This is a genomic window from Mesorhizobium sp. NPDC059025, from assembly GCF_042739655.1.
Taxonomy (GTDB): Bacteria; Pseudomonadota; Alphaproteobacteria; order Rhizobiales; family Rhizobiaceae; genus Mesorhizobium.
On sequence record NZ_JBHYIM010000005.1, the window covers coordinates 283,360 to 325,516 of the forward strand.

A 42,157-nucleotide genomic window follows, 5' to 3' on the forward strand; every position below is an offset into this window, starting at 1 on the left:
ATTGCCGCTGATCAGCACGGTGAGGTTGACCGCACCTTCGTTGCCGACATCAATGCCTCGACCGACAGTCGAGCCTGAGAAGTCGGCACCATTCCCGATGATGTTGTTGGTGATGGTGCCGTTGACCGTCCGGGTGAACGGGGCGTTGCCGTTGTTGAAGATATTGATCGCGGTCGAGCGCTGATTGACGAATGTATTGTTGTCGAGGTCGAAAACAACCGTGCTGCCGCCCGGTCCGGTCGAGATGTTGATGCCGACATTGTTGGCGGTGAATGTCGCACCCGACACATTGACCGTCATTGCCGTTCCACTGGTGTCGGCATGGAGTCCGGTGGCCGTTGGATTGGCGGGCGGGCTGGCAGGATTGTAATTTCCGGTGAAGCTGCCGCCACTCACGGTCAGCCCCATGGTGGAAGTGCCCTCTCCCAGGAAGTTGAACGCGTTGCCGATAACACCGCCGCTGTCGTTGGCGGTTACGCTGTTGTTGAGGAACTGAAGGTTGGTCAGCGTTCCGGAACTATTGGTGATCTGGATCTCGAATTCGTAGTTGTTGCTGATCACCGAATTGAGGATCGCCGTCCGGTGCGCGCCGCCCGATGCCGTTCCCGTCAGGTCAACGATGTTGATGCCGGATTCGTCCGCCCCCGCGTCATTGCCGTTTCCAGAAATATTCAACCGATCCAGCACCATGCCGTTGATGGTCGCGCCGCCGATGCCGTCGCCGAGATTGTTGGTGACGTTCATGCGGGCAAGGTTGACGTCGGTGGTGTTCGTCAGGCTGATGCCGTCGCCCGTGGAACTCTGGATGGTGCCACCCGAACCGTTGTTGGCTGCAGCACCATCGCCGGTCACCGTCAAACCACCCGCGGTTCCAGTATTGTTGAGGACGATGCCGCTCGCTGCCCCGTTCGAAGAAATCGACCTGAACGTGACGTCGGCCGCCCCGATACTGGTGTTGGAGATATTGAGCGCTCCCCCGGTGCCCGAACTGATGGTGTTGTTCGTGCCCTGAACCGTTACCGTGCCGCCGCCCGAGGCGTTGAAACCGAGTTGGGTGGTCGATGTGATGGCCAGTCCACCATTTGTGAAATTGAATGTCGCGCCGGTGTTGGCCTGGAGGTCGACACCCCTGCCGTTGAGCGAGAGTGTCTTCGTGGCACCGCTGAAATCGAAGGTTCCGCCGCTGTTGCTGGCGGCATAGATGCCGCCCGTGGCATTTGTCGTTGCCGACAGATTGCCGCTGAACGTCGTGGTGCCGCCCGTACGCGACTGGATATCGATCATGCGGCCCGCATTGTTCTTGGAAATGGTGCCGTTGTAGGTGATGTTGCCGTTGCCGCCGCTGACCAGGAAGCCGGCGCCGGTCGGATTGGTGATCGTGGTGCCACTACCGAACGTGAAGGCGCCAGCCGACCCGTTGATGATGTCGATGCCGGCATCGCCGCCATTCAGCGTCGTTGTGCCGTTGAAGTTGTAGGTGCCATCGGCATTGTCGAACTGCAGGCCCGTGCCGTTGGTGGCGCTGAGCGTGCCGGTCTGGAACGTGACCGTGCCGGTCGTGTGGTTGGTGACGCTGAGCAGAGCGGCGTTGTTGCTCTGGTTGATGTTGCCGCTGTAGGTGAAGCTGGCCGTGCCGCCGGTGATGCTGACGACCGCGCCCGTCGTGGCGTTGAGCGTACCGGTGCCGAGATTGATCGCACCGGTGCCGGTGACGCTGTTCATCAGCACGGCGTTGGTGCCGCCCGCCGTCTTGCTGGTGGAGGCGAAGGTGATGCCGCCGGCACCCACCGCTACGGTGTCCAGGCTGACGGCCGTTGCGGTCGCGCCGGCGCTCAGCGCACCCGTTCCGGTAATGACGATCGTGCCGCCGCCGTCGGCCTGCAGAGCCGCGCCGCTGCCATTGGCATTGATGGCGGTGCCGGTGAAGGCCAGCGTCGCGCCGTTGGAAATGTCGACCGCATTGCCGGTCCCCGTGGTCTGGAGCGTGGTCGTACCGCCGAAGCTTACCGAGTGGCTGGCGCTGTTGATGACGGTCAGCGCATTGTTCGCGCCTGCGACGTTGACGCTGCGGGTGCCGCCGGAGAATGTTGTCGAACCGCCAGTGTTGTTCTGGAACAGCATGCCCTGGCCGGTATCGGTGAGAGTGCCGCCACCGAAGCTGATCGCGCCGATGCTGCGGCCAACAACCGACAGGGAACGGCCGGCGGAATTGCTGATTGTCATGTTGGCGAAATTGATGCTGCTGCTGCCGCCGCTGATATCGACTGCCGCCGTTGTCGTGTTCTGTATTGTGCCGCCGCTGATGAAAAGGCCGCTGCCTGTGACATTGGTCACCCGGATACCGGTGGCGGCGCCATCCACATTGACCGTCGCGAAGCCGATATTGCCGGCACCGATGATGATCCCGTTCAGGTCGACGCCTGTGCCGGTGGCTGTGGTCGTGGTGATGGCGTCGGTTCCGGCTCCGGACACCACATTGATCGTGCCGCCGCCCGTGGCCAGGAAACCTGTACCGGAGGCGGTGATGTTCAACCCGCCATTGAGGAAACTGACCGTTGCGCCGCCATTGTCGGTGAGGCTGACGGCCGTTGCCGACCCCGACGAGATCGACTTCGACGCGCCCGAGAAGGTGATTGTTCCAGCCGCGTTGTCATCCAGCAGTATGCCGGTCTGGCCGCTGACGGTGTGCGTGATGTTGCCCGAAAGCGTTATGTTCTGCGCTCCGGCCGCACGGTCCTGGATGTTGACGGCCTGGCCGGTGCCACTGACGATGTTGCCGCTGTAGACAAGTCCCGCCGTGCCGCCGGTGTTGGCGCCGCCGGCGCCGTCGCCGACGCGGATCACCGCGCCCGAGCCACCGTTGAGCGTGCCGCTGCCGAGATCGATACTGCCGCCGGTTACCGTATTCAGCACCACGGCGCTGGTGCCGCCCGTGGCCGTCTTGTTCGTCGTATCGAATGTGACATTGCTGGCGCCGATCACGACCGTGTCGAGGTTGACGGCAGTGCCGGTCGTCGTGGAAATCTGGTTCGCGCTGCCCGTCACATTGATCGTGCCGCCACCGGTGGCATTGAAGCCGGTGCCGGCACCACTGCTGATGGCAAGTCCGCCGCCGAGGAAACTGATCGTGGCACCGCCATTGTTGACGAGCGAAACCGCGGCTGCGCCACTGGCACTGGTGTTGATCGCCTTGGTCGCGCCACTGAAACTGATGACTGCGGTGCCGCTGTTTCCGTTGACGTCTATGCCGCCACCCTGCGCGCTGGACGAGAGATTGCCGCCGAAGCTGACGGTGCCGGCGGTGCGCCCTGTGACCTCGACCAGGTCGCCTGCCGTTGTTTTCGCAACCGACGCATTGATGGTGACGGCCGCAGTACCGCCGCTGATCTTGACGCCGATGCCGCCCGGATCGTTGCTGTCGCCGATCGAGCCGTCGCTGATCGTGATGGCTCCGTTGACACCGGAGATGTCGACGCCGTTGCCGGCGGTTCCATTGATGGCGACGCTGCCGAGGCTTACCGTGCCCGCCGAATTGGCGATCATCAGGCCGTTGCCGGTTGAATTGTTGATGGTGACCATGCCTGTCACCGTCAGCGAGCCGCTCATCTGGTCCAGCAAAACGCCGTTGGTGCCGCCGCCCGCCGTCAAGCTGTCGAAGGTGGCGTTGAACGTCATCGGATCGATCGACAACGCGGTGCCGTTGTTCGAGGTGATCTGGTTGCCGGCGACATTGGCGATGTTGACGGTGCCGGAATTGTGCGCCCGCAGACCGAACGCTCCGGTCCCGTTCACCGTGATGTCGACGCCGCCGTTGAAATCGTAGGTTCCGGTGTTGGTATCCATCCACACGCCGTCGCCATTGGCGCCAATGCCGTTGAGGATCGTCACCTTGCCGGTGAAGGTGGCGTTGGCCGACGAGTTCTGGATCTGGATGCCGGCGTCGGTGGAACCGTTGATGGTTGTCGTTCCCGACACCGTGAACGAGCCTGCGACGGCATCCAGCGATATGCCTCTTGCCCCACCGCCGGCGACAATCGAGGCGAACGTGATGTTGCTCGTGATGTTGGCGAGATTGATCGCCTGGCCACCGGTCGAGTTGATCGTGTTGCTGGCGCTGCTGGCGACATTGATCGTGCCGCCGCCCGTTGCGGTGAAACCGGTGCCGGTGGTGGTGTCGATGTCGAGGCCGCCGTCGAAATTGAACGTGGCGCCGGTGTTGCCGCTCAGGAAGACGCCTTCTGCCGCGCCGGTGTTGGCGGTGACAAGGCCGCTGAAGGTGACGGTGCCCGCGGTCTTGCCAGTGATGGAGACGCCGCGCGCCGTGCCGGTCTGGCTGATGGTGGACGCCGCATCGAAAGTGATGTTGCCGGTGTGGCCGCCTGAAATTTCGAACGCATTCACCGCCGTTGTGCTGCTGATATCGGCATTGGTGGCAGTCAACACGATGCTGCCGCCGGCGAGATGGATGTGGCTGAAGAGCGTGTTGCCGAGGTTCGCCATGCCCGTAGCGGAGCTGAGCCTCAGTCCGCCGACATTGCTGCCGGTTATCGTCAGCGTGTTGCTGCCGGTGCCCGAGACTCCATAGCCGCCCGGCCCGGAGGTGACCAGAACGCCCTGCAACACGTTGTTGTTGGCAAGCGTGACTGTGTTCGCTGCGGCCGCGCTGGTCGTCAGCGTCGGCGTGCCGCTGGCCGGATTGGTGATGTTGCCGCTGTCGACGCCGGTCAGCAGGAAGCTCGCCGGGGCGCCGCCGCCGACATTGATGGTGTCGCCGGCCAGGAAGGAATAGAGCCGCTGGTTGTTGGCCAGCGTCAACGTTGTGCCGGCACCCTGGAATGCGCTGTTGACGTCGATGGTGCCGCCATTGTTGACGAGCACGATGATGTCGCGGCCGCTTGCGATGGCGCCGGCAATCGTGCCTGGATTGTTTCGCGAGCCGTTGTTGGTGCCGTCGTCGAAATTGTCGACGTAATAGACGCTGAATGGCGAGGACAGGTTCGACGTGTCGCCGGTCAGCGTCGCGTCGAGGAAGTTGTAGACATCGGTGCCATGGTTGGGCAGCGTGTCGGTGGCGGCGATCGGCGTTACCGCGGTGATCGACGATCCGACATCGGTGCTGCCTTCGCCATCGCCGAAGATGAAGTCGACATTGGTGGCGCTGGACACGAGTACGCCTGTCGTCGGGCCGCCTGGGTTGGCGAGGGTGCCCGCGATGCTCGCGTTTTGGCCGCCGGCGGGTGCGCTGCCGTCGCCGAGCTGGATGAGGCCGGTTCCGGTTGTGCCGACCAGATTGACACCAGTCGTGTTCGTGGCCGAAGCGCTGGTGAGGTCGAAATCGGTCGCCGTGATGTTGGCGTTGACGACGGCTCCCGAAACGTCGAAGCCGGTCGTGTTTGCGGCAGTCAGTGCGATGTCGAGGTCGGCAAAGCTGATCGCACCGTTGGTGCCGTTGATCTTGACCGCGGCTGTGGTCAGACTGGTGATGGTCGTCGTGCCGAGGAACGACACTGTTCCGCTGTTGCCGGCCAGTACGATGCCGCCGCCCGTCGTGTTCGATACCTGCGTCGTGCCCGAGACGCTGAAGCTGCCGGCCATGGTGCTGAGCGACACGCCGTTCGTGCCGCCGGCCGCGGTGATGGAGTTGAGCGTGATGTCGGCGGTGGTGCCGCTGAGGCTGACTGCCGTTCCGGCCGTGGAAGTGATGGTGTTGCCGGTACCGCCCGAAATTTTGACGGTGCCGGAGACGGCTCCGAGGCCGATGCCGGAACTGGTCGTGATGCCGAGGCCGCCATTGGTGAAGGAGAGCGTGCCCAGGCCGGCCATGGAGACGGCATTGTTGATACCGGTGCTGAATGTCTTCGATGCGCCCGAGAATGTGATGGTTCCGGTCGCCAGCGCGCCCAGGCCGACATTGACGCCGGTTCCACCGCTATGGGTGATCGAGCTTGAGATGTTGTAGGTGCCCGACGCCACGGCAAAATTGAAGGCGCTGGCGCTGGTGGTCGAGGTGACGGTACCGGCAAGGTTGAGCACGGCAAGGTCTGCGCCGGCCGTGGAAACCACATTGCCTGCGCTGACATTGAGCGCGCCGGTGTAGTTGAGCACTGGCCCGCCGATGGTGTTGCCGTTCAACGCGATCGCCGAACCGGTGGCCTGGGCCGCGGTGATGGTGGCCGAGCCGCCATTGCCGCCGACATTGGCCGTGCCGCCCTGTGCTCCGCTGAACTGGATTCCGAGCCAGGCGCCATCGATGGTCAGTGTGGATCCGGTGGCGTTCGCGATATTGACGGTGCCGATCTGGCCGCCGAAGTCGAAGCCGATACTGTTTGGATCTGTAAGGTCTAGGTCGATCGTTCCGGTCAGATTGACTTTCCCGAGGCCTGTCAGCCCCGAGAAGGCGCCGCCATTGACGCCGGTGACCTGCAATCCACCGATATTCACATCGCCTGTCAGGGTTACGCCGCTCAGTGCGATGCCGGCAATGCTGGAGTCGGCTGAGATGTTGTCGAAGTTGATGCCCGTGGCACCGACATTCATACCGCCCATCAAGAGGCCGTTGCCATCAGACGCAATCGTGTTGCCGGAACCGGTGACGGTCAGTGTGCCGCCATTGATTGCTGTCAGACCATCGCCGCCGTTCGTCGCGATGTCGAGGCCGCCGGTGAAATTGGCCGTGGCGCCCGTGTTGGTGTCGAGCAGCACGCCGGTGCCGCTCGACGTGCTGGTCGTGACCTGTCCGTTGAAATTGAAGATGCCGCCGGTGTTGTTGGCGATCGAGATAGCCGTCGCGGTCGTCGTGTTGGCTGTTATGGCGCCGCCGAAGGTGATCGTGCCGCCGGTGTTGGCGGTGAGCGAAACCGCGTTCGCCGCATTGTTCTGCGTGATCGTGCCGTTGTAGGTGATGGTCGCTGCGCTCGCGGCGACGTTGAAGGCGATACCGGAGGGGCTGGTGATCGAGGCTCCGGTGCCAAAGCTGAAGGTACCGCCCGAGCCGCCGACGATGTCGACACCCGCGTCGCCGCCGTTGAGCGTCGTGGTGCCGTTCAAGTTGTAGGTGCCGTCGGCATTGCTGAACTGCAGGCCGGTGCCCGTGGTGGCGTTCAGCGTGCCGTTCTGGAAGGTGATGGTGCCGCCGCTGTGGTTGGTGACATTCACCAGCGCGGCCGGATTCGCCGTCTGCGTGATGTTGCCGTTGTAGGTCACAGTCGCCGTACTGGCATCGACATTGAAGGCGACACCGGTCGGATTGGTGATCGTTGTCGTGGTCGAGCCGGCGGTCGAGAAGACGAATGTGCCACCCGATCCGTTGAGGATGTCGATGCCGGCGTCATCGCCGTTCAGCGTGTTGTTGCCGAGGAAGCTGTACGAGCCGTCTGCATTGTCGAACTGGAAACCGGTACCGCTGGTCGCGACAACGCTCGATGCCGCGTCGAAGTTGATCGTCCCGGTATGCCCGTTTGTCGCTCTGAATGCTTCACCGCTGGTGTTTGTCGATATGTCGGCATTCGTACCGTTCACATTGACGCTGCCGCCATCGATAAGGAACTTCGCCATCGTCGTGTTGGTGATCGTCACCGTTCCGATGGCGCTGTCCAGGCGCAGGATCCCGACAAGATTGCTGTTCGCAATGACGCCACCGCTGATGCCGGTGCCGCTGATCGAGGGAGACGAACTGTTGCTGACGATGATGCCGTCGATCGTGTTGCTGCTTCCGAGCGTGATGGTCTGGCTCAGCCCACTCGACGACGTTAGGATCGGCGTGCCGACGCCCGGATTGGTGATGGTGCCGTTGCTTATGCCCGTCAGCAGGAAGGTGCCCGGCGCGCCGCCGCCGACATTGATCGTCGAGCCATTCTGGTTGAAGGAATAAAGACGCTGGTTTGCATCGAGCAACACGGTGGTCTGGACACCCTGCGTCGCCGAAAAGATGTCGATGGTGCCGTCACCGTCCAGCGGATTGTTGACCAGCACGATCGCGTCGGCCGCGGCGGCCAACGCGCCTGTGATGGTGCCTGGGTGGTCGCGCGAGCCGTCGTCGATGCCGTCGGTGACATCGTCGACATAGTAGACGGAGACATTGGTGGACAGGTTGGTGGTGTCGCCGACCAGGTTGGCGTCGAGGAAATTGTAGGTGCCAAGCGTGGGCAGCGCGCCGGTCGACCGGATCGGCGTCGTTGCGTTGATCGTCGAGCCGACATCCTGCACCGCTTCGCCGTCGCCGAAGGTGAAGCCGATATTGGTGAGTGGCGACACCAGCACGCCGGTGTCGACGCCGGCGATGGTGGCGCTCTGGCCGCTCGCGAATGGCGTGCTCGGGTCGCCGATGAAGATCGTCTTGTTGCTCGGACTCGTCACGCCGCTGATGTCGATGCCGATCGTGCCTGCGGCAGAGCTGCTGGTGAGGTCGAAATCCGTGACGGTGATATTGCCTGCCAGCACGGCGCTCGACATGTCGATGCCGGTTGTCGAGGGCTGCGCGAGGTCGATGGCCAGGCTGTTGAAGGCGATCGCCGCGTTGACGCCCTTGATGGCAACACCGGAAGCCGTGAAGGCCGCGCCCGGATTGCTGATCGTCGTGCTGCCGTTGAAGCTGACGGTCCCGGTATTGTCCTGCAGATAGATGCCGTTGCCACCAGTGTCGGTGATCGTCGTCGTGCCGCCGAAGGAGACATTGGCCGCGGACTGTACGATCCGGATACCGTCGTTGCTGGTTGACGAGACGGTGGTCGAATTGCTGACGGCAAACGTTCCGTCGACGGACATCAGGCTGATCGCGCTCGTGCCGCCATTGCCGTAGACCAGATCAAGCGCAATGTTGGCAGTCACGCCGGTCAGGTCGACTGCCTGTCCGGTCTGCGCGCTGATGTATTCGAAGCCGCTGGTCGCCGCGATGTTGATCGTGCCTGCGGCGTTTGCCAGCAGTCCGATGCCCGAGGTGGTGTTGACGTCGAGCCCGCCATTCAGGGAGAGCGTCGTCGCCGCGCCGTTGCCCTGGAACAGAATGGCGTCGGCAGTTGAGGTGGTGGCCACCACCATGCCGCCGAGGGTGATCGTGCCGCCCGTATTGTTGGTTACCGAAATTGCCGTGGCGGCGCTGTTCTGCGTCAGCGAGCCGGCGAAGGTCACTGTCGCTGTGCTGCCGTCGACAGTCAACGCCGTGCCGGATGGGCTGGCGATCGAGGCGCCGGTGCCAAAGGTGAAGGAGCCCGCCGAGCCGTTCAGGATGTCGATGCCCGCATCGCCGCCGCTGAGCGTCGTAGCGCCGTTGAAACCGTAGATGCCGTCGGCATTGTCGAACAGCAGGCCGGTGCCGTTGCTGGCCAGGATCGACGAGGCGGCATCGAAGGTGATCGAGCCTGAATGACCACCGGTTACGGACAATGCCGCAACATTGGCGCCGGTGGCGAGATTGGCCTTGGCCCCGACCACGGCCACGCTGCCGCCTGTGACCGTCAGCTGGTCCAGGGTGGTACTGTCGACAGTGACCGTGCCGGACATCGCGTTGAGCGCCAGGCCGCCGATCACGCTGTTGCGGAGCGTTGCGCTGGAGCCCGCACCGGAAACCGAGGCGGCTCCGGCGCCATTGCTGACCTGCACGCCCTCGATCAGGTTGGCGTTGCCCAGGGTCACCGTATTGGCTGCGGCGGTGGTGGTCAGCATCGGCGAGCCGGTGCCGGCGAACGGGTTGGTGACCTTGCCGACATCGATACCGGTGAGCAGGAAGTTGGCCGGTGCGCCGCCGCCGACGCTGATCGTGTCTCCGGCCAGGAACGACATCAGGCGTTGGTTGTTATCGAGCAGCAGCGATGCCTGCGCCCCTTGCGTGGCGGCATTGGTGTCGATGACGTCGGTTCCGGTGCGGTCAACCAGTATGATGACGGCCGCCGTGCTGTTCATGGCGCCGAGGATCGTGCCCGGATGATCGCGCGAGCCGTCGTCGATGCCGTCGGTGACGTTGTCGACGTAGTAGAGCGAGACGTTGGTTGCGAGATTGGATGTGTTGCCGATGAGCCTGGCGTCGAGGAAGTTGTAGCTGCCGCCAAGCGGCAGGGTGTCGGTTGCGGCGACAGGCGTCGCCGCCGTGATGGTCGAGCCGACGTCTGTGCCGGCTTCGCCGTCGCCGAAGATGAAATTCAGGCTTGTCGCAGCGGACAATAGCACGCCGGTTCCCGGACCGGTGGCATTGCCTCCAGCCCCGCCGATCGATGCATTCGCGCCCAGGGCGTTGGGGTCACCGAGCCGTACGGCGCCGGTGCCGCTCGCGCCGACCAGGTTGACGCCGACCGTGCCGGTGGGCGTGGTGCTGGTCAGGTTGAAGATGATCGCGGTGATGTTGCCGTTCACCAGCGCGCCGGAAAGATCGAGCCCGGTGCTGTTGCCTGACTGCAGGGCGATCTGCAGGTTGACGAAACTGATCGCGCCGTTGTTGCCCTCGATGTCGACTCCGGCGAAGCCGGAGGCCGGATTGGTGATGAGAACGCCGCCGAGGAACGAGATCGTCGCCGACGAATTCGTGATCGATATCGCATCGCCGCTCGTGTTCGAGATGGTCGTCGGGCCGGTGATGGTGAAGCTGCCGCTCACATTGTCGAGCACGATGCCCGACGTGCCGCCATTCTGGCCGACCGAGCCCAGCGTGATCCTGGCGGTGATCGGGTCCACGAAGACGCCGATGCCGCCATTGCCGGAGACCGTGCCGCCGGTGGTCGAGAATGTGCCGGTGCTGGAGGTGCCTGCGACATGGATGCCGTCGCCGGCGTTGTTTTGCGCGTTCAGCGTTGCGAATGCGTAGGTGCCCTTGCCCTTGATATCGAGGCCGTCGCCGGCATTGCCGGAGAGCAGGGTGGTTCCGGCGAAATTGAAGGTGCCGTCGCTTTCGATATGCAGCCCGTCGCCGCCATTGCCGCTGGACGTCAGGTTGGTCCCTGTGACGCCCGTCGAACTGCCGGTGAAGGCGACGCCGTGCGAGCCGGTTCCGGTTACTGTGACATCGGTCAGGGTCGCGCCCTTGATGTTGACGCCCGAGATGCCGACGCCGCCACCCGTTACGGTGATGCCAGAAATCGTATCGCCGTCTGCGAGACTGAGCACCGCATTGCCGGCGTTCGTTCCTGCGATGGTGCCATTCGAGCCGCCGAAGCTGAAGGTCTCGATGTTTCCGGAGAGGGCAAGAGCCTTCACGGTGCCTGCGCCGCCGATCACGGTCTGGTTCTGCGCCAGAATGGCCCCGGCGGTCAAAATGTTGCCCTTGCCGCCGAGGGCGACGACAAATCCATCCTTGCCTGCTTTGGCGACGGCATCATCGAGCGTCGTCGGGTCGCCCTGAGTGCCGAGGCCCAGTGTATTTTCGCCGTCGGCGAAGAAGAAGGTGCCGAAGGCCTTGCCGGTCGCGGCATTGATGGCGTTGCGCGTGAAGTCGCGCTTCGTCTCCTGGGTGTTGACGCGCACGCCGATATCGCCGCGCACGCGCTCGTTGACCCGTTTGCGCAGGCCCTCGCTCACCGGATAGGCTGTCGCGACCTCATCCTGGTTGGCATTGCGTGCAGGCGGATTGAACGGCACGCTAAGCTGGATCGAACCGGCGAATTGGGTGTGGTCGCGATTGTCGCTGCGTACTTCGCCGGCGAGCGTGAGGTCCCAGCCGGCGCTGAATGCGTCACGAATGGCATATTCGATACCGGCTTTGGCACCGGTAACACTGCCGTCGTGCCCGTCGGGATCGGCGAAATGATAGCCGCCGACATCCAGCCTCAGTGAATGATTGTCCGGCAGGTCCAGCGGCACCTGCACGCCGAATTCGCCCTCGACGCCCCAGGCGCTGTAGCTGCGCCGGTCGAGGACGGATACCTGCTCGAGCAGTTGATTGCCGACGAGCGACAAGGTGGAATTGCTTTTGCTCTCGTTGCCGTCGCCGCCAAACGGCAGGTAGACATTCAGATGGCCATCGTAATTGGCCGTGATCGCCTCGATGCCGAGCGTTGCTCCACTGTAAGTGTGGCCGTCGACGGTCTGCACGTTGGCATAGGCATAGCCGCCCACGAGCAGGTCGGGGTTGACCAGTCGGCGCACGCCGATGCCGACATCCTGGCCGAAGCCGTCGTCGAATCGATGTTTGCCGCGGACGTCGAGAAACAGCACCGACTCGGCGGTCTGCTTCAGCGGGATGAAACCTTCCAGGGCGGCACTGGCGCCGTGGTTGTCGGCGCCGATGATGGCACGCACCTGTGGCTGCCAAAGCCCGTCGGGATCGGCCTGCGCCGTGGTGATGCCCGACAGCGCAAGTGCTACCGTAGACAGCGCCGAGGTTTTGAGAAGCTGCCGTGCGTGCTGCGAATACGCATGTGGCATGGAGGCGTGTGGCAAATACCGAGCCCCCATGCGGGCAGCGCCACGCACGCCAGCCTGAACACGAAACGGCGTGCGTTTCCCCCAAACCATTCAGCAACATCCCCAGGTTGGGGGACAATATCCAAAATCACTTGATTAGCGAGTCCTTGAGTGGAACACTCCCAAGAAGAGTCATCAATACTGTGGTTATTTGGTAACAGCATGTAATCTGGCAGGTGAAGTTCCGCTTTCCAGAAAGTATGCACTGATGTAGGGATCACGCGGGTCCGCGTATGGGGTGCGAAATGACGAAAGGCAAAGTCTGTATGGGTGGGTCTTATGGCTCCCGATGGAGCATGTGGGCGAGCGCCGCAACAGTGCTTGTCATGCTGGGCGCCACGGTCTCTGGCGTGTATGCCGAGGAAGCCAAACCCAGCGCCAAGCCTGCAGATGCGAAGGCCGCCGACGCCAAGCAGCCCGAGGGCAATCCCTGGGTCGTAAACTGCGCCAGTGGCGGTTCGGGAACCGACCTCGAGTGCCAGGCTTCGCAGAACCTGACGGAGTCCAAGACCGGTCAGCGCGTGTTGACGCTGACCGTACGCCGGCAGGCCGACAATGGCAGCCTCGCCATGTTGCTGGCACTGCCGCACGGCCTGTTCCTGCCCGCTGGCGCATCTTACCAGATTGATTCCGGCAACAAGGCGCCTGTTGCCATTCAGACCAGTGACCAGAACGGCGCCTATGCCGCCGTGCCTCTCACGCCGGAACTGCTGACGGGATTGAAGTCGGGGACAACACTGAGCATCGGCATGGAATCCGTGACGCGCAAGCCGGTGACCATCCCCGTCTCACTGAAGGGCTTTACGGCAGCGGTCGACAAGCTGCAGGCTACCAAGTAGCCGGCTTATGATCTGAGGTTTCTGCTGGCGTGCCCGCTTCAGTGCCCCGGCGCTTCGTCTTCGATGCTCTCCGCAGCCTCCGGGTCGAGCTGGTCAAATGCCTCCTGCCAGTCGGTGACGATGTCGGCACGTCTGGTATCGGCATGGTAGGCAGCTAGCCTCGCTTCCTGGCGCAGCGCGATGCGCGCTGCTGCCTTGGCGGCGCGGCTGACTGGAGGCGTCCAGTCTTGCGGCGGCACGCTGCCGCCGATCGCTGTGCTGATCGCCTGTTTCGCCATACGCGCCTCTGCGGTTCCGTAACGCGTCAGCAGGTTCTGGAATGTCTCGTGCAGGTCCAGATCGAAGGGCTGATCCTCACCCAGCGGGCCAATGACCGGATTGCCCGGATGCAGGAAGGCGAGCGGCAGCAGGCCCCGCGGTATCGGCGTGTTGGCGGAATGGGTGCGGCCACTGGCGAGCAGCTTGGGCAGGAGATGTGTATGCGGTCCCGCCGGTGAAACGCCACCGGTGTCGGGGCCGCCAATCTTCTGGTACACCTCGACACGCCCCAGCGCGGTCAGCGCCACGCGATGCGGATGCGCAGCCATGATGGCGGCGGTCGCGCCGTTGCCGGCTTCGAACAGCGATCGCCCGAGATTGGCGCGCAATTCACCGAGCAGCTTCGGATCACTGGTGCGGACGCAGAAATCGCATTGCGGCAGGCCGAGACCCATGTCGAACAGGATGCCGGTACGGTCGATGCCGCGAATGGCATCGTCGTCCGGGCCGATCTCCGTCAGCACCTTGTGCCCGTTGCGCCGCGCACGCGCCTCAGGCAGGCAAAGCGCCACGGCATGGCTCCAGCGATGTCGCTTCGGGCTCAGCGTCTCATACGCAATTGCGGTTGCCTCGGCGAGCCGTCGGCGCTCGAGCCGGATGGCGCCGCGTCGCGTTGCCCGGGTCAGATCCTGCGGCTCATCGATCACCGGTGGCTCGTCTGCATCCTGGTGGAATTCGGCAATGGCGCCGAACGACCCCATGCTCCAGCCAGATCGCCAGTCGCCAAGATGCCTCTGCAGCAGCGGTTCAAGATCGGTCATGGTCTTTTTCCGGTTTGAGGGGGAGGCTGAACCAGATCGAGCGGCTGGATGACGGTACGATCTGCCGCCCTACCGAAATAGGCTTCGAGGCCATAGACACTGGCAAGGCTTTCAGGAGTCAGTACCGTTTCCGGTGAGCCGTCCGCGATGATCTGGCCTCGGTCGAGCAGGATAAGCCGGTTGCACCAGCGTGCTGCAAGGCCAAGGTCGTGCATGGAGGCGACGACGCTGCGACCCTGCTTTGCTTGGTCGGCGAACAGCCGCATCAAGGTGATCTGATGCGAAGGATCGAGGCCCGCGGTCGGCTCGTCGGCGAGCAGCAGAGGCGTTTCCTGGGCGAGCGCGCGGGCAATCAGCACACGCGCCTTCTCGCCCCCGGAAAGGTCAGTGGCGGCGCGGTCCCGGAAGCTGTCGACTTCCATCTGCCGCATCGCGCGCTCGATGGCCACGTGATCGGTCGATGAGAGGGCGGCGAATGCCGGCCGATATGGTGTACGTCCGAGCGCGACGACGGCTGCGACCGGGATCGCCCAGGCGATCTCGTGCTCCTGCGCGACATAAGCAATGCTCGCCGCGCGCTCGCGCGCTCCGAGCGTGGCGGCCTCGAGCCCGGCGATCGAGATGCTGCCCCGAGAGGCGACAAGGCCGAGTGCCGCCTTCAGCAGGGTCGATTTTCCCGCACCATTCGGCCCGATCAGCCCGACGAATTCGCCGGGACCGACAGCGAAGGAAACATCGCTCAGCACGCGCTGCCGCCCGAGTGTGGCCGACAGGCCGGAAACGGCAAGCAGGCTCATGCCAGCCTCCGCCGTTCGCGATAGACAAGCCACAGGAAGAAAGGGGCGCCGACGATGGCCGTCAGCACGCCGAGTTTCAGGTCGCGGCCCGGTGCTATGAGGCGCACCAGTATGTCGGCGGCAAGCACCACCGCCGCGCCACCGAGTGCGGAGGCAGGCAAAAGCCGTGACGGCCGTGCGCCGACCAGTGGCCGCAGCAGATGCGGCACCACCAGCCCGACAAAACCGATGGCACCGGCGACGGCGGTTGCAGCACCCACCGAGGCGGCCGTACCCAGCACCGCCAGGTGTTGCACGCGGCGCATGTCGACGCCCATCGAGGCCGCGGTATCGGCGCCCAGCGTCAGCGCATCGAGTGCGCGGCCAAGCATCAGCAAAAGCACCCAGCCAGCCAGCATGAAGGGTGCGGCCAGCCAGACATGCATCATCGAGCGATCTGTGAGGGAGCCAAGCATCCAGAACATGATCTCAAGTGCCGCGAACGGATTGGGCGACAGGTTGAGCGCCAGCGACGTCATGGCGCCGGCGAGGCTGGAGACCGCGACGCCTGCCAGGATGATGGTTAGTGTGTTGGAACGCCGGCCGGCAAGCGCCTGCACGACGACCACCGCAAGCATTGCCGCCAAGAGGGCGGAGAGCGGCAGGGCCAGCGGGAAGATGATGGTCAGGCCGCTGTAGATGGCAAGCACCGCGCCCAGTGAAGCCGAGGCGCTGACGCCGATCAGCCCGGGCTCTGCCAGCGGATTGCGCAGATAGCCCTGCAGTGCGGCGCCGGATAATCCGAGCGTTGCACCGATCATCAGGCCGAGCAGCGCGCGTGGTAGCCGGATCTCGCGCATGATCAGCGCGATCGCATCGCCCTTGCCGGAAAACAGCGCCTTGATGCTGTCGCTGAAAGCAATGGCTGCCGGGCCGACGGTGAGAGACAGCAGGAAAAGCACCGCAACCAGCAGGCCGAGCACAAAAAGCAGGGTGCGGTATCGCGCAACGTCTGTCATGGCTGCGCCCCTCCTGCATGACCGCTTTCTGAACGACTGGCGGCAGCCTCGGTGAGCATCTCCACGGCAGTAGCCGTGAAGGGTGCGCCACAGATGGTATATTTAGCCGGCACTGAAACGCGCGCGGTCTCTTCGCTGAGTGCCCTGTAAGCAGGATGGACGAAGGTCTGCTGTGCCAGGGCTGGTGTCGCATAGCGTGCTTCCGAGTCGACCAGCATGTCCGGCTTTGCCAGGACCAGGAGTTCCAGTGGCAATTGCTGGGTGCCGGACAGGCCAAGCTTCGTCGCCAGGTTCGTCAGGCCCGATGCGGTGACCACCGCATCGACCAGCGTGCCGGCACCCGATGTGTAGGAGTTGGCAAAGTAGGTCGCGATGGTGAGGTCGCGGTGGGGATGTGCTCTCGCCCGGGCGAGCTTGCCGTCGAGTTCGGCCACCAGTGCCTCGGCCCGACTTTGCCTGCCGAGGATATCGCCCATGCGCCGAAGGCTTGCTCGCACGTCGTCGAAGGAGGTTTCCGGCGGGAACTCCTCAACGCGAATGCCGAGTTGCCTGAGCAGGCCGACGGTCGCACGCGTCGTATAGCTCCCGGCAAGGACGAGGTCCGGTTGCATCAGGAAAACCTCTTCCGCCTGCCCGTGATTGATCACGAAGCGTCGTGCTTCCACGGCCAGCGCCGACGTTGCCGGGTCGCCGGCCAGGTAGGAGACAGAGTGAAGCTGCCCGTCATCCGCCACCAGCATTGCCATCTGGTCGGTGCAGACATTCATGGAAACGACACGCTTCGGCACTTCAGCGGCTAGGGCGGCGCAGGCGCCCGCTAGAAACAGGTTACCTGCCATCAGGCTCAAGGGCAGAGTTCGTCCATAGCGGCAGGAAGCCCTGCCGGTAGTCGTCGCGATCTGTACCCTTGCCTGCATCGTCATCTCCGCGGTTCAGAATGTCCGGGTGAGGCTCAGATTGAAAGTGCGGCCGGGGGCGCGGTAGTCCGTCACCGTAGAATAATCGGCGTCGAACAGGTTCTCGACCGCGAATTTCACCTGCGACGAGGCATCCAATGCGTAGAGCGCGGTGAAGTCCACCGTGACATAGTCCGGCAGCTTCGTCGTGTTGGCGGCATTGGCGTAGCGCGCCGCCCCGTAGAGCAGGCGCGTCGTCAGGTCCAACTGCTCGGTCGGGCTATACGTAACCTCGGCCATTGCTTTGAGCCGGTCGCGGTAGGGGATGTATTTGTCGTTGTCCTGGTTCAGCGGTTGACGGACATCGAGGCTCACCTTTCCATTCCATTCGGTGCTGAACCGGTGCGCAAGTGCCGCTTCGAAACCCGTGATACGTGCCTTGGCGACATTGAAGGGCAGGTAGGTCGGCGGGTTGGAGGCGATCGCGTCGGTCAGCCAGGTTTGATAGAACGCAACATCCAGATTGGTGTCGGCGCTCGCCTGCCAGTTCAGCCCGATCTCATAGGATTTGGACTTTTCCGGCTTGAGGTTCGGATTGGAGTAGTTCGGATAATAGAGTTCGTTGAAGCTCGGCGCCCGGAAGCCGGTGGCATAGGATGATCGCAGTCTCAGGTCTGGCAGGATCTCATAGCTCGCGCCGACATTGTATGTGGTGGCGCCGCCGAACTGGCCGTTGTGGTCATAGCGGATGCCGCTGTCTATGGTGAGCGCCTCATAGGACAGCGAGTACTGGCTGAACACCGCAGCGAGCGTTCGCGCCTTCACATCGAAGTTGACGGTCGAATTGACCTGTTCGCGATAGATTTCGGCACCGCCGGTCAGCACATGCGCAACGGCACCGGTGTCGAAATTCTTCGTGGAGTAAGCGAAAAGGCCGTAGCGGCTGGAATTGAAACGGCCGTCGCCTGCGACGCCATCGCGGAAGTTGCGGGAGCGATCGACCGAACTCGACAGCTCGACGGTCGAGGACCAATCTTCGGAGTGTCTGATTTCGGTACCGAGCTTGCCGGCAAAACTTGTCGTATCGACTTCGTTGGCGCCAGGATACGAGTCGTCGTACTGGCCGCGGCTGCGGGCAAGCAGAGCGTCGCCGTAGATCCGGCCCCAGTCGAACTGCTTCGACAGCGAGGCATTGATCGAGCCGAGCAGGAAACCGTCATCGTCCGGTTCATGGCCGTAGGCGGTCGGCAGCGTGAAGTCGTAGCCTCGCGTGCCGGTCAGGCTGCCGCCGAGGGAATAGTCGACGCCGCTTCTGCTCTGGCCGCGTACATTGCCGGACAATATGCCGCCCCACGGATAGCTCACACCAGCTGTTACCGAGCCACAGCTGTTGCGGCCGTCTGCGCAAGGGCCGCCTTGCCTGGTGATGATGTTGACGACGCCACCCATGGCGTCGGAGCCGTATTGCGCCGAATGCGCGCCCTTGGCGACCTCAATGCGCTCGATTGACTCGAGCGGAATATTGCCGAGCGAGGCGGTGCCGGTAGTGGCCGAACTTGCCCTCACGCCGTTGATCAGCACCAGCGTCTGGCTGGCCGACATGCCACGCAGATAGAGGTTGGATGCAGCACCCTGGCCGCCATAAGAGACGATGGAAACGCCGGTGTAGGATTTAAGCAGGGAAGGCAGGTCGGGAGCAGCCGAGTGCTCGATGCTCTCACGGTCGACCACCGTTACCGACGAGGTCGAACGCTCCAGCGTCGTCTCGCGTCGGAGCGGCGTGGTGATGACAATGCGTTCCAGCATCGTGGCATTGCCGGGAATGTTGTTGTTCTGAGCGCCGGCATGGCTTGCGAAAGCCAACAATGCTGTGCTGGCAAGCAAGAATGTCTTCTTCAAATCCGCCCCCAAAAGGATTGACGGCGCGGTCGAGCGCCGTGAGGTTCATTTCGAACCGCAGACGGATTGGCTAGGACAGATTTGCGTTCAGTCGCACTTCCTGGCCGTTCTCGCATGCGGCAACACTTCACGTGTCACCGCCACGGACGACCGCGCCTGATCACCCCTCGTGATCAAGCATGGGTGACTGGAACAGGCAGGTCTCCTGACTTCCGTGTCATCGCCCATTTCCGCCTTCCCGGTCGCGCGAGGCGGCCAGTGGCATCATGGAAGAAGGCTCAACGGTTACAGTTGCGGGGGCAGTCGCGGCTTTGACCGATGGTTCGGCCGCACCGTGTTCCCTTTTCATCCGCCTCGCGGCGGAACCAGCTCCAACCCGAAGCTAGCCGCGGCAATGCCGAGCGTCAACCGGCTAGGATGTGGAGCAGCGGTGAGCGGTCCGAGCGAAGGTTGGAGGGTCAGCCGTAGTGGAACCGCGGTTTCGGGCCAGTACCGGTGAATTGCACGCCGACGCGGTCGTTGCGGCGCCAGCGCACCAGCGATTCATAGGCGACACCGTCAACAGGGACATAGAGGCTGAAACGTTCAGGAATGATGGCATCGGCGGCCACCTTGAGTTCCGCGCCATTCGTATGCTGGTTGCGCACCACGCACGGGATTTCCGAATTGTGGATGCTGGTGATGATGGTAGCCCCTTTGAGCACACGTTGCCGATGCTCGCGATCGTGATGGTTTGCTTCCTGCTCGGACATGACGGTAGGGACTCACGCTGCAGACCTGATATTTTAGGAAAGGCGCGGAGAACATCAATGCCACCGCGAGCTGTGTCGGCGATTTGCCGCAAGGGATGGCTAACCGTCCGTCAAGATCCGGGCTAGCTGCTGTCCACTAAGATGCCGGGACGCGGAACCTCGAATGCCTGGAAGGAAATGAAACCGGGGGATGCATTCGCATCGCTGGCAGCGTGGCGGCTCGTAACATTGCTGCAATGTGACGCCCGGAAACAGGCCGCCTGTGAAACAGTTCGAGGTCGGCAAATGCGTTTGTTCTATGTCGTATGCATCGGTGTATTGCTGTCGGCGTGCCAGAATACACGCGATCGGGAACGATGCCTGTCATATGGGTTCGATGACGACACCCCCGATTTTTCGCGATGCCTGCAAAGGTTCGACATTGAAAGGGATCGCAGGGACTATCGCTCGCGAGATGGCGAACGATATGAGGGCTGACCGCGTCCACTCCTGGAGTGCCGGGTTTCGATGGAAGTGAGCTTTCATGCATATTCTGATCGTTGAAGATGATCGCGAACTCGCCTCTTCCCTCAAAGCCATCATGGAGGGCGCGATCGGCATATCCGACACCTTTGGATCCATTGCCGAGGCCGAAGCCGCGCTTATGGCTCATAAATTTGATCTTGTGGTCATCGACCGCAGGCTTCCAGACGGTGATGGACTCTCGCTGCTTCCGGTGCTGAGACGGCTGCAACCGCGGCCAGCGACCCTGGTCCTGACCGCGCTGGATGATCCGTACGATATCGCCTCGGCCCTGGACAAAGGCGCCGACGAATATGTCGGCAAGCCGTTCGAACCAACGGAACTTGTCGCCCGTGCACGTGCGGTCCTGCGCCGCTACAGCCTGGACGTGCTGGGTTCGACCCAATTCGGCAATCTGGCCTTCGATCTCAACCACCGGATGGCGAGCGTCGGGCAGAAAGTGCTCGACATTCCGCGGCGTGAACTTGCGATACTGGAAACGCTGATGCGTCGCGCCGGCCGTGTCGTGCAGCGGGAAACGCTGGAGTCCTCCGTCTATAACATCGGTGAGGACATCGAATCGAACGCGCTGGATTCACATATATCGCGCCTGCGCAGGCGCTTGCGCGATGCCGACTGCGAGGCCGTCATCAGGAGCGTGCGCGGCATCGGCTACATGCTGGTTCTGGAGTGACAGTTTGAACCGCTCGATCGCCTTTCCTGTCGCTGCGCTCCTGGTCGTCGGCATGGCGATCGTGATGCTGCTCGGCACGGTTCTGACACTTGCGATCATCGTCAGCATCAGCGCGGAAGACCGCCTGCAGATCAACACCAGCGAACTGTCCCGTACGCTGGGTGCCGCCATCGCCTATGATGCCGATGGCCACCTCACGCTCGACAGGCAGAAGCTTGCCACGAACATCATCGAATTTGCCGAAGCCCAGCCGGCCTATTGGTATGTCATCGACGATGGCCGGCAGGTGATTTCACATGGGCAACAACCCGCGGAGGTCAAGCGGGTGTTCGACCAGACCCCGCGCGAAATTCAATATTCGGAGTTCCGCTACCGGCAAGACAATCACGACATGCTGGGCATCAGGTCGGTCAGCCGAGGCGACGGCCCGAAAATTGTTTCCGTTGGCGGGATCGTGCTCTCGAACTGGGAGACCGTTCTGGTCGCCCTTGTCCCGGTGCGATCGCAGGGGCTGCTACCACTGTTTGGTGTCATCCTGGTTGCCACCACATCAATCGCCGTCATCATCGTCCGGGGCACGATCGCAAGGCCGGTACAACGTGTCGTGCGATCCGCCGAGCGGATCGATGGGCTGCCCAATGGCAGACGCATATCGGACGCCGACACACCGAGCGAACTGAAGCCCATGGTAGCAGCATTCAATACGGCCTTGATGCGGATCGACGCCGCCTTTGCTGCTCAGCGCAACTTCCTTGCCAATGCTGCGCACGAATTGCGCACTCCTTTGACCAAGATGCGCCTGAAGCTGGAGCGATTGCCGGATGGCGAATTGCGCGACGGATTGATCCGCGACACCAAACGCCTCGGTTCCATCGTAACCACGCTGCTTCAGCTTGCGCGTCTGTCCGGCCAGTCGTTGACCTTTGCCGACATGGATCTTGCCGCCGTCGCCAGGGCCGTTGTCTCCGATCAGGTGCCGATGGCCCTCAAGCACGGCATCGACATCGAGCTGAGATCGCCGGCACGCCCGGTCTCGCTCTCCGGATCAGAGGCTGCGATCCGGGTTGCACTGGAAAACCTGCTTCTCAATGCAGTCCGGCACGCCGTCGGCACGAAATTGATAGTCGTGGAGGCGCTCTCACCGGCCGAAATCCGCGTCGTCGACTACGGTCCGGGCATTCCGTCAGATGAGCGTCGCGACGTCCTGCAGCCGTTCGTGCGCGGCAGGGATCGTGAAGGCGAAGGCACGGGATTGGGACTTGCCATCGTCGACCAGATCATGAACGCCCATGGCGGTACGGTTGCACTCGGAGAGACGGAAGGGGGAGGGCTGACTGTGCGTCTGTCGTTCAACTCGGCGCACCCGGTCGACGCGGAATCTGCTGCGCAGGCGGGAGCTTAAAACCACCGGACCGAACCAGAGAATCATGCGCGAAGAGATCGCTGCTTGTGTACCTCCTGCAAAGCAGCTTAGATCGCCTCATGTTTCGGAGGGCCATTGATGGTAGGCATTTTCGATTGCCGATTGCACCTTCCCGGACTGTTTCTGGCCGCAGGCATGGCGCTAAGTCCGCCTGCCTTTGCCAAAACCAAGGTGCTGACGAACGCCAGCATTCACACCGTCAATCCCAAGGCACCGACCGCCGAGGCCATGGCCATTGATGATAACGGCATGATCATTGCCGTTGGCGCGGTGCAGGATGTTGTGGCAGTCGCCGGCGAGGAAGCGGAGGTCATCGATCTCGGTGGCAAGATGGTGCTGCCGGGCTTCCAGGATGCGCATGTCCATCTCGTCGAAGCCGGCGTCAACGAGATCCTGTGCGAGTTCGGTCCCTTCGACGAGCTCGACGACACACTTGCAACGGTCGAGGCCTGTGTGAAAAGCAGCAAGACCGACTGGGTGCTCGGCTCTGGCGTCAGCATGACCAATCTGCTCGATCAGAGCGACAATCCGATCGCGCTGCTCGATGAGATCTCACCCGATCGCCCTGTCTTGATTCTTGATGATATTGGCCATGGCGCATGGGCCAATTCGGCCGCCATGCATGCTGCCGGCTATGATGCGATCGACGGCAATCCGCCCGGCGGCATCATCCTGCGCAACAGGAAAACAGGCAAGCCGAACGGTGTGGTATTGGAGAATGCACAGCAGAAACTGCGCAACCTGGCGTTCCCGGATACACCGGAGAATGTCGAGTTTGCCTATGAGAGCATGCTGCCGACGCTGAAGACCATGGCCAAGAACGGCATCACCACCGTGAGTGATGCGGGAGGTTTCTGGCCACAGGGGCATGTCAAGGTCTGGCAGAAGGCACTGGCCAACAACACGCTGACAGTCAGGGCCTCCAACGCGCTCTACGTCTACCCGGACATGCCTTTCGATGAGCAGGTCGCAGCGCTGACAAAGCAGTTCTCAAATGACCCGGACAGCTTGTTGCGCTTCAATCAGGTCAAAATCTATGTCGACGGCATTTTAGAACAGCGCACCGGCGCGGTTCTGGAACCTTATCGGCCGGGAGCAGGCATCGACCACGGTTTCGATCGCGGCTTTCTCTATTTCGACATCGACACGTTGAACCGCTATTCAAAGGTTCTGTCCGAAAAGGGATTTCAACTGCACTATCATGTGACCGGGGATCGTGGTGCACGGCTTGCTCTCGACGCGATCGCGCAAGCCGATGCTGCGCCCGGGCCGCACCGCCTGACGCATCTCTATCTGGTCGACAAGGCCGATCTGCCTCGCTTCAAGCAGTTGGGCGTGGTCGCCGATTTCCAGCTCGCCCCGAGTTCCGTCGATCCGGACTATGTACAGTTCATCCGCCAGTTCATCGGCGACAGGGCCGACACCATGATGCCCGCCGGCACGCTTCAGGCCATGGGGGCCGATGTGGTGATGAGCAGCGATTTCGACGCCGACGAGCTGTCGCCTCTGATCAAGATCCAGACCGCTGTCACGCGTCAGAAAGACGGTGCCCCTGACGTCGCTACCGCGATCGCCTGGATGACCATCAACCCGGCCCGCCTGTTGCATCAGGACAGGACGACGGGCTCGATCGAGGTCGGCAAGATCGCGGATCTTGCGATAATCGACCGCGATATCCTCAAGGTTCCGGTCAAGGCCATCGGCAACGCAAAGGTGGTTGCTACGGTTCTGCAAGGCAAACCTGTCTACGATCCTGACAAATTGCTCGGAGATTGACGGACGTTTCCCCTTGCTTGGCGCCGTCAGCTGTCGTCTGGCTGGCATCGCGTGAATGGAAGCAGTTCCTGCACGACCGGGCATTCGTTCTTCACTTCGTTGGCAAGGCCTGGACGCCATTCCACAGCAGCCAAAGCAACCCTGAAACGATGGACAGGATCACGGCCGCGCCGACCTTGCTCGATATGCCGGCCAGCGCTTGGCGGAAGTTCCGGAGGAACCGGAAATCCTCCCGAGCCTCAAATTGGTGTTCGGGCTCATCGATGCGCAATCCGGCGGCGGAAAGCTCCTCACGGATGGCTTCCTTGACGATGCGCTTCAGTTCGTCAGGATCGATGGACACATGTCTTGTCATGGCTTCCACCCGCACCATTTCTCACCAAGGGCATTGTGTTTGTTGATTTCATCCAGCCCGGCGCGAGGTGTCTCCGCCCGGGCATCCCGGCGTGGCGAATTGTATTCGCACCAGATCGAGCGTGGATCGGACGGCAGCGGCCCGTCTCGCTTGGTGACGCAACCCGCAAGGGCCAGCGCAGCAGCAAGGATCAATGCCTTGACCATCGCAGAGCTTCCTTCCGTGCTTCGTCCTCGGACAGGCTGGAAACGTGCCGTTCGATATCGGTGGCCTCCCGGTCCATCTCCAGGCGATCTTCGGCCGCCGCCAATTTCTCTTTCGCCTGTCGTCGCGTTCTGCCTCGGCGCCGGATTGCCGGAATTTCCAGCCGATGAAGATCGTGGCAACGGCACCGACGATTTGGGGCAGAATCTGAGCAGGAGCGCCAACATGGTTAACGGTCCCAGCCGAATTTGCGCGCCAGGCAGTAGGCTCCTTCGGTAGCTACTCCGACAAGCGTAGTCGCCACAACGGTACCCGCGGTCACCACATCAGGATCGTTCGAGAGCTGATCCCCGAGTTGGTAGCCAATGATGGCGCCCACGCCGTAGCGCAGAATGATGCGGACATACGGGCCCATGTCAGGCTCCTTTGACGGATTTGCTGAAAGCAGTGGCAAGCAGCGTGCGGATCAACCCCCAGAGCGTTGCCACAGGCAGGGTCGTTGGCCGTGGCATGGGAGGTTGCGTGGCGACGGGAATTGTCTTTGACGTCTCGAACGGATTTTCTGTCGAGGTCGTTACCGGCGACAGGTCGGCGTAGCCCGCTTCCCGCAACGCGATTTCGAACGCCTTGGCATAGCCGGCAACCAGCTTGCCGTTGACCTGGACATCTGCGTTGACGATCGATCGCGCCGCCACATAGTCATAGTCTGTCGGACGGGCCGACGATGAGACATCGAAATCGGCCAATTTCCTGCCTGTGAACATGCCGGCCCGCATGCCCTCGACAAGGATATGCGCCGAAATATCGGCGTCATTGGCTGCTTCGGGATCAGCAACCAGATCGACACCTACGAGTTTGGATGCCTTCCGATAGTTTTCCTCGCCTGTGAGCTGCGGCAGAGCGCGGCCGCGATAGCGCCAGCCGTCACCTGAGGCTTCCGGACCATTCCCCATGCGGTTGGCGTAGACACGATTGGCAAGGCTCCGGGGGTTGCCCACATAGGGGATGGCAGCAGCGGTGCTGCTGAAGCGCTTCGGCCAGACCTCCCGGATACGTGCGGCGCTGGTGTAATTCAGGTTTTCATTGACGGGCTGCATCTTGCCACCGGTCTCATGATAGGCGGTGGCCAGCACATAGGCGTGATGCTTCAGCGACAGGCCCGTGCGCTGGCCGGCATCAAGAATGACTTCCATGCCGGCGACCTGGCTTTGAGAGAGGGACGTGCCAAAAACACCGGACGTGCGAGCGCGAACGCTCGCGTAGAAACGCGATCGATCCATGGAACGAAGTCCTTTTGGGAGAGTGTCTAAAATCGGGTGCCGCCATGCGGCGGCAGTGGTCAGCGCGGCGTGCGGAAATAGGTTCGTAGTCTGTCCCGGTCGTTTTGGATTACGGTTCGCAACACGATGATGCCGCCAAAGAACGCGTGGGTATCAGGCGAGCCGGTGGACATATTCTGGGTGCCTATGGCGGGCACATAGGATATGTTGCCAGTGGCGGGGGCATTGTTCGCTGCAAGCGTACCCGCGGATCCATCCACTTGAAAATCGATGAAGTCGTTAGCGACAATTGCCGCTTGCTTAGTCTGCATATCGGCCCAATGAAATAGGTTTTCGCCGACGCTGGGCTTATAGTAAAATATCTGATCACCATCCCACCTGTACCGGCTCGACCAGTTTTTAACACCTGTCGTAGAACAACCGATGAGGATGTTATCAGTTGAATCTCGCGCGAGCCCTAAGGGGAAAGAGTTCCCAATTTCAAGCGATGCCTGAACACAATGTAGAGGGGACTGTTTTGCGCGTTGTAAACGATCGGACTGTTGAGCAGATTACCACTGATGAAACCGTTGTTGCTGGCGAGTTCAAGATAAGGAATCGCACCCACGCTCCTATAATAGGGGCAGTTGTCGCTAAGCAGCTGCACCAAGTGATGCCCGTTGCCGCTCTTGTCTAAAACGCGCGAAACCCGTTGGCCATCTGCAATCACCGGGATTGTTCCCCCAGTGTCTTGAAATAATGTGCTTCTGTCAGAAGGATCGTACCATGCCCCCTGTTCCCCGTTGACGAATAGGGCGGCGGGCGTAAACGATTGAGAAGGCCCGCTGATGCCCGCTCGGCGTGACTCGGTGAGACTGATGCCGGTACCGAGCAAGATAGTCATGGTTGAATCATCTCCCGCGTTTCGATGCGAGGGGAGAATGGGTCACATCACGGCAAATGCTGCGTCTACTTGCGGCGCAGTTGTGATTTCACCATTTTCAATTTTCTGAACAACAATTTGTTCGGCGTCGAAGCACCTTTTGACGTGCTGTAAGATCGCATTGCTTGCAGCCTGGATCGTTGCAGCGTTGAGTGCCCTCCAATTACCGTCTGCACACTTCCAGTTGATCGTAAATTGGGGGTCTTGGTCGGCTTGGTAACGTGCGGCGAAGGCCTTAACTTGTGAATCCCGGTCTGTCGCAAGCGGGATCGAAATATTTTCAAAAACAATTCCGGTGCCGCCCGTTTCAAGCCGCCATCGAACATCGGCGGCATATTGAGTTAGGTTCACCAATTCTAGATCCCCGGTTCCGGGATCCACCACGATCGGGACGATGGCCCACTGATCGGTCTCCCATTTCGCAGCTTCATTGGGCGCAAGCGACGGGGGAGCGATTTCAGTGGCAAAAGCGGGTATCAGGAATTCGCCCTCCCGCATGGGGTTTGGGTGTGCATCGGCGACGGCGGTGAGCAGTTTGGTGTTGATATCGAAATGGTACACTTCCATGACAGCCTCAATATTTGATGGCAGCGTAAAGGGGGATGTTGATGGGCTGGGTTTGCGTGCCACCGGCGTAACCCACGGTGCCCGAGTGAATATGGGCGCCATCATAGTCGGTTGCTGCCCACGCATTCAGAACGGTGGCGATGTTCGCTGCCGCATAGGTGCCAGTGTCCTGCCAGCCGCGATAGACTGGTTGGCGGTGATTGTGACTGCCGTTCGCGTCGATGGTCACAGTGTGATTGTGTGAGCGTATTGAGTCCGCATATTTGTAACCGAGCGAGCTGTTTGCCGGATCGATGCCCGATCCCATATCCTGCGCACGGACGAATGATCCATTGATCAGTGGAACACGGAAGGTGGCTGCACTGTAATCTGAGTATCGGCCATAGTACCCGGCCTGCCATGTCGATTCAGGTACCGTCATTCCGGTGTTTGATGCGGCTGCCCACAAGTCCGGATAGTCTGCTTTGAGGACGCCTGCGCCATTTGCCGGCAGCCAGCCGGCTGGAGCAGTTCCGAGCGCAAAAAAACCGATCATCCCAGCAGGAATGTTCCACAGTTGCCGGTAACGCCCGCTCTGCTCGTTCTCGAAGTAGAAGCCACGAAGAACCTGGTTGCCGCCCTCGTTGATACGGCCGAGTGCAATCGAGTCCTTGTTGGTCCCGGCCGGGACATGGAAAAATTCGATGCTATTGCCGCCACCGATGTTGCGCAAGCCGATCGCTTTGTTGCCGGCTGTCGCGTTCCATTTGCCGGAGATGTCGGATGCCTCGCCGCCAAACAGGATATGACCGAAGCCCGTCGCGTCCGCTCCAAGTGTGTTGGGATAAAGTCTATTGCCCGGATAGCCCCACTCGATCGCCCGACGTGGCGAATAGGAGATGATCTGAGCCGCTGTCGTAATGTTGGCTACATCAGTCGCGGCATAGCCGGACAAGAAGCGAGGCGCCTTGACATCGCCGTTGAACGTCGCACCCGTTAATTTGGCGACGTCGCCCTCGTAGGCGAACTTCTTCCAGGATGTCCAAGCGCCAACATAGCGACCGCGAATGTATGCATTCGAAACAGGAGAGGCATACGGCCAAGCCATTTGTGTGATCTGCGCACCGCTATATTCGAAATTCCAGACATAGAAGTAGGTGCCCTCGCCGGGTCCATTCTGGCTATTGCCCATATAGAGGGCGGGAGCGCATCCCGGAGCCACTAGGCTGTTCCAGTCCGCATTGTCGATGGTGCCGCTTGCGGCGGTAATGACGCCAGCGGTATTTTGCGCTGCCGGCAATCGGCCCTTGGTCAGGTTTGTTGCGTCGTCCGCGCCGATGGCCGTGCGAAACAGCACGTCACTGGCCTTGCCAACCAATGATCTCACGAAAGCCGAAAACCCCAGATTGGTCAGCGCGTCACCTGGCGTTTGTGCACCTGTGCCGCCGGCCGTCACCGGACGTGGATCGTTGGCGTCCTTCGCAAGGTCGTCCATCTGGCTGTTGTAAGGCGCTGATGCAATTGGCTCGTTCGGAACACCGTAGACGCCGGGCAAAAGCTGGTAGACGCCGTTCACACGGGGCATGGGCTGTCTCCTGTGCAGTCTTGGACAAGTGAGGTGTGGGCCGGACTTGCGTGCGAGAAACAGTCCGCGCGTGACCCGTGCGGATTGTTTTCTGCCTGGTCGAGGCCTGGCGAGCCACGTCGTTCGGCCTGGCTTTCAGGGCTGAATTGTTCGCTGGCTCAACTATCGAGCCATCATTTCCAAATCACATATACGGCGGATCGAGTTTCCATGTGCGTTCTGGGAACCAGCGAGCGAGGAGCAACGCGTCAGCGTCTGCTATCTGGGCCTGCTGTGCATTGAAGGCATTGTAGGGCGCGCGTCGCTTGGCCCGCTTGTCGCCGAAGAAACCAAGCAGGGGATCGAAACTCCGCCCAAGCCGCTTCATCAGGAACCCCCAGTGATCTGATCTGCCCAGATACATAGCTGCCCAAGGCGTATCGCCGGTCAGCTTATAATATTCGTCCATCGCCGGCTGTTCGACACCGAGCGGGCGCTTCCACCACGGTTTGCCCCAACTGAAATGGCGGATGTAAGCGTCTGCGTAGTGGATGTGACCGCTGAAGTTGGTCATGGCATTCCACTTGGGGTGGAGTGTTTGCCATCGGTTCATGAAAACGATGTTGAGCGCATCTTGATCATGTTGTTTGCAGATATTGCGGTGCTCTTCGGCAAAGCTGCGCGTCTTCTCGAAAAGCCGCTCACGCCGGATTGTATCGAGATCGAGGAGCATGACACCGGCATTGAAGTAAGGAGCACCCGCAGGCATCGACAGGCGTTTGCGGAACTCATCGTCAAAATAACGCTGATCGTCGTGTGCGGCCACCAGTGGCGCGATCATCTCTGTCTTTGCCAATGTCGCCAGATCCTGGTTCACGAGCACGTCGCAATCCAGATAGATCGCTCGATCGAACGGTTGCAATTCCGGCAAAACGTCCGCGAACAGGCGAAGATAGGTCGCGATACCAAGGCGGAACGTGTTGACGTTCAAGTCTTCGACATAGGCAGAGACGTCGATGATTTGCACTGCGTTGCCAAGCAGCCCACGCGCCACTTCGATGTCCTGATTTGGAATTCTCGTTGTTAAGATGAAGCCGTGCAAAGAGCTGGATAAACTCATTGCGCGCCGGGCTGCGACGACGGCATGAGGGAAGTATGTCGCGTCAGCAGCGAAGAAATAGCACGCCTTTGCCAAAAGGATTGCTCACCGTTCTGATATTGGACAGCGCGCCTGTTCTTTCAGCTTTGCAAAGGCAACTCAAGTCGCCTGCGGCATCGTAGCAACTCGGCATGAAGGGTCTCCCGTGCGGTTTTCAAATGAGAAGGATACCCTCGGCAAAGACGGGCCGCACAAAGCGAAGTCTCGAAGCCGGTTCGATCAAAGCCGCGATGCTTCGACATAGAAGTCGTCAATCTGTTGCGCGGTGAAGCCGAGTGCTGCGAATCCGGCTCGCGACATCGGGTCGGTTCGGACGAAAGTCGCCGCGCTCGCGTAGGCGATTTGGGTTGGAATGTCCTGCGCAGCAATCCAAGCCTCGATGGGGTTCTGCAAACCGGCGGCGTGCGCCTGTAGCTTGAACTGCCGGGACGACACGCGGTCGGGTATCTGCGGGGCGGGCGGCTCATAGGCCGCTATAGGTCCATAATCGCCGGCGACGGCCTTGTTCCACACATGCTGGACATGCGGCAGGTCGCCATCGCGAATGCTGGCATCAAAGGATGTTCCGTCCCGCAGTGTAACGTGCGCCACGAGGGTCGTGTTGTTCGGGCTCGCCCAGCGCAGCTGCGTCACGGCATCCGGGATCGTGATATCTTGCGTGTCCATATCGAGATTACCTCTACCAGGCTCGGACGAAGGTGACCGATCTGTTGTTGGCGACGTCGGTGGAGATGTTTCGCCAGGCTCCGCCGGGCTGTCGCCCCGTCGACTGCCCGTTCTGGTCTCCGATGCAGACGCGAAGCAGGCTGCCATCCACCACCGAATTGACGCCGATGGTGCTACCGCTGACATTGACCATTTCTACCTGGCTGCCGATGCTATCGCCGCCCAGCCCGGCCACGTAGCCGACTGTGGCTCTGCTTATGTAGTCAGAAAGATAACCGCCCCACGCCGATCCATAGACGTTGCCGTTCGTGTGGAGATAGGACGCGCCATTGCCTGAGTAGATGATGTTGTAAGCCCAGAGATTTCCGCTGGAGTCGACCCTTGCCTCGCCGGCCGAATTGCCAGGCCCCAATGGCCTGAGATACACGACTCCCGTTCCGTTTGGGCCCAGAACGGCATAGTTCGAGCCGCCATAAAAATAACCGCCGTTCACCAGAATGTGGCCGCCAGCTTCGATGTTGGCGGAAGTGTAGAGCTTGCCGGCGCCATACAGCGAATACGCATTTGCATAGCCAAGAATGCCGAAACTGTTCAGATCGGCCGAATATCCTAGCACGCCGCCGTAGCCTGCATTTGTCGATCGGCCGTAGATGCCATAATCGGCGCCCGAGGTAATGGCCTGCAGCGCCTTGCCGGACGTGCTCGAAACGTCGACCGGACCCTTGAAGACAGCTCCTGAGCTCAGCGCGGCTTGAACAATCGAAACAGAAACCTCCTTGGTGCGGCCGACGGGTTTTGCGCTGTTGGTGATGGTTGTCACCACGTTCCTGGCGGGGCGGTCACCTGCATTGCTGCCGACAACGCTGGCAAACACCGTATAGCCCTGCCAGTATTCCATGTAGGGCAGCCAGCAGCACAGGAAGCCGCCGGCATTGAACAGCCAGATCTCGGTGGGCTTTCTGCCGGTCGAGAGCGCCCCATGGTTGATGATCGCATTGCCATAGAGATAGCCCTGAATCTTGATGTCGAACGGCACCAGCGAGCTGTACGAATTGCCGACGATCTCGATCAGGAACGCGTCACCCTCCGAGACCGCCGCGGGGATACTGGTCGTGATCAACGTGCCGTTGGTGAAATCACGCCCGGAAATCCAGCCAGTCAGGTTCTTCTCGACGAGCCCGTCGAGCTTGGTCTTGTCGGCCGAAGACATGAAACCGCTGGCGCTGCCCGTTGCGGCAGCATGAAGATTGCCGCCGGAGAGCTGGCCGTGGCTGGCATCGGATATTCGTCCGGCCGGCAGGGTGCCTTTGGTCAGGTTTGTCGCATCGTCGGCGCCGATGGCCGTGCGAAACAGGACATCGCTGGCTTTTCCGACAAGCGACTTGACGAAAGCCGTGAAACCGAAATTGGTCAACGCCTCGCCAGGGGTCTGTGCACCTGTGCCTCCGGCCGCCATCGGCCGCGGATCATTGGCATCCTTTGCAAGGTCATCCAACTGGCTGTTGTAGGGAGCAGAGGCGATCGGCTCATTGGGAACACCGTAGACGCCCGGCAAAAGCTGGTAGACGCCGTTCACGCGCGGCATGGACGATCTCCTCTGCAGTTCATGGATAGGCCCTCAGGGCGATGCCGGAGGCTATGTCGTGATCGTCGGCGAACACTCAAGGTCACGCGATGCAACGTATTCATCGTGTGGGGATAGTCCCTGATGAGTGGCCGTAGGCGGCAACTCATCTATCGAGTAGCCCTCATCACTCACGCAATGGATCGCTCAGCGCCTTTCGGCTGAGGACATAAGCAACGCCCTGGCGACACGATCGACCTTCGACGCCGGCCAGCTGAGGCCGCCAGCGAGCAAGGCGTCCAGGGCCGGGCTGTTCCGACTGGTCAGGCCTGCCGCAACCCGCGCGCCGTCCTCGCCCTTCGACGCGGTCACGATGTTGTCAGCGCCTCTGAAAGCAAATCCATTCGCCTTGCCAGGACTGTCATTTGCGCCGGTACGGGCGAACAGCCCTGGTTCATCTGATACTTTCGCCGCAGTTGCCGGAGCTGTTGCGGGTTTCGACGCAAGCGGCGCCGAGACGGCTTCACCCGCTTCGGCCTTCTCCGCCCCAAGCAGTGAACCGCCGCCGATACTCGCGGCAGCCAGGCTGTTGAACTGGATGATCTTGCTGAGTTCGGGATGTGAATTCACATATTCGCGGATGCGGGCTGCGGTTTTGGGAGCGACGGTCTTCAGCCAATTCGGATCGACCATATAGGCACGGCTGGCCTCGGCGATGTATTCGCGCGGCACTTCATCGCCTCGATACCGAAGGTGCTGAGGGCCGGTAAAATTCCTGGTACGCTCCTGTCCGGTGAGCAATGCGTCATAGACGAATGCAAGTTCACGGGAGAGGCCTGCCACGGGGATTTCGCCCGCCATCTGATCGATGACGTGACCGACCTCATGGGCGAGAACCCTGTCTCTCTGTTGGGGGGGCAGATTTTCCGAGATGAAGATTTTTTCGGGACGACGGCTGTATCGGTTGAGGGTGACACGGCCCATATCAGATCCGAGCCCGGTCGGCCCACGCTGCGGAACCTCCGTAATTGGTCGGCCCGTCGCTTGCGTGCCAATGGATCGGATTTCGGTGGGTGACAGTGCAGTATTTGCCCCACCCACCAGTCGTCGGCCGGCAATGTATCTTGCGACGAGGGGTCTTCCCTCGATGTCCCGCGTAAGATTTCCGGCTTCATCCGCCAGCGCTCCGGTTGGGTAGTCGACGTGGAACGGTCGCGGGTTTTTCGCACGTGGATCATACACGCTCGCGACCCTGCTGCCAACGTTTGCGAAGGGTCTCGCACCCTTCGCAAACTTTGCAGCGGCCCGAAAAGCAACACCTGCAGGGATGATGCTCGCGGCATCGAGAGCCGCCTGGCCGTAGTTGCCGTCCCGGGCACTCCGGACCATCTCGTCGGCGGAGAACACGGTGCCGGCGGGCGTAAGATCAGACAAGGAATATCCGGTGCCGCCGATGCCGGCCGATCCGACCAGGCCGGAAATGACGTCGCGATAGTAGCGGCTTGGTTTCCCTTCACCGATCAGGGCGGCGGCAACCCGATCGCGCCAGGTGGGATCATAGGCGCGCAGCTCGTTTGACATCGGCGAATCCTTTCGTTCTGGTCGTCCTGGCCGTCTTTCGCCCCGTGCCGTCATGGGTCGGTCACATCGGCAGATCGGAGGCGTGACAAAAAGAGGGTCGGTGCCGGTCAGGCCAATTGGCCCTTAACGACCGTTCGGGAATGTACTACCGTTCACTGAAGGTCGGAGGAGAGAATGATCGCAAGGGTTCGGGGAGCTGCCGCCAAGCCGGCTGCAACAATGCCATGAAGAAGACAAACCCATTCATCTGGGGTGCTGTCGCGGCCGTGATTGCCGTTGGCTTGTTGTCCCTTTATCGTCTGATTGGAATGCCGCCATCCAGCAACACATTGCTTCAGAGCCCGATTTCGACTGCCGTCGTTTCCTTCTTCTGGGGATGCGTGGCCGGGTACGCCAAGAACTGGTACGGCAACCGGCTCAATCGGCGGTAGCCGTTGGCCGGCCACCGGTCAGCGCGTCGTAGACGGGATTTCCGGTGGCTTTCCTGAAAGGCTCCATTGGCCGCGGCCTCTTCATCACAGAGGGACCTTTGAAGGCCCGTCTCACATAGTCCACTGCGGCCGGCGCGGACAGGGACGCTAAATCGCCGGCTTTTTCGTACATTGCCTCCAGCAACGCCTGCCGCTTCTCAAGCTCTGGAACGGCTTCGTAGACCGGCCTGGCAGCACGGCCGCCCATTTCAAACGGGACATTTCCGATCCGTCCTCCAATGAATTTGCCGAGAAGTTCGGCGTAAGCGTTGTCGGGCGCAACATAGTCTGCAAAGGCGGCGCCGGCACCGCTTCCAAGCCCGCTGTAGAGGGCCTTCAACGTCTCGCGGATTGGCGCTTCGGCCTTTGCGATGCCACCCATGCTGGTAAGAAGCGCGCTGATAGCTTCTTCGGACAGTCGTCGACCGAGCTGCTTGTCGGGATCATCCGTTGGTGGTTTGATCGATCCGATCTCTTCGAGGCTGCGCAGCAGGCCGGCACTACCGCCGAAAGGTTCTGGCGAAGGCTGGAAATCCGTACCCGCGATGGCATTGATGCCATGCATTGCCGGGCCGACGATGTAGTTGTTGGTCAGGTCGACTGGTGCCCCCAATGTCTTGGCGATTCCTTCATTGGCACCGGATGTGAGCTGGGCGAACCAGCTGTTGCCATAGTCGTCAGCCGGCGCGGGCCGGCTTCCCTGTTGCGCGCGCCTGCTCTGCAGTTCTCGGCGTGCCAGCTCGCGTCGGGCTTCGTCAGCGGTTACCATTTGCAGTGATCTCCAGGTTTGTATTGTTCATTTCCAGGATCGGTTCTGGGTGCGGGCTTCGGGGCGTGCGCCTGAGTGCATCGGACAAGACGCGCTCCTGCTGTGGTTCCAGCAAGGATCGCTAGCGCGAGCCACTGACGCGCTGGATCTCGCGCTCCACCAACCCGCGCTGCGTTGTGTTCAGCCAGGGATTTTGCAGCGCGTTGAGCAGCATCGGTAGCGTCGGCCCTTTCGACGCGTTGAATGTATCCGTGGTGCCTCCGGCGGCGGCGGGAAGTTGTGACAGGTCGAACTGATCGCCCTGCGGAGGCTGCGCGGGCGCGTTGCCTTGCTGCATCGCTGCGGGTTGAGGCGCCGTTCGCGCAACTCCGGGAACCGGGAGGTCTTGCATTGACCTTGGCGCCTGCGTGCCAGAAGCGGCAGGCCCGGCAGTTCCGATCCCCTGGAACGGACTGATACCCGCTGCCCTGGAACCGTACCATTGTCCCCAGCCCTGTTTTCCGGCTGTATCGAGGGCGAAATCGATGCCTTGCCGCCAGTTGGCCGTGTCGGCCGGATCGAGACCGGTGGCATCGATGAAGCGATTGCCGACGCCTTCCGGGAAACCCGTTCCCTTGCCGCCGACGAGAAGCTGGTATGGCCCGTAGCTCGGCTCGCGCACGCCTTTCCTGGTGACGTTCGACTGCCAGGTTCCGTGCTGAAGCCCTTCCGAGCGTGCCACGCGCACCGCGACGTCGGGATCGATGCCGCGCTGCCCGGCTGACTGGCGGATATAGGCTTCCATCGTCGGCACGTCCGGTAGCCCGCCATCATCGGTGGCTGCTCCCGCCGCGTCCGCTCTCGCGAAATCGAACCGGCTCGGCGCATTCGGGTTGTCGGGTTTCGGAATCGGCCTGCCGGCCAGTGCCTGCGCGACCTTGGACGCTCCGCCCGGAGGCGGTGGGAAGGCGCCGGGACCACTCATCGCGCCGGCAATCGGATTGAAGGCGGCCGTGGCACTGTCGCGGCCGGCTTTCTCGCTGGCACGGATATCGCTCATCATCGCGCGATAGAGCAATGCCCGGCCGATGGCGTTCAGACCCGAGCCGAGATCGGTCGGCATCGGCTGGTCGGTCAGCAGGCTGTTGGCCGAGGCCCGCGCTTTCGCCAGCTCTTCGGGCGTTTCGTATTGCTGGCCTTTGCCGAAGATGAAGGAAAGGGTCATCAGAGCGGGATCCTTTCGCTGCGTTGGAGGCCGAGGCCGAAAAGCCCCGACAGCGGGCTGGCGCCCGGAGCCGGCGGGAAGCTGCCGTCCCTGTTCTGGCGGTAGATCAGCGCCTGGCCGATCGCCGAGAGGCCGCTGCCGATGTCCGTCGGCATGTTGGTGGCCAGCGCCATCTGCGCCTGGCTCTGTTCTTCCGGCGTCATCGGCGGGCGCGGCTTGTTGCCGTCGAAGATGAAGTTCACCATGATGCCTGCCCCAGTCCGAACAGGCCGGGAAGCACCTTGGCGTAGTCGACATGCTTGACGCCGCCGACCTCGATCACCGCGCCAGGGTGCGTCTTCTCCACGTCCTGCGCCATCACCCCGACATGCTTGGGCGCATCGCTGTCCTCGCCACGGTAGCGGAACTCGTAGATGTTGGTGCCATCAATGCGGCCGCGCTTCCTGATGTCCTTCTTGGCCCTGCGGTCGGACTTCATGATCGCCGAAGCGCCAAGGCCGAAAAGGCCGCCGAAAAGGCTGTTCTGCGCCGCCACCTGCTGGTTGTAGATGCCGAGCTTCTGGTTGTAGTTCTGATTGACCAGGCCGGCATAATCCACGGTCGGAATGTTCGGCATGTTGGTGTTGACGAAGTTCGGGTTCTGCACCTGCGCGCCGGACAGCAGCGAGGTGATTTCGTTGATCGGCTGGGCTCGCCGCGCATAGGCTTCCTGCAGCGCCATCTGCCGCTGCTGGTTGGCGGCGTTGAACTGCGCGAGCTGGGCATTCATGCGCTGGTCCTGCAGCGCGTTGTTCTGCCCGGTCACGCTGTTCTGGTTCTGGAACATCTGCTGTCTGGCGGTGTTGCCGAATTCGCCCTGCGCACTGTTCTGCATGAACTGCTGCTGTTGCGCGGCGTTCTGGAAGCCGGCGCGCTGCGCGTCGAGATTGGCAAGCCGGCTCTGTTCCTGGCCGGATGCCAGCAGCACCGACGTGCGCTGGTCGTTCACGCCCTGGTTGAACTGGTTCATCGCCGTGTCATAGGCGGTGGAGCCGATGCGGATGCCCTGGTTGGCCAGCGAGGTTTCCAGCGAGGCACGCTGCCGGTCGAGTTCCGGGTTGAGACGCGAGAACATCGCGTCCCGCACTTCCTGCGTGTTGCTAGCGTAGCCGTCCTTCGGCCCGTAGTCCTTGGTGATCTGCCCGGCATCGGCGATCTGCGTGTTCAACTGCGGTCCGGACTGGAACTGCTGGTATTGTTGCGTGCCGATCTTGGACGCATCGCCGCCGGCAGGCAGGTTGCTGAAGTCCATCGGCTTGTTCAGGTAGTCGGCAAGGAACGCGGATTGCTGGTTGCCGATCTTCGCGAGATTGCCTTGCGCCTGCTGCGACTGATCGAAGATAGCCTGCTGCGACGGGCTCAGCGTCTGCGTCGCCGTGTAGGTGGGAACATCGATCGTCTTGCCCGTGGTCGGGTCGGTGAACTTGTGTGTTCCCGACTGGTTGTAGGTCAGGTTGCCGTAGGGCGTGACCTGGTTGACGTTGCCGAGTGCGGCATTGGCGATCGACGTCGACACATTGGTGCCCGTCTGCGCGGCTGCCGTTTCTTTCGGATCGGGCGGCGTCGGTGCTTTCGGCTTACCCATTGGCAGCAAGCTCCTTCCTGTGAAATCCGTTGGCCCGCCAGGCGTCGTCGGTCAGCGCGAAGACGTGCCCGTCTTCGTGCCGGCCGTAGAGGCGGGGGATGGTGTGTCTGTCGAAGCCGTAGGCTTTGAGCAGGCGCGGCAGTCCGCGCCCGTTCCACTGTTCGTTGCGCTGCGAAACGCGCATCAGCAGCATCTGGCAGCCGATGCCGACAAAGGGGTAGGAAAACATCTGCCAGAGCACCGGCCTTGTCAGCCAGCGCGGCGTGTCGGCCGCGCCGGAGATCTCGATGACGCCATGTTCCGGTTCCCAGTTGTGATAGACAATGCCGGCGACGAGTTTTTCGCCGTCGAGCACGCCCATGGCGCGACACGTCTCGAAGCCGCGCTCGCAGCCTGGTATGTGCCGGGCGACCCATGCCGCCACGGCCTCGTCATGGCCCCAGAACGGTTGCATCGATGGACGGCCCTAAAGCGCCGGCGCGCCCGTTTCGAACGACACGTCGACGCTGACCAGCTCGACCATCGGCGCCGAGGATTGCGCGCCGGTCACCTGCAACTGCCACTGGAAGACATAGCCGGTCATGCCGATGCTGGTCTTGACGATGTCGGGAAAGGCACTCGCCATCGTCGCGTCCCACAGCGCCTGGTCCCAGCGGCCGGATCCCCAGATGCCGACAGGCGGAACGTCCGGGGCGGGATTGGGCGGCGCCGGCAGCTTGACGCGATAGTCCGTCGAGCCGGAAAGCTGGATCTCGTTCGGCGTCGCCCGTTTCAGCGTCGCCTGCGCCTGCAGGATCGTCTTCAGCACGCCAGATGTCTCGAGATGGTCGGGATTGGCGACACAGGTGTAGTAGATCGGCACGCCGTCATCGGTGCCGGTGACTTCGGTGTCCTTGACCTTGCCCTTGTTCGTGCCGAACACCACTTCGCCATTGTGGAAGATCAGGCAGCGCGCATCCCAGCCGGTGAAAGTGCACCAGGCACCGGTTTCGGTGTTCAGCACATAGCACAGGCCCTGCTGGCTTCCGTTGGTCACCGGCAGGCTGATGATGGCATAGGCGCGTTCCGGCCATTTGACGATCTCCCACGGCAGCGACCGCCGTGCCTTGGCTTCCCTGCGCCAGTCCGGCGAAATCGCCCGGCTGACGGAGGACTGGTCCAGCACGGAGATGTCCTTGGTGATCGCCTGGGACAGCGGCAGCAGGCCCATCTCGGTTGCGATCAGCAGATCCCCACCCACGCGCATCGTGGCGCGTGGGCCGAGCGGCCGGGCGAGGTCGTAACGGCCGACCAGCACGAAGCCCGCCGCCGTTGCCGGATCGCCGCCCTGGTAGACGGCGATCTCGCCCTGGTTGGTGACGAACACGCATTTGTCGTCAAGGCCGTCGCCGGCATCGACCGACCAGGATGCGCCGAACATCAGTGAGCCGCCGCGCTGGAACACGCCGTTCAGGTCGATGGTGCCGAGCGCCCCGGCAATGCTGGCGACGGGCAGGTAGCGTGCCCTGAGCCCGCCGCCCTCGATGAAGAACTGCCGGTTGCGGTACACCCACACGAAGGAGAGCGTCGCCGTCGAACCGCCGGTGATGGCCGGGCTCGACGTGTCGGTGATCTTCTTCCAGCCGCTGCTCGGATGATAGAGCAGCAGCGCATCGGTGCCGTTCACTGCGGTCAGGTATTCGTCACCCGAGGTGGTGAAGTTGACGAAGGAATAGTAGCCGCTCGTCTGCCCCGATACTGCCGCCGGTGGCGGCACGTTCGGATTGGCCACCGTCGTCACGTCGAAGATGTCCGTGCGCGTCGCCGCGAACAGCTTCTTCTGCGTGGCGTTGTAGGAGATGAAGCTCTCGACCGGCTTCGTTCCGTCCGAGATCGTGGCGCGCGTCTTGCTGCCGCCGCGCTGCACGATGCCGGTGTTGGTCGGGCGCCAGTTCTCGAGCCGCATGGCGGTGCCTTGCGGCATCGAGGCCAGGTTGCCGGCGGTGAACCAGCCGGCCATCGGCGCGGGCAGGGTGGTCATCTGCGCGCGGCGGGTACGGGCCGGTTGTGCCAGCCGTGCGAGAGTGGCGCTTTTCATCGGTCTGCCCCTCAGCCCTGTCCCGTCACCGTGCCCGGCCATGTGATGCGGCCGTTCCGGCTCACCGGCAGGTTGCCCGACAGCACTGGTTTCGAACCGCCGTCGCTGTCGCTGGCCTGGTCGAAGGCGATTTCGTAGTCGGAAAGTTCCGCCGCGAAGTCCTGTGCCTGCAACTGCTTCCACAGCGCGATGATCGCCAGGCGCAGCAGGCGCTCGTCGAGCAGGAACGTGTCCTCGTCCGCCGTGAAGGCGGCTTTCGGCGTGCCGTCGCTTGCTCGCACGATCTGTTTCGAGATGTAGAAGAATTTCGCCTTCTCGCCTGCCGCCATCACCGGCTGGATGTGCATCTGCCCGCCATGCATGGTCCATGCGCCGGCGAGCGGCGCGATCGTCGTGAACTCGAACGACAGCCAGTCGTCGCTGTCGACGATATGGGTCATGTCCCAGCGATAGCGCGACGACCACAGGTTTGCCTTCTTCAGCATGCGCGAAAAGCTCGCCGGCAAATCGAAGCCTTCGGCCGTGCCGTTGCCGGAGATCTCGGCGACCTTGCGCAGCACCTGCCAGTCGAAGCCGCCGGCGATCAGCCGGGCAGCCTCGTTGGCCAGCAGCTGCAGCTGCTGCCACGTCCTGGTGGTGCCTGCCGCCGTCGAGAAGAAGGCGGGCGGAATGGCTTCGCCCACCGCCACGCAGACTTCCTTGAGCACGTCGCCGATCGCCATGGTCAGGCTGCCTCGGTCAGCGCCGCGCGCAACTTCGGTGCCGCCCAGCGCCGGTCATAGTCTATGCCCTTGGCGTCGAGTTGAGCGCGCAGGCTGGTCAGCTCCTCGCTCGCTGGAACTTCGACATGAGCCGGGGCAGGTTTGGCGCGGCTGTCCAGCAGCTTTTCCAGCTCCATCAAGCGCTCCTTCAGGTCGCTGATCTCCTCGTCCTTCTTGGCTTCGCGCTCGGCGGCGGCCGAACTGTCGAGATTGCCCAGGAACACGGCCGCCTGTTTGATCAGGTCGCGCATGCTGGGCAGCGGCACGCGCCCGATCTGCGTTTCGGCGAGATCACGGATCTCCTCGACCGACTGGATGCCGACCTGGCGGAAGATCCTGACCTGCTCTTCGTTGAGCGCCGGCCAGGCCGTCAGCGGCGTGCCCGAGGTCGGGATCTCCTTGCCGGCCTTCCAGGCTTCGTAGGCCGGCCGGATCTTCTCCCAGCGCGCGGTCATGAAGGCGAGCTTGGTGCCGTCGAGGTCGTCGCCATGGCGATCGGGATCGGGGATGAGGTGCTTGACGCGCTCCACCGTATGCGTGCCGAGCGGGCTGTGGCCGGGCGCGTAGATCGCCCAGTCGACCTCCTGCGGCTCGATCAGGCGCTTGCCGGCCGCGTTCAGCAGGAAGCCCTGCGGGTCGGCCTTGTCCGCGAGCGGATCGGTGCTGCGCACCGGCAGCTTTTCATAGGTGGTCCTGAAACCGATCAGTCGAATGACCGGCTTGTCGTTCTCAGCCATGGTGGCCTCCTTGGAAGGTGAGCGGATAGGAGGGAGGCGGGCCCGAAGGCCCGCCTCTGATGTTGATGTCTGCTGTGTCCGGTCGACCTCTCAGCCTTGCTGCGCATAAGGTCCCCCTCTCCATCCCGATTTTGCCGAGCCACCTCTCCCCCGCCTTTGGCAGGGGCGATGAACTGCAGCTCAAGCGGTGGCGCTTGTGGCCGCTTAGCCGCCGGAGGAGCAGTGACGGAGAGGGGGCCTTCGCGCCCGATGCCGTGCCCAGCCGGGGAGCGATGGGTCGGCAGGGGCAGGGGGAGCCGCGTAGCGGCGACAGCGCGAGGACGAACAGCGTTAGGATACGGTCAGGGACCGCGAGCACGACCGTGCGCCGCGCCTTGTGGCGCGCCCGGTCCGGAGCGAGCCGCGTAGCGGCGACAGCGCGAGGACGAACGGCGTTAGGATACGGTCAGGGACCGCGAGCACGACCGTGCGCCGCGCCTTGTGGCGCGCCCCGTCCGGAGCGAGCCGCGCAGCGGCGACAGCGCGAGGACGAACAGCGTTAGGATACGGTCAGGGACCGCGAGCACGACCGTGCGCCGCGCCTTGTGGCGCGCCCCGTCCGGAGCGAGCCGCGCAGCGGCGACAGCGCGAGGT

General features: G+C 62.2%; 30 protein-coding genes and 1 riboswitch (1 of these 31 cut by a window edge). Of the genes, 4 read left to right on the forward strand and 26 right to left on the reverse strand.

All coding sequences use genetic code 11. The features are described from left to right. On the reverse strand, positions 1-12,438 hold the 5' portion of the coding sequence (locus tag ACFWYE_RS14895) for a hypothetical protein (RefSeq protein ID WP_379112329.1). It extends 969 nt beyond the left edge of the window; 12,438 of the gene's 13,407 nt are visible here — the first part of the coding sequence; its start codon is at positions 12,436-12,438; its stop codon lies off the left edge, out of view. Positions 12,439-12,632: 194 nt separating this feature from the next. On the opposite strand from ACFWYE_RS14895, the gene ACFWYE_RS14900 reads away from it, so the two are divergent. Further along, positions 12,633-13,226: an invasion associated locus B family protein gene (locus ACFWYE_RS14900; protein WP_379063963.1), complete on the forward strand. Its 594-nt coding sequence runs from the start codon at positions 12,633-12,635 to the stop codon at positions 13,224-13,226. 38 nt (positions 13,227-13,264) lie between these two features. On the opposite strand, the gene ACFWYE_RS14905 is transcribed toward ACFWYE_RS14900, so the two are convergent. The 6 genes from ACFWYE_RS14905 to ACFWYE_RS14930 form a co-directional block, all read right to left on the reverse strand. Further along, entirely contained in the window at positions 13,265-14,305 is a 1,041-nt protein-coding gene (locus ACFWYE_RS14905) for a DUF6925 family protein (protein WP_379112330.1), read from the reverse strand. Further along, the gene (locus ACFWYE_RS14910; protein ID WP_379112331.1) at positions 14,302-15,102 is read right to left on the reverse strand and encodes an ABC transporter ATP-binding protein; all 801 of its coding nucleotides are present in this window, start codon (positions 15,100-15,102) and stop codon (positions 14,302-14,304) included. Before ACFWYE_RS14910 ends, ACFWYE_RS14905 begins: the two co-directional genes overlap by 4 nt. Further along, positions 15,099-16,100, reverse strand: coding sequence for a FecCD family ABC transporter permease (locus tag ACFWYE_RS14915; protein ID WP_379112333.1), 1,002 nt, complete (start codon positions 16,098-16,100; stop codon positions 15,099-15,101). Before ACFWYE_RS14915 ends, ACFWYE_RS14910 begins: the two co-directional genes overlap by 4 nt. Continuing rightward, entirely contained in the window at positions 16,097-17,017 is a 921-nt protein-coding gene (locus ACFWYE_RS14920) for an ABC transporter substrate-binding protein (RefSeq protein WP_379112335.1), read from the reverse strand. The genes ACFWYE_RS14915 and ACFWYE_RS14920 overlap by 4 nt, the downstream gene beginning before the upstream one ends. Before the next feature lie 15 nt (positions 17,018-17,032). Further along, positions 17,033-18,802: a TonB-dependent receptor domain-containing protein gene (locus ACFWYE_RS14925; protein WP_379112524.1), complete on the reverse strand. Its 1,770-nt coding sequence runs from the start codon at positions 18,800-18,802 to the stop codon at positions 17,033-17,035. Between the two features lie 270 nt (positions 18,803-19,072). After that, positions 19,073-19,280: riboswitch (cobalamin riboswitch) on the reverse strand. A gap of 73 nt (positions 19,281-19,353) precedes the next feature. Next, on the reverse strand, positions 19,354-19,647 hold the full coding sequence (locus tag ACFWYE_RS14930; RefSeq protein ID WP_379063956.1) for a PilZ domain-containing protein: 294 nt from the start codon (positions 19,645-19,647) through the stop codon (positions 19,354-19,356). A 523-nt stretch (positions 19,648-20,170) separates the two neighbouring features. Here ACFWYE_RS14930 and ACFWYE_RS14935 point away from each other — a divergent pair. From ACFWYE_RS14935 to ACFWYE_RS14945, 3 genes are all read left to right on the forward strand, one after another. Continuing rightward, complete coding sequence (locus tag ACFWYE_RS14935) at positions 20,171-20,842, forward strand: response regulator (protein ID WP_379063954.1); 672 nt, start codon at positions 20,171-20,173, stop codon at positions 20,840-20,842. Positions 20,843-20,846: 4 nt separating this feature from the next. Further along, positions 20,847-22,244 carry a sensor histidine kinase gene (locus ACFWYE_RS14940; RefSeq protein WP_379112337.1) on the forward strand — a complete coding sequence of 466 codons (1,398 nt, stop codon included), beginning with the start codon at positions 20,847-20,849 and terminating at the stop codon, positions 22,242-22,244. A 99-nt stretch (positions 22,245-22,343) separates the two neighbouring features. Continuing rightward, entirely contained in the window at positions 22,344-24,041 is a 1,698-nt protein-coding gene (locus ACFWYE_RS14945; protein ID WP_379112339.1) for an amidohydrolase, read from the forward strand. 91 nt (positions 24,042-24,132) lie between these two features. Here the strand turns inward: ACFWYE_RS14945 and ACFWYE_RS14950 are convergent, their stop codons facing one another. From ACFWYE_RS14950 to ACFWYE_RS15040, 19 genes are all read right to left on the reverse strand, one after another. After that, complete coding sequence (locus tag ACFWYE_RS14950) at positions 24,133-24,396, reverse strand: hypothetical protein (protein ID WP_379112340.1); 264 nt, start codon at positions 24,394-24,396, stop codon at positions 24,133-24,135. Beyond that, on the reverse strand, positions 24,393-24,602 hold the full coding sequence (locus tag ACFWYE_RS14955; RefSeq protein ID WP_379063946.1) for a hypothetical protein: 210 nt from the start codon (positions 24,600-24,602) through the stop codon (positions 24,393-24,395). The genes ACFWYE_RS14950 and ACFWYE_RS14955 overlap by 4 nt, the downstream gene beginning before the upstream one ends. A 227-nt stretch (positions 24,603-24,829) precedes the next feature. Beyond that, a complete protein-coding gene (locus tag ACFWYE_RS14960; protein ID WP_379112342.1) occupies positions 24,830-25,015 on the reverse strand; it encodes a hypothetical protein in 186 nt (61 codons plus the stop codon). A 1-nt stretch (position 25,016) separates the two neighbouring features. Continuing rightward, a complete protein-coding gene (locus ACFWYE_RS14965; RefSeq protein ID WP_379063940.1) occupies positions 25,017-25,880 on the reverse strand; it encodes a hypothetical protein in 864 nt (287 codons plus the stop codon). A 457-nt stretch (positions 25,881-26,337) separates the two neighbouring features. Next, positions 26,338-26,763, reverse strand: a complete 426-nt coding sequence (locus ACFWYE_RS14970; protein ID WP_379112344.1) for a hypothetical protein — start codon at positions 26,761-26,763, stop codon at positions 26,338-26,340. A 42-nt stretch (positions 26,764-26,805) separates the two neighbouring features. Then, on the reverse strand, positions 26,806-27,369 hold the full coding sequence (locus ACFWYE_RS14975; protein ID WP_379112346.1) for a DUF4376 domain-containing protein: 564 nt from the start codon (positions 27,367-27,369) through the stop codon (positions 26,806-26,808). 7 nt (positions 27,370-27,376) lie between these two features. Then, a complete protein-coding gene (locus ACFWYE_RS14980; protein ID WP_379112348.1) occupies positions 27,377-28,933 on the reverse strand; it encodes a tail fiber protein in 1,557 nt (518 codons plus the stop codon). A 184-nt stretch (positions 28,934-29,117) separates the two neighbouring features. After that, entirely contained in the window at positions 29,118-30,107 is a 990-nt protein-coding gene (locus tag ACFWYE_RS14985) for a glycosyltransferase family 8 protein (RefSeq protein WP_379063930.1), read from the reverse strand. A gap of 183 nt (positions 30,108-30,290) precedes the next feature. Next, positions 30,291-30,737 carry a hypothetical protein gene (locus tag ACFWYE_RS14990; protein WP_379112350.1) on the reverse strand — a complete coding sequence of 149 codons (447 nt, stop codon included), beginning with the start codon at positions 30,735-30,737 and terminating at the stop codon, positions 30,291-30,293. A 13-nt stretch (positions 30,738-30,750) separates the two neighbouring features. Then, positions 30,751-32,322 (reverse strand): hypothetical protein, encoded by a 1,572-nt coding sequence (locus ACFWYE_RS14995; protein ID WP_379112351.1) that lies wholly within the window; start codon positions 32,320-32,322, stop codon positions 30,751-30,753. Positions 32,323-32,508: 186 nt separating this feature from the next. Next, the gene (locus tag ACFWYE_RS15000) at positions 32,509-33,882 is read right to left on the reverse strand and encodes an ImmA/IrrE family metallo-endopeptidase (RefSeq protein ID WP_379112352.1); all 1,374 of its coding nucleotides are present in this window, start codon (positions 33,880-33,882) and stop codon (positions 32,509-32,511) included. A gap of 417 nt (positions 33,883-34,299) precedes the next feature. Next, positions 34,300-35,121, reverse strand: coding sequence for a hypothetical protein (locus tag ACFWYE_RS15005; protein ID WP_379112353.1), 822 nt, complete (start codon positions 35,119-35,121; stop codon positions 34,300-34,302). A 121-nt stretch (positions 35,122-35,242) separates the two neighbouring features. Continuing rightward, positions 35,243-36,325: a hypothetical protein gene (locus ACFWYE_RS15010; RefSeq protein ID WP_379112355.1), complete on the reverse strand. Its 1,083-nt coding sequence runs from the start codon at positions 36,323-36,325 to the stop codon at positions 35,243-35,245. Continuing rightward, the gene (locus ACFWYE_RS15015) at positions 36,325-36,570 is read right to left on the reverse strand and encodes a hypothetical protein (protein WP_379112356.1); all 246 of its coding nucleotides are present in this window, start codon (positions 36,568-36,570) and stop codon (positions 36,325-36,327) included. Before ACFWYE_RS15015 ends, ACFWYE_RS15010 begins: the two co-directional genes overlap by 1 nt. Further along, the gene (locus tag ACFWYE_RS15020) at positions 36,564-37,949 is read right to left on the reverse strand and encodes a tail fiber domain-containing protein (RefSeq protein WP_379112358.1); all 1,386 of its coding nucleotides are present in this window, start codon (positions 37,947-37,949) and stop codon (positions 36,564-36,566) included. Before ACFWYE_RS15020 ends, ACFWYE_RS15015 begins: the two co-directional genes overlap by 7 nt. Then, positions 37,942-38,403: an N-acetyltransferase gene (locus ACFWYE_RS15025; RefSeq protein WP_379112360.1), complete on the reverse strand. Its 462-nt coding sequence runs from the start codon at positions 38,401-38,403 to the stop codon at positions 37,942-37,944. The genes ACFWYE_RS15020 and ACFWYE_RS15025 overlap by 8 nt, the downstream gene beginning before the upstream one ends. Positions 38,404-38,415: 12 nt before the next feature. Beyond that, complete coding sequence (locus ACFWYE_RS15030; RefSeq protein ID WP_379112362.1) at positions 38,416-40,026, reverse strand: hypothetical protein; 1,611 nt, start codon at positions 40,024-40,026, stop codon at positions 38,416-38,418. An 11-nt stretch (positions 40,027-40,037) separates the two neighbouring features. Then, positions 40,038-40,748 (reverse strand): hypothetical protein, encoded by a 711-nt coding sequence (locus tag ACFWYE_RS15035; protein ID WP_379112363.1) that lies wholly within the window; start codon positions 40,746-40,748, stop codon positions 40,038-40,040. Between the two features lie 2 nt (positions 40,749-40,750). After that, the gene (locus ACFWYE_RS15040) at positions 40,751-41,524 is read right to left on the reverse strand and encodes a hypothetical protein (protein ID WP_379063906.1); all 774 of its coding nucleotides are present in this window, start codon (positions 41,522-41,524) and stop codon (positions 40,751-40,753) included. Positions 41,525-42,157 lie beyond the last annotated feature (633 nt).

What these genes read in the sequence shown, in the direction of transcription:
- ACFWYE_RS14905 (WP_379112330.1), bottom strand. Translation starts at nt 14,305, where the DNA reads ATGACCGATCTTGAACCGCTGCTGCAGAGGCATCTTGGCGACTGGCGA.
- ACFWYE_RS15020 (WP_379112358.1), bottom strand. Translation starts at nt 37,949, where the DNA reads ATGGGTAAGCCGAAAGCACCGACGCCGCCCGATCCGAAAGAAACGGCA.
- ACFWYE_RS14965 (WP_379063940.1), bottom strand. Translation starts at nt 25,880, where the DNA reads ATGGATCGATCGCGTTTCTACGCGAGCGTTCGCGCTCGCACGTCCGGT.
- ACFWYE_RS14960 (WP_379112342.1), bottom strand. Translation starts at nt 25,015, where the DNA reads ATGGGCCCGTATGTCCGCATCATTCTGCGCTACGGCGTGGGCGCCATC.
- ACFWYE_RS15015 (WP_379112356.1), bottom strand. Translation starts at nt 36,570, where the DNA reads ATGGTGAACTTCATCTTCGACGGCAACAAGCCGCGCCCGCCGATGACG.
- ACFWYE_RS14995 (WP_379112351.1), bottom strand. Translation starts at nt 32,322, where the DNA reads ATGCCGCGCGTGAACGGCGTCTACCAGCTTTTGCCGGGCGTCTACGGT.
- ACFWYE_RS15000 (WP_379112352.1), bottom strand. Translation starts at nt 33,882, where the DNA reads ATGTCAAACGAGCTGCGCGCCTATGATCCCACCTGGCGCGATCGGGTT.
- ACFWYE_RS14980 (WP_379112348.1), bottom strand. Translation starts at nt 28,933, where the DNA reads ATGCCCCGTGTGAACGGCGTCTACCAGCTTTTGCCCGGCGTCTACGGT.
- ACFWYE_RS14955 (WP_379063946.1), bottom strand. Translation starts at nt 24,602, where the DNA reads ATGGTCAAGGCATTGATCCTTGCTGCTGCGCTGGCCCTTGCGGGTTGC.
- ACFWYE_RS14935 (WP_379063954.1), top strand. Translation starts at nt 20,171, where the DNA reads ATGCATATTCTGATCGTTGAAGATGATCGCGAACTCGCCTCTTCCCTC.
- ACFWYE_RS14925 (WP_379112524.1), bottom strand. Translation starts at nt 18,802, where the DNA reads ATGCTGGAACGCATTGTCATCACCACGCCGCTCCGACGCGAGACGACG.
- ACFWYE_RS15040 (WP_379063906.1), bottom strand. Translation starts at nt 41,524, where the DNA reads ATGGCTGAGAACGACAAGCCGGTCATTCGACTGATCGGTTTCAGGACC.
- ACFWYE_RS14970 (WP_379112344.1), bottom strand. Translation starts at nt 26,763, where the DNA reads ATGACTATCTTGCTCGGTACCGGCATCAGTCTCACCGAGTCACGCCGA.
- ACFWYE_RS15030 (WP_379112362.1), bottom strand. Translation starts at nt 40,026, where the DNA reads ATGAAAAGCGCCACTCTCGCACGGCTGGCACAACCGGCCCGTACCCGC.
- ACFWYE_RS15035 (WP_379112363.1), bottom strand. Translation starts at nt 40,748, where the DNA reads ATGGCGATCGGCGACGTGCTCAAGGAAGTCTGCGTGGCGGTGGGCGAA.
- ACFWYE_RS14950 (WP_379112340.1), bottom strand. Translation starts at nt 24,396, where the DNA reads ATGACAAGACATGTGTCCATCGATCCTGACGAACTGAAGCGCATCGTC.
- ACFWYE_RS15025 (WP_379112360.1), bottom strand. Translation starts at nt 38,403, where the DNA reads ATGCAACCGTTCTGGGGCCATGACGAGGCCGTGGCGGCATGGGTCGCC.
- ACFWYE_RS14945 (WP_379112339.1), top strand. Translation starts at nt 22,344, where the DNA reads ATGGTAGGCATTTTCGATTGCCGATTGCACCTTCCCGGACTGTTTCTG.
- ACFWYE_RS14920 (WP_379112335.1), bottom strand. Translation starts at nt 17,017, where the DNA reads ATGCAGGCAAGGGTACAGATCGCGACGACTACCGGCAGGGCTTCCTGC.
- ACFWYE_RS15005 (WP_379112353.1), bottom strand. Translation starts at nt 35,121, where the DNA reads ATGGTAACCGCTGACGAAGCCCGACGCGAGCTGGCACGCCGAGAACTG.
- ACFWYE_RS14975 (WP_379112346.1), bottom strand. Translation starts at nt 27,369, where the DNA reads ATGGAAGTGTACCATTTCGATATCAACACCAAACTGCTCACCGCCGTC.
- ACFWYE_RS14990 (WP_379112350.1), bottom strand. Translation starts at nt 30,737, where the DNA reads ATGGACACGCAAGATATCACGATCCCGGATGCCGTGACGCAGCTGCGC.
- ACFWYE_RS14930 (WP_379063956.1), bottom strand. Translation starts at nt 19,647, where the DNA reads ATGTCCGAGCAGGAAGCAAACCATCACGATCGCGAGCATCGGCAACGT.
- ACFWYE_RS14915 (WP_379112333.1), bottom strand. Translation starts at nt 16,100, where the DNA reads ATGACAGACGTTGCGCGATACCGCACCCTGCTTTTTGTGCTCGGCCTG.
- ACFWYE_RS15010 (WP_379112355.1), bottom strand. Translation starts at nt 36,325, where the DNA reads ATGACCCTTTCCTTCATCTTCGGCAAAGGCCAGCAATACGAAACGCCC.
- ACFWYE_RS14900 (WP_379063963.1), top strand. Translation starts at nt 12,633, where the DNA reads ATGACGAAAGGCAAAGTCTGTATGGGTGGGTCTTATGGCTCCCGATGG.
- ACFWYE_RS14910 (WP_379112331.1), bottom strand. Translation starts at nt 15,102, where the DNA reads ATGAGCCTGCTTGCCGTTTCCGGCCTGTCGGCCACACTCGGGCGGCAG.